The organism is Pseudomonas palmensis, assembly GCF_017848315.1.
Taxonomy (GTDB): domain Bacteria; phylum Pseudomonadota; class Gammaproteobacteria; order Pseudomonadales; family Pseudomonadaceae; genus Aquipseudomonas; species Aquipseudomonas palmensis.
Genome location: NZ_JAFKEC010000013.1, coordinates 57,672 through 110,606 on the forward strand (window position 1 = coordinate 57,672; position 52,935 = coordinate 110,606).

Consider the following 52,935-nt stretch of genomic DNA (forward strand, 5'->3'; position numbering starts at 1 on the left):
AATTCCTTGAACTACCCGCCACACAACCATGGGTTCACCGCGCGCGATGGTACCGAGCCGGACCAGAGGGTCGACATCCCGAGCACCACCACTTACCTCGCCCAGCCACGCAACATCAACCTGTACAACACTGTGGGCACCACGCAGACGCTGGCCGAAGGCAGCATGACTGACGCCGGCACTGGCAACGGCAACATCGAGCGCAACCTGATGCAACCCTACCTGGCGCTGGCGTACTGCATCTGCGTCGAAGGGGAGTACCCGATCCGCAATGACTAGCCTCGAGCGCCTGGCCCGCCTGTTGCCATCGTCGTTCGTTCCCGGCCTGCGCCTGCAGGCCGAGGCGGATGACGGGTTTCTGCGCGCGCTGTTCGTGACGCGCCGCTGGGAAGAGGTGCGTGCCGCACCAGGGTGGACCGACGCGCAGCGGGTCGCGTTTCTGCACGCCCAAGCCGAGCTGCAGCAACGCCACTACGCCCTGCACTATCGCTCGGCCGAATTCCTGTTGCTGGAGCACCAGGGGCAACCGATCGGCAGGTTGTGCCTGCAGGTGGACGCCAGCGAAGTGCGGGTGGTCGATATCGCCTTGCTGCCTGCCTGGCAGGGCAAGGGGCTGGGCAGCACCCTGCTGGCTGCGGTGCTCGCGCTGGCCGACGGCCAGCACACGCGCTGTGCCCTGAGTGTGGAGCCGTTCAACCCGGCGCGCCGGCTGTATGCGCGCCTGGGCTTCGAGGTAGTTAGCGAGCAGGGCTTGTACCTGCAGATGCAACGGCCACTGACGCAGACCTGTGCCGAGGGTGCCCCCATGGAACCCTGACCACGCCGCCGTTACCTCCACGCTGCAAAACCCGCACTGCCAGTCACGGCATACGGGTTGTTCCGATGACTCTTGACCCGCGCCGCAAGCGAGTAATACCGCTACCTGGCAGGAAGCCCCATGAACAGATCCCTGATTGACCTTCGTCACCGCATGGCCCGCAGCATTGCATTGCTGGGCCTGATGCTCGTCTCGCTGCTGCTGTGCGGCCAGGCCAGTGCCGCCCCGACCCTTTCCCCCGCCAGTGGCACCGCCCTGCCGGATGTGGCGGTCAACACACCGATAGACACTTTCACTATCACCGCCACCGGCGGCGCCATGCCGATCTTCGAGTGGTACGAATGTGACCAGGATGACACCAGCATGCCGACCAACTGCCTGCCGCCCGGTCTGGTTCTGGAAACGTCGCCTGGAAGTGCGACCACCACCCTGCATGGCACCCCCACAGCCATCGGCAACTACGATTTCTGGATTTCGGCCCTTGACAGCAACGACGTCGTGGGCAAGGCCCGTTACACCCTCAAGGTCACAGGCGCAACACCGCCCCTGACCCTGACCGCCGTATCGCCCGGCAGCGGCCCCGCCATCGGCGGCACCTCTGTGACCCTGACCGGCACCAATTTTGTCGGTGTCACCGACGTGACATTCGCTGGTGTGCCCGCTACCAACATCATCGTCGTTTCCCCGACCTCGATAACCGCCACCGTCCCCGCCTACACGGCAGGCCCGGTCAACGTGACGGTCACAACGGCAAGCGGTACGAGCACGCTGACCAATGGTTTCACCTACCTCGCCGTACCGACCCTGACCATCGCTACGCCCAATTCCGGCGCCACCACCGGCGGCAATCAAGTGTTTATCTCAGGCACAGGCCTGACCGGCACCACCAGCCTCACCTTTGGCGGCACACCGGCAAGCAGCTTCACCGTCAACAGTTCGACATCGATCACCGCCATTGCGCCCGCGCATGCCGCCGGGCCCGTCAATGTCGTGGCCACCACGCCGGGGGGCAGTGCCACTTCGGTCAATGCCTATACCTACCTCGCCGTGCCGACCCTGAACACCGTCACCCCCAACTCAGGCCCCATCGGCGGTGGCACCAGCGTGACCCTCACGGGCACCGGCCTGACCGGCGCCAGCAGCGTCACCTTTGGTGGGGTATCGGCAACCGGCTGGACCATCAACAGCCCCACCCAGATCACCGCCACAATCCCGGCCGGCAACGCCGGCGTGGTCAACGTGAGTGTCACCACTGCCGCCGGCTCGGCGTCGTTGACCAATGCCTTCACCTACATTGCACCGCCGGTTGCCGGCCCGGTCAGCGCCTCTGTCGGCCACAACAGCAGCGCGAACCCTGTCACACTCAGCCTCTCGGGGGGCGTCGCCAGCAGCGTGGCCATCAGTACCTCAGCAAGCCACGGCACAGTAACGGCCAGCGGCACCAGCGTCACCTACACACCCACGGTCGGTTATGCAGGCACGGACAGCTTCACCTATACCGCCACCAACAGTGCAGGCACCTCTGCCCCGGCGACCGTGACCGTTACCGTCGGTTCCCCGACCATCAGCATCGCCCCTGCATCACTGCCTGCGGGTACTGCCGGTATCGCCTACAGCACCACCTCGCTGGCTGCCAGCGGGGGTAACGCGCCCTACGCCTTTTCGCTTGCATCTGGAGCCTTGCCCAGCGGCCTGACCCTGGCATCCAACGGCACGCTCAGCGGCACGCCGACCAGCAGCGGCAACTTCAGCTTCACGGCCAGGGCCACCGACGCGTTCAGCTACACCGGCACGCGCAGCTATACACTGACCATCGTTGCCGGCAGCATGGCCATCACCCCGGCGACATTGCCAGCCCCCATTTACAGCAGCAGCTACAGCCAACAGCTCACCGTCAGTGGGGGTGTCGCGCCCTACACCTTCAGCATCAACGGTGGCAGCCTACCGACCGGAATCGCCCTTTCCAGTACCGGTACCCTGACCGGAAGCCCCTCCAGCCCCGGTACTTACACCTTCAGCGTCACTGCGGTCGACAGCTCCAGCAACCTCACCAGCGTCAGTCAGTCCTATACCCTCACCATTGCCACGCCCTTCATAGACATCACGCCGATTACCTTGCCCGCAGCTACGGTGGGCACGGGGTACAGCACGTCGATCAGCGCCAGCGGTGGGGTTGCACCCTTCGACTACGGTATCGCCTTCGGCGCGCTGCCTGCAGGAATGAGCCTTACCAGCACAGGCACCCTGAGTGGCACACCAACCACCGCCGGTACGTTCACTTTCGGGGTGCGGGCCAGTGATACCAACAGATTCACCGGAGTGCGTCCCTATTCCTTCGTGGTTGGCCAGCAAGCGCCGGTAGCCGCCAATATCAACCAAACCCTCGCAGCCAACAGCGGCGCCAGCACGATCAGCGCAAGCCTCAGCGGGGGGCCGACCACCAGCCTGGCCGTGGTGACACCCCCTGCACATGGCACCGTCAGCATCACCGGGGCCACGGGTTTCACCTATACCCCGACCCCAGGCTATGCCGGCATCGACAGCTTTACCTATACCGCCACCGGCCCGGGGGGGACTTCGGCGCCTGCAACCGTCAACCTCGCCATCACGCCACCCACCGTGGTTATCGGCACGACCACACTGGCCAACGCCACCCAGAACGTGCCCTACACGGCCAGCATCAGTGCCAGTGGCGGCACCGCGCCGTACAGCTACACCATCGTTTCGGGCGCCCTGCCGTCCGGCATGGCCCTGGCCCCGACCGGCAGCCTAACCGGTACGCCAACCGCACCCGGCACCACCAGCTTCACCGTCAGGGTGACTGACAGCCAGAGTTTCCAGGCAAGCCAGGCGCTGAGCCTGACAGTCGTGGCGCAGGCGCCCGTGGTCGGCAACGTGTCGGCCAGTGTGGCCGCCAACACCAGCAACAACCCGCTGACCCTGAACCTGGGCAGTGCCCCGGTCACCAGCGTGGCCGTGGCCAGCAACCCACAGCACGGTACTGCGCAGGTCAGTGGCACCAGCATCACCTACACCCCGACTGCCGGTTACTCGGGCATTGACAGCTTCACCTACACCGCCACCGGCCCGGGCGGCACCTCGGCACCTGCCACGGTGAACGTTACCGTTACCCCGCCAACCCTGGTGCTAAGCCCAGCGTCAGGCTCGCTGCCGCCAGGCACCGTGGGCACCGCCTACAGCTTCGGCCTGGGTGCCAGCGGCGGGATGGCGCCGTACAGCTATGCCATCGGCGGCAGTCTGCCCAATGGGTTGACACTCAACACCTCGACCGGGGTGATCAGCGGCACGCCGACCGAGGCCGCCAACGCCACGCTGACCGTTACCGCCACCGATGCCAACGGTGCCACCGGCAGCCGTACGCTGAGCCTGACAGTCGTGGCACAGGCGCCCGTGGTCGGCAACGTGTCGGCCGGTGTGGCCGCCAACAGCCGCAACAACCCGCTGACCCTGAGCCTGGGCAGTGCCCCGGTCACAAGCGTGGCCGTGGCCAGCAACCCACAGCACGGTACTGCGCAGGTCAGTGGCACCCGCATCAGCTACACCCCGACTGCCGGTTACTCGGGCATTGACAGCTTCACCTACACCGCCACCGGCCCGGGCGGCACCTCGGCAGCCGCCACGGTGAGCCTCACCATCACCCCACCGACGCTGGTAATGAGCCCGGCCTCCGGCCCACTGCCGCCAGGCACCGTGGGCAGCGCCTACAGCTTCGGCCTGGGTGCCAGCGGCGGGATGGCGCCGTACAGCTACGCCATCGGCGCCGGCAGCCTGCCCAATGGCCTGCAGCTCGACCCGGCGACCGGGGTGATCAGCGGCACGCCGACCGAGGCCGCCAACGCCACGCTGACCGTTACCGCCACCGATGCCAACGGCGCCACCGGCAGCCGCAGCATTACCCTGGCGATCGCCGCCCAGGTGGTCACCGTGGTGTCATCCAGCGAGGCGCTCAGCCCCGGTGCTGTCGCCAGCGTCGACCTTACCCGTGGGGCCACCGGAGGGCCGTTCCTGCGCGCCCGCGTGCTGTCGTTGAGCCCAGCGTCAGCCGGGCATGCCAGCCTGACATCGGTGGCCCCTGCGCGAGCAGCGCGTGCCGCCCTGTCCGGTTTCAACCTGCGCTTCGTGCCTGCCGCTGCCTTTGCCGGCACAGCAGTGGTCACCTTCAGCCTGGAGAGCACCAGCGGTGCCAGCGCGACCGGCACCGTGACCTTCAGCGTGCAGGCACGTCCCGACCCCAGCAAGGACGCCGAAGTGATCGGCCTGCTCAACGCGCAATCGCGCGCAGCGGATCGTTTTGCCAGCACCCAGATGGACAACTTCAACCGGCGCCTGGAGCAACTGCACCGCCCTACCTGTGACCGCAACGCGTTCAACGCCAACGTTCAACATGGCCGCGACAACCTCGGCCTGGGCAGCCTGGGCAAGGCGCTGCGCGACGAGCTCGAAGGCAACGGCAAGGGCAATGACGACGAGGACGCGGACGACACCCGTCGCAAACAGCGCGACACCGCCCGCGCCACCTCCGGCGAGTGCGTCGAAGAGGCCGTGGCCTACTGGACCGATGGCTTCATCAACACCGGTTCCAACCGCGCACGCGGCGCCAAGGACAACAGCTTCGTCACCTATGGACTGAGCGCCGGCGTCGACTATCGCCTGTCGCCAAGGGCCGTGGTGGGCATCGGTTTTGGCTACGGCAACGACCGCGCCGACATCGGCGAGCAGGACACCCGCAGCGAGGCCGACGCCCTGGGCCTGGCGGCGTACCTGAGCGTCAACCCGCTGTCGGAGATCTACATCGATGCACTGCTGGGCTACAACCGCATCCGCTTCGACTCGCGCCGCTACGTCACTGCCGACCCGTCCAACGGCTATGCCCATGGCTCGCGCGACGCCGACCAGCTGTTCGCCTCGCTGACCGCCAGCTACGAGTACCGCGAAGGCGCCCTGTCGCTGGCGCCGTACACACGGCTGAACGCCAGCTTCACCAAGCTGGACGACTTCAGCGAACGGGGCGGCGGTATCTACGGGCTGTCGTACGAACAACAGCGCCAGCGGACCTTCACCTCGTTCCTGGGCGTGCGCAGCGGCTACGACATCCAGACCGGCGCCGGCGTGCTCACGCCGCGGGTCGGGCTGGCGTGGGGTCACAACTTCAGCCACAGCGACGACTACCGCATGCGCTACACCGACCAGACCAACGACGGCGTGCTGTATCGCCTGTCACCCGACCCGATGGACAGCAACTTCGTCGATCTGGACCTGGGCCTGGACTTCAGCCTCAGCCAGAGCTGGCGCCTGGGCTTCTCGTACAAGACCGCGCTGGCCACCGACGAGCGCAACGAGATGTTCCGCATCGGCCTGGACGGGCGCTTCTGACCCCTGCCCTGGCGCCCCTTTGCCGGCCTCACCGGCGAAGGGGGCTGGTCAATCTGCATGACGCCTGTCGGCAAAGGTGCCGACAGCGCGTTGCGCGGCTACAATGCGCGGCTACCGTGACCAGCCAGACTAAAAAGACATGTCCCTACCCAAGCATCACCTGGAATTGCTCAGCCCCGCCCGCGACGTGGCGATTGCCCGCGAGGCGATCCTGCATGGCGCCGATGCGGTGTACCTGGGTGGCCCGAGCTTCGGTGCCCGCCACAACGCCTGCAACGAGGTGAGCGATATCGCCGGGCTGGTGGAGTTTGCCCACCGCTACCACGCGCGGGTGTTCACCACCATCAACACCATCCTGCACGACAACGAGCTGGAGCCGGCGCGCAAGCTGATCCACCAGCTGTACGACGCCGGCGTCGACGCGCTGATCGTGCAAGACCTGGGGGTGATGGAGCTGGACATTCCGCCCATCGAGCTGCACGCCAGCACCCAGACCGACATCCGCACCCTGGCACGGGCCAAATTCCTCGACCAGGCCGGCTTCTCGCAGCTGGTGCTGGCCCGCGAGCTGAACCTGCAGGAAATCCGCGCCATCGCCGACGAAACCGACGCGGCCATCGAGTTCTTCATTCATGGCGCGCTGTGCGTGGCGTTCTCCGGGCAGTGCAACATCTCTCACGCCCAGACCGGACGCAGCGCCAACCGTGGCGACTGTTCCCAGGCCTGTCGCCTGCCCTACACCCTCAAGGACGAAAAAGGCGGCGTGATCGCCTACGAGAAGCACCTGCTGTCGATGAAGGACAACAACCAGAGCGCCAACATCCGCGCCCTGGTAGAGGCTGGCGTGCGTTCGTTCAAGATCGAGGGCCGCTACAAGGACATGGGCTACGTGAAGAACATCACCGCCTACTACCGCCAGCGCCTGGACGAAGTGCTCGAAGACCGCACCGACCTGGCCCGCGCCTCCAGCGGCCATACCGCGCACTTCTTCGTGCCCGACCCGGACAAGACCTTCCACCGCGGCAGCACCGACTACTTCGTGAGCGAGCGCAAGATCGACATCGGCGCGTTCGATTCGCCCACCTTCACCGGCCTGCCGGTGGGTGTGGTGGAAAAGGTCGGCAAGCGCGACCTGCAGGTGGTCACCCATGCACCGCTGTCCAACGGCGACGGCCTGAACGTGCTGGTCAAGCGTGAGGTGGTCGGCTTTCGTGCCAACATCGCCGAGGCCAGGGGCGAGTTCGACGAAGACGGCGAAAAGCGCTACCGCTACCGCGTAGAGCCCAACGAGATGCCCAAGGGCCTGCACCAGCTGCGCCCCAACCATCCGCTGAGCCGCAACCTGGACCACAACTGGCAGCAGGCGCTGCAGAAGACGTCGGCCGAACGCCGTATCGGCCTGGGCTGGGTCGCGCAGTTGCGTGAACACGGCCTTGAGCTGACCGCCACCAGCGAGGAAGGCATCAGCGCCAGTGCCACCCTGCCCGGCCCGTTCGGCCCGGCCAACAAGCCGGAGCAGGCGCTGGAGCAACTGCACGACCTGCTCGGCCAGCTGGGCACCACCCAGTACCACGCCACCGGCATTCGCCTGGATGCGCCGCAGGCGTACTTCATTCCCAACTCCCAGCTCAAGGCGCTGCGCCGCGACGTGATCGAGAGCCTCACCGCCGCCCGCGTTGCCGCGCACCCGCGCGGCGGCCGCAAGGCCGAGACGGTGCCGGCGCCGGTATACCCCGAGTCGCACCTGTCGTTCCTGGCCAACGTGTACAACCAGAAGGCCCGCGACTTCTACCACCGCCACGGGGTCAAGCTGATCGATGCGGCCTACGAGGCCCACGAAGAGCCCGGCGAAGTGCCGGTGATGATCACCAAGCACTGCCTGCGCTTCTCGTTCAACCTGTGCCCCAAACAGGCCAAGGGCGTCACCGGCGTGCGCACCAAGGTTGCGCCCATGCAGCTGATTCACGGTGACGAGGTACTGACCCTGAAGTTCGACTGCAAGCCGTGCGAGATGCACGTGATCGGCAAGATGAAGGGGCACATCCTCGACCTGCCGCAGCCGGGCAGCGTGAAGCACATCGTGGGCCATATCAGCCCCGAGGACCTGCTCAAGACCGTGCCGCGCGGCACGCACTGAGTGCCGCCCGGGCGGTCATGCGCCCTGCATGACCGCCCGCACCCGGCGGCGCAGGCCTACCCCCTGGCCGCCAGCTGGCCTTGCCTGGCCAGGGTCAGTTCCTCGATGCTGATCTCGCGCATGCGAAACTTCTGCACCTTGCCGGTGACCGTCATGGGGAACTCGTCCACCAGGCGAAAGTGCCGCGGCACCTTGAAGTGGGCGATCTGCGCCCTGGCCCATTCGCGCAGTTCGTCTTCGCTGGCACTGTGTCCGGGGTGGAACTTGACCCAGGCCACGATCTCCTCGCCATAACGGCTGCACGGAATGCCGATCACCTGTACGTCGGCGATGGCCGGGTGGGTGAAGAAGAACTCCTCCAGCTCCCGCGGGTAGATGTTCTCGCCCCCGCGAATGATCATGTCCTTGCTGCGCCCGACGATGCGCACATAGCCCTGCTCGTCCATCACCGCCAGGTCGCCGGTGTGCATCCAGCCCTCGTGGTCGATGCTCGCGGTGGTGGCCTCGGGGTTTTCCCAGTAGCCGAGCATGACACTGTAGCCACGGGTGCACAGCTCGCCGATCTGCCCGCGGGGTACCGTGAGCCCGTCGCTGTCCACCAGCTTGCTCTCCAGGCACGGCTGGGTACGCCCCACGGAGGTGACGCGCAGCTCCAGGTCGTCCTCGGCAGCGGTCTGCAGCGACACCGGGCTGGTCTCGGTCATGCCATAGGCGATCTGCACCTCGCTCATGTGCATCTCGTCGATCACCCGGCGCATCACCTCGATCGGGCAGGTGGCGCCGGCCATGATCCCGGTGCGCAGGCTCGACAGGTCGAATTCATGCCGCTGCGGGTGGTCCAGTTCGGCGATGAACATGGTCGGCACACCGTAGAGCGCGGTGGCGCGCTCCTCGGCAACGGCGCGCAGGGTGCTCAGCGGGTCGAAGGCATCCCCGGGGTAGATCATGGTCGAGCCATGGGTCAGGCAGCCCAGGTTGCCCATGACCATGCCGAAGCAGTGGTACAGCGGCACCGGGATCACCAGCCGGTCGTGCTCGGTCAGGCCCAGGCTCTCGCCGACCATGTAGCCGTTGTTGAGGATGTTGTGGTGGCTGAGGGTTGCCCCCTTGGGGAAACCCGTGGTGCCGGAGGTGTACTGGATATTGATGGGGTCGTGCCAGTGCAGGCCGGCCTGGCGCTCGGCCAGGGCCTGCACGGTCACCGCCTCGGCCATGCCTTGCAGGCCCGCCCAGGGCAGAAAGCCTGTGGGCGGTTGCTCGGCCAGGCTCACCACGCCGCGCAGGGCCGGCAGGCGCTGGCAGTTCAGGCTGCCGGGGGCGACGCTGGCCAGCTCCGGCACCAGGCCGAGGAGCATCGCGTGGTAGTCGCTGGTCTTGAACGCGTCGGCGCAGATCACCCAGTTGCAGCCGGACTGCTTGAGCGCGTATTCCAGCTCGCTGCTGCGATAGGCCGGGTTGATGTTGACCAGGATCACGCCGACCTTGGCGCTGGCGAACTGGGTGATGCACCACTGCGCGCAGTTGGGCGCCCAGATGCCCAGGCGATCGCCGCGCTGCAGCCCCAGGGCCAGCAGGGCCCGGGCGTGGCGCTCGACCTCCTCGGCCAGTTGCTGCCAGCTGTAGCGCAGGCCCTGGTGGCGCACCACCAGCGCTTCACGCGCGGCGAACCTGGCCGCGGTGGCGTCGAACGCCGCGCCGATGGTCATGGCGAGCAGGTCCTTGTCCTGACGCCCCTGGGTATAGCTCGGTTGATTCATGGTTGCCCCTTGTGATTGTTATGGGCCGGCGCAGGTGGTTGCCCGCCTGCGTTGAGTCAGCGGGTGAATACCTGTGCGGTACCGGTGGCCATGTCGCCGCCTGGCAGCTTGATGTTCGCCACCAGCTCCAGGCTGTCCGGGTCGTACACCGCCACGTCGTTGAAGGTGCCGGTCAGGTACAGCTTGCTGCCGGCCTTGTCGAAGCTGATGCAGTAGTACGAATGCGCCAGGTTCGCGGCCTTGATCAGCTTCTGCTGCTTGATGTCGTACTTGGCCAGGCGGTTGAGCACGCCGAACATCTGGTTGGGGTCCTTGGGCGAGCGCATGCCGGTGAAGTACACCTCGGTGACCGGGGCAAAGTCCTGAACCTGGGTCTTGCCGGTGGTCAGGTCGACGCTGACGTAGCCGTAGACGAAGTCGGCGGTGTCAGCGTCCTGTTTCTCGTCCTTGTACTTGGCGGCGGTGTAGAGCAACGAGAAATCACGCCGGGCGGTCTGGTGAGACCAGATGTAGAGCAGGTCCGGCGGGCTGTACAGCGGGCGCTTCCAGCTGCCGGTGGGCAAGGCCACGCTGTACTGGCCGGTCTTCACGTCCAGCTTGTAGATGTCGCGCCCGGCCATGTACAGGCTACCGTCGTCCGCGGCCTGCATGATCGAGATCTGCCTCGGCACCTCGAAGGTGCGCAGCGGCTGGGCGTTCAACCCGGCGTCGGTGGCGTACACCTGCAGGCGCGGCGCCTGCACCGCATAGTGGTCGTTGAGAATCTGCGTGGGGTTGGCCACGCTGTACAGTTCCTTGCCGTCCGGGCTGACGGCGAGCGACAGCATCGACTTGGCCTGCTCGCCCGGCTTGAACGCCAGGCGCGCATGGAACACCGTCTTGCAGGTGTCCAGCTCGATGCCGTAGATATCGCCGTAGTGGTTGTTGAGCACGTAGGCGACCTTCTTGTCCGGCGCCACCTGCGCCGCGCCCGGGCCGAAGGCATCGGGCATCTGGCAGGTCTTGTACAGCGTGTCGCTGGCCACGTCGATCAGGTGCAGGTTGTTGGGGTAGTTGGTGGCCAGCAGGTATTCCTTGCCCGGCTTGAGCGCAGGCCCCGAAGCGTTGGCGGGTACGTCGCTGGCCGCGAAGGCCAGGCCGACACCGGCAGCGGTGCAGATGGCAAACAGACCCAAGCTCGTCGCGGCCATGCGGCCGATGAACTGAAGCTTCATAGCGGTATCCTTTTTTATTCTTGTCGTCAGGTCACTTGTCGTTCGGGAACACGGTGGTGAGGTTGCGCCAGCCCTCGTCGGAGCTTTGCGCGTCCTTGTTCCAGTCGGGGAAGGTGCTCATCATGTCCGGCACCTGGGCCGGCCACCAGCACGGGTCGGAGCAGCCATAGAGGTCTGCCTCCATCGGCTGGCACAGCGACGCCACCCCCCCGAACACGTCCACTTCCCAGCCCGGGTCGGTGGTGGCGGTGCACCCGGCCACGCTGCTCATTGCCACCACTTCCTCGAGACGGTCTTCGGCAGCGGCCTGTTCCAGAATCAGTGCCTTGTTGTTCAGCGGCTTCAGATGTTTCATGTCAGTGCGCCTTCCGCGGGGTGATGTAACTGCTGATGAAGGCCGGGTTGGCGGCCATGATGCGGCTGTAGACCTCGATGCCGAAGTCCACCCAGTCGCGCATCAGTTCGCAGTAGTGGTAGGTGGGATGGGTCGGGTCGCCATAGCGGGCGTAGCTTTCGTGGTAGCAGCCGCCGGAACACAGGTTGCGAATGTGGCAGGTGTCGCAGCCGGTACCGCTGCGGTCCAGGCGCTGGGACAGGAAGTCGTTGAGCTCGGCCTGCTTGACCTCGCCGTGCACGTTGCCGAAGGTCGGCAGGCTGGAGCCGGTGAAACGGTGGCACAGGTTGAGCTCGCCCTTGTGGTCGACCGCCAGCATTTTCAGCCCGGCCCCACAGGGCAGCGCCTTCTTGTGGCCTTCGTGGATGTCGGTGATCAGCTGGTGCAGGTTGGAAAAACCGATGTTGCGGTGCTCCAGCGCCGCCTCCAGGTAGCGCCGGCCCAGGGCCTTCATGTTGGCGAACACCTCCACCAGTTCGTCGCCGGTGAGGTTGAAGTCGGACATGTCGCCCGAGGTGACCGGCGCAAAGCCGACCTCGGCAAAGCCCAGCTCGTTGAACAGGTGGTTCCAGATGGTCTCCACGTCGGTGATGCCACGGGTCAGCGTCACCCGCGCGCCCACCGGGCGGCTGCGGTAGCGCGACAGCAGCAGGTCGACCTTGCGCCGCACCACGTCGTAGGTGCCCTGCCCGCCCACCGTGATGCGGTTGCGGTCGTGCACGGTCTTGGGCCCGTCGATGCTCACCGACAGCCCGAAGCGATGGGCATTGAGGTAGTCGACGATCTCTTCGGTGAGCAGCGTGGCGTTGGTGGTCATGATGAATTCCACCTGCTTGCCGGCCTCGGCAAAGCGGCGCTCGCAGTAGTTGACCATGTGCTCGATCAGCGGGCGGTTGGACAACGGCTCGCCGCCGAAGAACACCACGCTGTAGCGCTCCTCGTCGGGCGACTCGCGCAGCAGCATCTCCACCGAGGCCTCGGCGGTGTCGGCGCCCATCTTCTTGCCGGCCGAGGGTTTGTCCAGGTCTTCCTTGTAGCAGTAGGTGCAACTGAGGTTGCAGCCGGTGTTGACGTTCAGCACCACGGTGTTGAGCGCTGTGCGCTCGACCCGGCTGATGCCCAGCTCCGGGGTCAGCGGCGAGCCGTCGTTGACCACTTCCAGCGCAATCAGCTCGCGCAGGGTCTCGTTGACGTCCTGCCCGGCGAAGCGTCCGGCCAGACGCAGCACCAGGTCTTCGCTGGTGCAGCTCTGCACGCGCAGGGCGTCGATGATGCCGCCGGTAACGTCATCGGTGGCGAACAGCGAGCTGCTGGGGATGTGGAACAGCATGCGGTCGTCGTCCACCCGCACTTCGTGCAGGTTACGTTCGACCAGATTCAATAATGCACCCATGGTGACCTCCGCAAATGTGACGATTCGTCGTGGCAAAGCCGGGCGAGACGCGCTCGCCCACCGCCTTCGCGGTCAGGGCAGCGGCGGGCTGTTCCAGCGCTGCACCGTGACGATCAGTTGCCCTTCGCCTTGCAGGCCACCCTCCTCCAGCTGGGCGATCACCTTCAGGTTGCCGACGTTGTTGGCCATCATCCTGCGCTGCGGGTTCGGCCCGGCGCCGGCAGGCAGGAACACCCCGTCGCGCTGCATGGTGCCGGCGAACTTCACGTCCTCGTCGTCCCTGGCCTGCTCGTTGAACGGCTCCACCGTCCATTTGGCCGGCAGGTAGCCGATGCGGTAAGGCTGGCCATCGGCGCCCTTGCCCCACGCCTCGGCCTCGAAGCGGCCCTGCACCTTGGGCGTGGTGCCGCCGTTCTCGCCGATGCGCGCCACCGAATACGCCGGCACCACCTTGACCTCGGCGACCTCGGTGTACACCGCAAGGTCCACGCCCTTGAGCGCACCCAGGGCCACGTTGCGCAGCCCCGGCGCGGCATCGGCTGCCGCCTTGACCTTGACCCGCAACAGCTGCGGGGTGCTTTCCAGCACCTTGACCACCTCAACGCCTGCGCCCAGGTCCGGGGTGCCGGACAGGCCGCTGCCCACCAGGGTCAGCTCGGCCTCGTTGCCGGCGCGGATGAACGCCGGCTGTACCGCCAGCAGGCGGGGGCTGTCCTGCCTGGCCGCGCTGAAGTCCAGGCCGCGCTCGTCGTGCTCGGTCTCGAACATGCGCCCTTTCATCTCGCCGTTCAGGGCCGCGAATACCTGATGCATGCGCACATCGCCGATCTTCAGGTTGCCGCGCCATTCGTAGCCGTTGTATACGATGGCCGAGCCGCTGCCATTGAACGGCGTGCCGTCGGCATACTGGCCCTTGACCTCGATGTTGAAGGTGTCGCCGCTGTCGTGGGTCACGCTCATCACGCCGCGCACATCGCCCCTGGTCATCATGTGGCCGCTGAAGCTCCACTGCCCCGGCAGTGCGTCGGCGCCCGGCTTGCTCTTCTGCCAGTCGCTCCAGGCCTGACTCTCAAGCGGGTAGTCCTTGGCCAGCTGGGGCGCCACTTCGTTGCGCGCCAGCCCCAGCCAGTCGCGGTCGCGGGACATCATCTGGTATTCCAGCGACGGCCAGCGCCCCAGGTGGAACTCCACCAGGCGTTCCCATTCCTGCAGCGGCCGACGCTGCAGCGCCACCCGCGCGCCGGAGTGACAGCGGGCACACATCTGGTTGAGGGGTTCGTCGAACTTCTCCACGGTGTTCAGGCGCCGCTCCATCGCGTAGCGCATGCCATCGGTCTCGCTGGGTGCCAGCCCCTGCCTGTCGGCCAGGTACTTGACCACCGAGCGACGGTCTTCATCGCTGATCTTCACGCCGTACATCAACTGCATGCGCGCAATGCTCATCAGCCAGCCTTCGGGGGTCTTGCGCTGGTGGCTGATGCGGCTCAGGGCGTCGTTGCCCTCGGGGGTATGGCAGGCCATGCACTTGGCATTGAGAATCGCCTTGCCATCTTCGGCCACGGCGGGGGGCAGAACAGCACAGGCCAGCATGGCCAGGGTGCCGGCACTCAGGTAATGCCGGAGTCGTGTTGTCTTCAAGGTCAGGCCTCCACGGTATTGTTTTTATAAATCGTCCGCGCCCGGCGAGGGGCTGTACTGCACATCTGACTCACACCAAGCAGAGTGCATGCCAACAAAATCAATTCCTTGTTTAACAAATAGTTACTGGATACTCCTGATAAACAACATTGATTAAAGCGCTGCCCGGGCGTGCAATTTCGCGATGACTGTCTAACTCTGAGACAGCTGAGACCACTGCCTGGCCGGGTGAGCCTGGCCCGGCAGCACCAGCATACCCAGCACCATCGCCAGCAACCCCAGCCACACCAGCGACACGAACGGATAGCGCCGTACCACGATCACCCCCTGGATCGCGTCGCCACCGTCCAGCGTGCCGGCGGCCGTCATCAGGCGTGGCGAGGCCGGTACCCATACCTGCAGGTCCTGGGCCCAGCCGCGCACGATGAAGGGGTGCAGCACATAGCCCGGGTCGCCCACATGGCGTGCATAACGGTAGTCGAGGATTTCGCACAGCTGTCGCACCGGGCCCTGATAGGCCGGCGGCAATGCGCGCCGGTCCTGGAACAGCGCGTGCCCGGCGATGACCTGGTCGTCGCTGCGCAACTGCACCTGCGCCACCGCCTGGTAGCCCGAGAAGTTCTGCTGGCTGCTTACCGGCAGCACGCGCACCTGCAACTGATCGGCCACCCGGTGCCACGCCTGCGGTGATGAAGCCGGGGCAATATTGATGGGCATGTAGGTATTGAGTGCCGTGGCCAGCAGGCCACCGGCCAGCGCCACCATCGCCCCACCGTGAATCAGCGCCAACGGCGCCGTATGGCGCAGGGTGCCGAGCCGGCGGCTGCGCCACAGCACCCGCATGCCCCAGGCCAGGCACGCCAGCAGCAGGAACATTCCGGCCAGCAGGGCCGCGTCCAGCCACGGCAGCACCTGCACGATGCGCTGGGACAGCACCCCTTCGCCGGTGTAGCGCGAGGTCAGCCAGGCACCGCGCCAGGCCGTCAGCGCCACCCACAGCGCCATGCCCAGGGTAATCAGGCCGGCGTAGCGCGCCGGCAGGCTGCGCCGCAGGAACACCCACCCGCCGAGCAGCCCGAGCAAGCCGATGACGGGCATCAGCCACTTGCCCAGGGCATGGCCGTCCACGTCCCAGTGATCGAAGGCCCGGCGCAAACCGGCCAGCTCCTCGGCACTGGCCCACACGGCCAGGGTTTCGAAGAACGGCTTGAGCTCCGAGGCCTTCTCCAGGGCCAGCCACTGACCGACATGAGCGCCGAGCAGTTGGCCCACCGCCAGCAACGCGGCCACGGCGAACAGCCACATCGACAGGTCCAGCCCCCAGTCCGAAGCCGACCGGCGCACTGGGCGGGCCTTCGCCGCCGGCCGCCTGAACGCTCGCCAGGCAAACCACAGCATCAGGCCGAGGATGCCCCCCGCCAGCGCCAGGTGCCCCAGCCATGAAGTGGTACCGATATAGCGGTGTGAACTGGCCAGCACCTCGCTGCGCGTCACCGACATGGCGATGCAGGCCAGCGCGGCAGTCAGCAGGCTGAACAGCGGCAGCGCGCGCCAGTGGCGGCCCTGCGGCCGCCAGCGCCGTGCCCCGTGCAGTACCGCGCCGAGCATCGCCCACACCGCGAAGGCGGCTGTCTGCACCGGGTCCCAGTGCCATAGCTGGCCGAAGGTGAAGTCTTCGAGCGCCCACACCATGCCCATGCCGATGCCGGCGGTCAGTACCAGCCAGGCGCGCCTGCCGTAGGTACATGCCAGCGCACCGTAGGCGTCGCCGGTACGTGCCAGTGCATCCAGCGCAGCACCGGCCGGGGCGATGGCCCAGGCATAGGCGGCGATAATCAGCGGCGCGTGAAACGCCATCCAGATCGTCTGCAGGTGTGCGTTCATGCCCTGGCTCGCCTGGGCCGCCAGCCAGTCGGCCGGCGTTGCCGTGAACGGCCCCAACCCGGCGGCAGTGAGGGTGTACCAGGCCGCCACCAGCGCATTGGCGCGCCCGGCCCAGCCCGGCAGCGCGGCATTGCGCACGCCGATGCCCATGCACAGGGTTGCCAGCAGCAGCACGGTGCCTTCATCGCCGCCCCACAGGTTGGCGACCTTGAGGTAGGCCGGCAGCGTGGCGCTGCTGTACAGCCAGATGTAGCGCAGCTGGAAATGGTCGGCCAGCAGGTGCATCACCAGGCTCAGGCACGCCGCACACAGCCCCACCAGCGCCAGCCGCCAGAGTATCTGGCGCAGCCGTGCGCGCACGGCGCCCAGTACCACCAGCCCGGCAATCAGCACCAGCAGCAGGTTGCCCACCTGGGGCAGCCACCACAGCAGCGCGCAGCACAGCAGCAGCCCCAGGGCCGGTGGCCAGCACGTATCCCATCGCAGATCGCTCACGACGCCCACTCCTTCTTGTTGTTGTGCAAGCGGCCATACAAGTACTGCGCCAGGCCAGGTTTCACCTGCCAGAACAGCAGCTTGGCCGGTTTAAAGGCATCCTGGGAGTGCGTGCGTGTGTGCCGTTCTGAGACAGTCGATGGGCGGCTGAGACAGTACGGCCCGCCTCTATCTCGCCGGGCTGGGAGACAAATCGCCGACATTTCATCGGGTTGAACGCGTCGTGCAGGCATGGCGCAGTAGTTGCTTGGGCCGGTGCAGCTCGCTGCACACCTTCGATAACAACAAGAAAGGAGCACACCGATGATTCGAGCCGCCCGCACGCCCTTGGCGCTGACGCTTGCCCTCATGGCCTGCAGCGCCCAGGCCCACGAGCTGTACAACAACGAGGGCCGCGTGCTGAACGCCGACCTCGAGGCCCTGTTCGGCGTATTTCACAGTGACGAAAGCTACGCGGTGGGCGGCAACCGTCAGCCCGGCAGCAGTGCCTGGCGCGAGGGCTACGTCAAGTATGGGCTGAGCGCGAGCCAGGCACTGGGCGCTGCGGGCACGGCCTACGGCGCGTTCAACCTGGTCAGCTCCCGTACCTGGGGCGACGGCGACGCCGCCGGCCTGACCCTGGGCAGCGAACGGCGCACCGGCGTCGAGGATGCCTACCTGGGCTGGCGCTCCGGCGACCTGTTCCCGGCGCTGGGCAAGGACGGCGTGGACGTTTCCGCCGGCCGCCAGACGCTGACCCTGGGCGACGGCTTTCTGATCCAGGGTGATCCGGTCAACCTTGGCAAGGTCGACCTGGGCGCGAACTTCAACCGCGGCGGCGCCTATTACCTGGCCGCGCGCAAGGCCTTCGACCGCACGGCCGTACTGCGCCTGGGCGGCAGCGAGGGCCTGCGCGGCGACCTGATGTGGCTGAAGTCGGACAACCATTACCAGGCCGATACCGAGCTTGCCATCGCCAACCTCGAACAGGTGGGCGAAGCCGGCACCCTGGGCATTTCATGGATTCGCGGCCTGGATGTCGACCGGCGCTATGCGTCGATCCTGGGCCTGCAGGAGCGCGATGGCATGGATACTGTCAGCCTGCGTGGGCGCGGCAGCCTGGGGGTCAAGGACCTGGAGGTGGCCGCCGAATACGTGACCCAGGACAAGCGCAGCGGGCGCGAGAACGCCTGGTACCTGGAAGGCGCCTGGACCTTCTCCGAGGTGCCCTGGAGCCCGACCGCCACCTACCGCTACAGCCGCTTCTCGAATGCCTTCGACCCGCTGTTTTACGGGGCCAGCCGCGGCTACGGCACCTGGTTCCAGGGCGAGGTCGCGGCCAACTATGCCGGCCCGTTCAACAGCAACAGCCAGGTGCATCACGTGGGCCTCAAGGCCACGCCACGGGAGAACCTGACCCTTGGCGCGCTGTACTTCGACTTCGATACCCTGGACAAGGCGCGTGGCAACCTGGGTGGCCGCGAGCTGGACCTGTACGTGGAGTGGATGGTCAACGAGCACCTGCTGATCAGCCCGCTGCTGGGTTTCTACAAGCCTGATCGCAGTGCCGACAACGGCGGCCTGCAGCTGGGCAGCAGCGACACCAGCACCTACCTGCAACTGCTGGTGGGCACCTTTTTCTGAGGTGTCACACCGGGTACCCCTGCGCGGCCAGCCAGCCGCGCAGCCTGGCCTGTTCCGGCGCCGGCCTGCCGTGCAGCAGCCACTGCAATGGCTGACCGGCCTGAACCCCGCGTACCAACGGCGCCAGCGGCACGCCGTCGAGGTGCCAGATACCCAGCGGCTGGTCGGGCCCCACCACCACCTCGGCCTGTTCGATGAAGCCGTGGCTCACCACCGGGCGCTGCTGCACCTGCCATTGGCGGAAGTCCCCGGGCAGGTGCAGTGGTTGCGCATCCGGCCACACCTGGCGCGGGCCCCAGAACGCTTGCCCGGCCTTGTCTGCCTCCTGGGCATAGAAATCCCGGCCGATGCGGGCGAAGCGCAGGAACAGCTGCTCGATACGTTCCTGATGAAAGCGCAGGGCCAGCGCCTGCTGCCCGGGGCGGCGCAGCAGGGTGTTGATCACTGCGGGCGCCTGCAGGGCCGAGGACAGCGACTGGAAGATGCCGTTGCCCGACAGCGGGTCCACCGCCATGGCGGCGTCGCCGATGCGCAGCCAGTTGTGCCCCGCGCATACGCCTGCCAGGATCGCCGTGCTGCTGCGCGCATGCACCGGCACCGCCTGCCCGGCCGCCGCGCCGAATACCTCGGCCACCAGTGCCGATTCGCCCCGACGCCGGGCACAGTACTCAGGCAGGTGCGCCTTGCCCGGCAGACCGCCGGCGCTGCTGTCCAGGCTGATCTGCCAATAGCAGCGGCCATCGGCCAGGCGCGCCATCCAGGCCCAGCCGTCGGCCAGGCTCTGCACCGCCGACACCGGCTCGGCCGGCGCGCCCTGCCACACACTGAGCAGGCTGACGCTTTCGGGGCCGCGCAGGCGGCTCGCCGTCAACGGGGCCTGGCGCCCGCGTGCCTCCACCAGAAAATCGGCATGCAGCACCCGGCCATCGCTAAGCTGCACCTGGTGCGCGTGCGCCGTGCTGTGCAGCTTGCTCACCCGTGCTTCGATCAAGCCCACGCCGGCCCGGCGCAGGTCATCGCGCAGGGCGGCATCGAAACGGCGGCGGTCCAGCAGGCATTCCTGGTTCAGCCATTGCTGCTGGCCGTTCCAGTGCACTTGGCGGCGCGCGGGCATGGCTGCCTGTTCCAGTGCGCTGCCAAGGCCGGCATGGCGCAGGCCGTCGAGCACCCGTTGGGACACGCCCTCCACCGCCTCGAACCGGCGCCAGTCACACACCAGCTCGACCGTGTAGCCCAGGCGCTGCAACCCCAAGGCGCACGCCGCGCCTGCGGGCCCGGCGCCCAGTATCAGGATGCGCGGCTCAGCCATGCACGCCCCCACGGCGTTCTGCACCAATGAAGGCGGCCTGTTGGCGCAGATGCTCCAGTACCTGTTCGCGACCCGCGTTCGGCTGCGCCGTCAACAGTGCGCGCACCTGGCCGCACAGCGCCGCACTGGCCAGGCTCGCCCCCGCCACGCCGCTGGCCGGATCGACCGCAGCGCCGAAATCGGCCTGGGGCGTGTCGAGCCACGACCATTGGCCCGGCGCGCAGCGGGCATCGCCGGTTACCCGAATCACCCCCGGATAACGCGCCGGGTACACCGGCGCACCGCGCGCCGGGCTCGATGCGCACAGCAGCACCCCGGCCTCGACGGCCACGGCGCAGGCCGCACGCAGTACATTGCGGTCCTGCTGCAGGCCCAGGCTCAGGTTGACCAGCATCGCGCCCTGCTCCACCAGCCACAGCAGCGCCGCCGCCACCTGCAATGCCGAGGTCTGCCAGTGGCGGTCGAACACCTGCGCCACCAGCACCTCGCCGGCACCGCCCTGGGCCAGCAGGCAGTCGAGTACCCGGCTGCCATGCCCCAGGACATCGGCCTGCACCTGCCCCTCGCGCAACTCGCCGTGCTCCAGCCAGAAACGCCGGCCACCGGCGATAGGCCCGGCCTGATGCGCCGAGCACCCGCTGTCGATCACCCCGACACGCAGGCTAGTGCCCATGCAGCACGGGCTGCGGCTGTACACAGCGCAGTTGCCCGTCCTCGAGGTGCAGGTGAAGGTCCGCGCCGTCCAGGGTGGACGGCCGGTGGCTGATCAGGATGCGCGTGCGCCCGGCGAACAGCTGGTCGATGGCCGCGATCACCTCGCGCTCGGTGGCCTCGTCGACCGCCGAGGTGGCTTCGTCGAGCACCAGGATCGATGGCTGCTGCAACAGGGCGCGGGCAATCGCGATGCGTTGTTTCTGCCCACCGGACAACTGCTGCCCACGTTCACCCAGCGGCCCGTCCAGCCCCAGGGGCAGGCTGTGCACCAGGCTGTCCAGGCGCGCCAGGCCCACCACCTGTTCCAGTTCTGCACGGCTCGCGTCGGGCCGGCAGTAGGCCAGGTTCTGCGCCAGGGTGCCGCGAAACAGCACGATGTCCTGGCTGACCACCGCAATGCGCCGGCGCAGTGCCAGCAGATCGAGGTCGCGCAGGTCCTGGCCGTCGAGCAGGATGCGCCCCTGGTCCGGGTCGTAGAAGCGTTGCAGCAGGTCGATCAGGGTCGACTTGCCAACCCCCGAAGCGCCGCTGATGGCAACCTTGAGCCCGGCGCCGATGCACACCCGGGCATCCTGCAGCACCGCGCCACGACGCTGCTCATGGGCAAAGCACACTCCTTCAAGGCGCAGCTCGCCGCCGCCGTCACGCATCGGCTGCGGCGCGGCCGGCTGGGTCACGCTGACCGGCTCCTGCTGCAACTCCATCACCCGGCCCAGGCTCACGGCCATGCGCTGGACCGCCACGTACAGGCCCAACAGGCTCTGCACCGGCCCCACCGCCATGCCCAGATAAGTGGAAAAGGCGATCAGCGCGCCCAGTTGCCAGGTGCCCTGGATCACCCAGTAGCCGCCCACCAGAAACGCCGCGGCGCGGCACAGCGAGGTCAGGGTGCCCGGCACCGCCTGGGTCAGGAACTCGGTCACCTGCACCTTGAGCAGTTGCCCCATGTAGCCCTGGCCCAGTCGCCCCAGGCGCTCGGCTTCGCGCTGCTGCTGGCCCGCGGCCTGGATGAACTTCATCGCCGGCAGGGTCTCGACCAGAAACGACGAGACATCGGCCGAGCGTTCGCGCAGCTGGCGCACCTCGCGCTCGACCTTGCGCCGCATCCAGCGCAGCCACAGCACCTCGATGGGAATCAGCACCGCCAGCAGCAGGGTCAGCTGCCACGACAGCATCAGCATCAGGCTCACCGCGCCCACCAGGCCGATCAGGCTGGAAACCGCCGAAAACAGCGAATCCACCGCAAAACGCTGGATTTCCGCGACGTCGCCATCGAGCCGCGAAAGGATGTCGCCCAGCCGCTTGCGCCCGTAGAAGCTGGGCGACAGCTGCTGCAGGTGGCCATACAGGTCGTCGCGCAGGGCGAACAGGATGCGCCCCGACAGGCGCGTGTGCAGGTAGCGGTTGACCCCCGACAGCACGGTGCTCGCCAGCCCCACGCCAACCATGATCGCCGCCATGTGCCACAGCACCTCGAAGTCCTTGGCCAGCAGGCCCTCGTCGATCAGGGTCTTGACCAGCCAGGGCTGGGCCAGCACCAGCAGCGAGGCGCCCAGCGACAACCCCAGCAGCACGCCGATCGCCCGCCCGTGGGGCCGCACGAAGCCGTACAGCCAGGCCAGCGCCCGGCGCATCAGCTGCGGGTCGTCGGTATTGACCAGGCGCAGCAGCACTCGGCCCAGGCGGTTCAACTGCGCAGCTGCTTGATCTTGCGGTACAGCGTGGCGCGGCTGATGCCCAGGGCATCGGCTGCCGCGGTGATGTTGCCGTGATGACGCGCCAGGGCGCCACGGATCAGCTCCTCCTCGTTTTCGCGGATGCTGCCCGGCTGCTGGGTGCTGCCCCTGAGGTCTTCAAGCAGGCAGTCGGTCAGGTGTTCCAGGCCCAGCAGTGGCTCACCCGGCTCGCGCATGGCCACCGCCGAGCGCAGCACCATCTCCAGCTGGCGGATGTTGCCGGGCCAGTCGTAGTTGTTCAGCAACGCGGCCAGCTCCTTGCTCAGGCGCACGCCGTGGGCGCCGAACTTGTGCAGCAGGCTGTCGATCAGGGTGCCCAGGTCGTCGCGCTCGCGCAGTGCCGGCAGGCGCAGGCTCACGCCGTTGATGCGGTAGTAGAGGTCTTCGCGAAACTGCTGCTCAAGCACGTGGCGCTTGAGGTCGCGGTGGGTGGCGCAGATCACCGCCACGTCGATGTCCTGCTCTTCGCCGGCGCCCAGCGGCGCCACCCGGCGCTCCTGCAGTACCCGCAGCAGGCGTGCCTGCAGGGCCAGCGGCATGTCACCCACCTCGTCGAGAAACAGGGTGCCGCCGTGGGCCTGCATCAGGCGCCCGACCATGCCGCCACGGCGCGAGCCGGTGAAGGCCCCTTCGCGGTAGCCGAACAGTTCGGACTCGATCAGCCCCTCGGGTATGGCCGCACAGTTGACCGCCACGAACGGCTTGCCGGCACGCGGGCTGGCCTGGTGCAGGGCGCGCGCCACCACTTCCTTGCCGGTGCCGGTTTCGCCCAGCAGCAGCACCGGCAGTTCGTTCTTCAGGCCCTGCAGGGCCATGCGCAAGGTGCGCGCAAGGCTGCTGTCGCGCCCGGCCAGGGCCTCGAGGTCGACGCTCTTCTGCGCGGCCACCGGGGCAGCGGGTGCAGGTGTCGCGGCAATCACGGGCTGGCGCGGCAGGTGCTGGGAGCGGAAGTAGAACTCGCCCTTGGCGGTCTGCACGCTGCTGATGCCGCCCTGCCATACCCGGCTGATGAAGGCGCTGGAGCGTTCGCCGATCAGGTCGCTGCAGCTGCGCCCCACCAGGGCGGCGCGCGATACCTGCAGCAAGGCGCAGGCCTGGTCGTTGGCGGCCAGCACCTCGCCGTCCAGGCTCAGGGCAAGCAGGCCGTGCCAGGCGCTGCCCAGGTACTGCGGGCGGTTGTGGAAGGCCACCACCAGTTGCTCGGGGTAGCACAGGCCGAACATGCGGCTTTCGATGTTGCCGGCCGCCAGCAGCAGCGTCGAGAGGTTGTCCTGGGGCTGGGCCATGACGCCTTCGCGGGTCAGGTCGAGCACCCCGATGATCTCGCCGCGCGGGTCGCGCAACGGTACCGAGGTGCAGGAGAACGGGCTCAGGCGGTCCAGGTAGTGTTCGCCGCAGTTGATCAGCATGGGGCGCCCTTCCACCACGGCGGTGCCGATGGCATTGGTGCCGCGCACCGACTCGCTCCAGCAACTGCCCGGGTGCAGGTCGCGCAACCCGGTCTGGCGCAGTGGCTCGGTGTTGCCCTCGATGGCCAGCACGTTGGCCTGGGCGTCGCCGAGGATGATGATGCCGCCCTTGCCCTGGCGCGACACCAGGTACTCCAGCTCCGGCGTGGCGGCGTCGATCAGCAGCCGGTTGCTTTCCAGCAGGCGCTTGAGTTCACCGCGCTGCGGGGCGGCCAGCTCGTGCCGCTCGCCTTCGAGGCAACTCAGGCCATGGCCGAGGCTGCGCCGCCACGAGGCATCGATCTCGTCGCGCAACATGCCCAGCGGCAACTCCCCGTCATGGACCAGTTTCATGCGTGCCTGGCGTGACTCCTGCAAAGGGTCAGCGGCGTTTTTTATTAGAATGGTGCGTGCCATCGCTTACTCCAGCGCCCGTCGAACGTTGTGCACTTAAGGCAATGTAACTCAAGGGAGTGTGCTTGAGATTTGCAGGGCCGTCACCCGCAGGCGCCGACAACCTGATCGGCAGAGTGGCACAAGGTTACGTTTACGTAAAGGTGATGAATCGCGACGTGTCGTCCTCCTTTCAGGCGCGCCGATTGCGCGCCAGCAGCCACAGCAGGTACACCCCGCCCAGCAGGCCGGTGGTCAGCCCGATGGGCAGGTTGAGGTTGGCCACAAAACGCTGGCTGAGCAGGTCGGCGGCCAACAGCAGTACCGCCCCCATCAGCGCTGCGCTCACCAGCGGCACCTGCGCCGAGGTGGTCAGGCGCCGTGCCAGCTGCGGCGCGGCCAGGGCGATGAAACTGATCGGGCCGGCCGCCGCGGTGGCGATCGCGGTCAGGCCCACCGCCGCCATCACCATCAGCAAGCGGGTACGCTCCACCGCCACACCCAGCTGGGCGGCGCTGTCGTCACCCAGTTCGAGGATGTTCAGGCGCCGTGCGTGGTACACCGCCACCGGCACCACCAGCAGCAGGCCCAGCGCCGCCGGCAGCACATGCGACCAGGTGCGGGTGTTGAGCGAGCCGGCCAGCCAGATCTGCGCCGACATGGCCTGGTCGAGGTTGCCCATCACCAGCAGCACGGTGTTGAGCCCCGAGAGCATCGCGCCCACGCCGATGCCCACCAGCACCAGGCGATAGCCGCCGGTGGTGCGGCCCTTCATCGACAGCACGAATACCAGCGCAGCGGTGCCCACGCCGGCGATCACCGCCGCCAGCGACGCCCCCAGCGGGCCGGCATCGAACAGGATGATCTGCACGATCGCCCCGCTCGCCGCCCCGGTGGTGAAGCCGATGATGTCGGGCGAGCCCAGCGCGTTGCGCGAGATGGACTGGAAGATCGAGCCGGCCATGCCCAATGCAGCGCCCACGCACAACGCGGTGAGCACCCGCGGCAGGCGCACGCGCAGCACGATGCGCTCGGTGGTCGGGCTCGGCCCTGCCCCCAGCAGGCTGGCCAGTACCTGGCCCGGTGTCAACGGCAAGGTGCCGATGCCCAGCAGCAGCACCCCCAGCCCCAGGGCCAGCAGCACCAGCACGGCACACACCAGCACCCCCCGGGGCTGCCAGCGAAACGACAGGGCGGCCAGGCGGACGACCCGTGTAGCGGTAGTGTTCATAGCTTGCTCAACCGGAATGTGCGCACCAGCGCGATAAAGAACGGCCCGCCGATCAGCAGCGCGACGATACCCGCCGCCACTTCCGCCGGCGCCGCCACGACCCGGCCCAGCACATCGGCCCCCAGCAGCAGCACGCCGGCAAACAGTGCCGAGTACGGCAGGATCCAGCGGTAGTCCGGGCCCACCAGCAGGCGCGCCAGGTGCGGCGCCACCAGCCCCACAAAGCCGATCGGCCCGGCAGCGGCGGTGGCAGCGCCGGCCAGCAGCATCACTGCCAGGCAGGCCAGCAGCCAGGTGAGGCGCACGTTCACCCCCAGCGCCAGGCCCAGGTCCTTGCCCAGGGCCATGGCATTGAGGCTGCCGGCCAGCGCCAGCACCGTGACAGCGCCCGGCACCACGGCCATCGCCAGCACCCCCACCGCCTCGAAGCCGCTCTTTTCCAGCGAGCCCGATGCCCAGTGGCGAAACTGGTCGAACACCTGCGCCGGCGCATTGAGGATGATGATGCCGGTGACCGAGGCCAGCATCACCGACAGACCGGCGCCGGCCAGCACCAGGCGCACCGGGTTGGTGCCGGTCTCCTGGGCACGGCCCAGCATGAACACGGCCACCCCGGCCAGCCCGGCGCCGACGAAGGCGCACCACACGTAGCCGCTCATGCTGCTCAGGCCCAGCACGGCCACACCGACGATCACCCCTACCCCGGCCCCGGCGTTGATGCCCAGCAGGCCCGGTTCGGCCAGCGGATTGCGGGTGACCGCCTGCATGATCGCACCGGCCAGGCCCAGCGCCAGCCCGGCCAGTATCGCCACCAGCGTGCGCGGCACCCGCAGTTCGCGCACGATCAGGTGCTGGTCATCGAGCCGGTCGTAGGCCGACAGCGCCTCGAATACCTGGGCCACGCCGATGCTGCGCGACCCCACCACCAGGCTCGCCAGCACCGCCACGACCAGCAACAGCAGCCCCAGCAGCAGGCCCTGAAAACGTCTTGATCGCACCATGGCTCAGCGGTACGCCCGCGCCACGGCGTCGATCATCTCGCGCCCGGAGTAGTAGTCGATGCGAAACGAACTGGGCCCCAGTGCATACACCCGCTTGTGCACCACCGCCGGCAGGTTGGCCAGCACCGGGTCGGCGAGAAACGCCTGCACGTCGGCGTCGCTGCCGCCCAGCAGGAACACCGTGTCGCCGGTGATGGCCGCCGAGAGGTTTTCACGGGAGATGAAGTCCACGTCGGAGCTGCGCTTGACCTGCCCTTGCAACCCTTGCGGCAAGCCGGCCACCGCGAACCCGAGAGCTGCCAGCAGCTGCGCATGGGGGCTGTCCAGGCGCGCTACCGAATAGCTGCCACCCAGGTTGTAACCCACCACGCTGACCGCGCCGGCAGGTGGCGTGATGCGCGCTGCAGCCTGCGCGGCGTAGGCGTCGAAGCGCTCGATGGCCGCCTCGGCCTGCGCCTGCAGGCCGCTGGCCTGCCCCAGTTGGCGCGCCAGCTCCTGCCAGCTGTGGTTAGCGTAGTTGACCACCACCGTGTCGATGCCCTGGGCCTGCAGCTCGGCCTGGTGGGGCAGCACACTGTCGGCGCCGGTGGCCGACACCACCAGCAGGTCGGGCGCCTGCCCGACCACCGCTTCGAGGTCGAACACCAGGTTCTTGTACAGCACCTGCACGCCGCGCTGGTCGGCCACCTCGGCCCACTGGGTGAAGAAGCCCTTGGCATCGGAGATGCGGCTGGGCGTGGTCGCGGCACTGGCCACCAACGGCGCGTCCATGGCCAGCAGGATGCCGGTCACGCTCGGCGAGGTGGACACGATGCGCTTGGGCGAGGCCTGCGCCGACGCCGTCGGCGCCTCGTCCGCAAGCTCGGCGGGCTGCCGGGCCAGCCACAGGGCGACGCTGGCCACAGCGACGATGGCCAGCACGGCCACCACAATCTTTTTCATCGTCTAGTCCTGCTCGTCAAGGTGGTGGGCGAAGGTCGAGCCGCTGTAGCCCTTGCGGAACAGGCCGGCCTGCACCAGGCGTGGCATCAACTGGTCGAGAAACAGGTTCAGCGACTCGACCGAGCCACCGGGCGCGGCTATGAAGCCGTCGATGGCGCCACTGGCAGCCCAGTCCGCGATCTGCTCGAAGGCATCGTCGACGGTGCCGACCACCTGCCAGTGCGCCGCCGAGATCACCTCGGGGCGCAGCAGCAGTTGGTCGATGCTCAGCGACTCGCGCTCGATCAGCCGGCGCAGCAGGCTGCTGTGGGTACGACTGGAGGCGTCCGGCGCAACCACCGGCAGGTCGGCGCGGGTCACCGGGCGGTCGAGGGGCCAGTCGGCCAGGTCCAGCCCGGTCATTTCCTTGATAGAGGCCAGCTTGCGCGCGCGGTTCATGCGCCCGTGGGTCTGCATGAACACCGCCCGGGCCTGCTCGCGGGTGTCGGCCAGGTACAGGCTCAGGCCCGGCAGCAGGCGGATCGCCTGCGCCGAGCGGCCGTGGCGTTCGGCGCGCCGGCCCAGGTCACGGCGCAGTTCAAGCGCCGCTTCCTTGTCGGGCGTGGGTGCGAACACCAGGTCGGCCACCGAGGCGGCGAAATCCCGCCCCGACTCCGAGGCACCGGCCTGGATCAGCGGAATGCGCGTGCCGGGGAAGGCTGGCAGGTTCAGCGGGCCCTTGACCTTGAGGTAGGTGCCCTCATGGTTGACCGGGCGCACCTGGGTGGTGTCGGCATAGCAGCCATTGGCACGGTCGATGGTCAGCGCCTCGAACGGGAAGCTGCCCCACAGCTGGTGCACCAGCTCGGTGAACTCGGCCGCCCGCGCATAGCGCTCGTCGGCGTCGGGCATCTACTCAAGGCCGAAGTTCTCGTGCCCCTGCAGGGCGGTGACGATGTTCCAGCCCACGCGCCCGTTGCTGATCCAGTTCAGCGATTGCAGCTGGCGCGCCACCACATACGGCGGATAGAAGGTGGTCGACACCGTCGACACCAGGCCGATGTGCGAGGTCTGCTGGGCCACGGCGGCCAGCAGGATGGTGGGGTCGAGGCTGGTGAAACCAGGGCCGCTTTCGAGCATTTCCACCGGCAGGCAACTGACGTCGGGGCGGAACACGAAGTCCAGGTGCGCCGCTTCGGCGCGCTGCGCCAGATCGATGGCGAAGGCGCTGGTGAACAGGCCCTCGACGTTGCTGTCGGCGCGCCGCCAGGCGTCGCCGCTGAGCCAGGTGGGGGCCAGTGAAAGTCCGATATGGAGTCGCTTGGGCGAGGTCATCAAAGCTCCGGGTGCAAGTGATCGAGTACGGCGGCCCCAGGGCCGCCGTTGACAGTGGGTTGATTCAGAACGAGCCCTTGACGCCCACGCCGAACATGCGTGGCGTGGTCATGCTCGCCTCGGTGCCGCCGATGCCGCGGTTCTGCTGCAGGTAGGTGGCCGAGCGGTCGTCGAACACGTTCTTGACGTAGCCGTACAGTTCCACCGCCGGGGTGAACTGGTAGCTGGCGCGGGCATCGGTCAGGGTGTAGGAGTCGACCGAATACGACGAGTTGTTGGCCGTGTCGGAGTAGTAGCCGTCGATATGCCGCACCTGGGCCGACAGGTTGAGCTTGTCGGTCACGTCCCAGCTGGGCCCGAAGCTCAGGGTGTAGCCGGGCGACTTGGCAAACTCGTTGGCCTGGTAGCTGTCGTTGCTGGTGATGCGGTCGATGCGCGTGCGCAGGGTGCCGGCGCTGGCCTTGAGGGTCAGGCTGTCGAGCAGCTGGTAGTCGGCGCTCAGTTCCATGCCGTAGGCGTGGGCCTTCTCGGCATTGATGGTGTAGGACTGGCTGATCCCGGTGGAGATCACCACCGGAATGTTGTACTGCGAATCCTTCATGTCCATGTAGAACAGGTTGCCGCTCAGGCGCAGGCGGTCATCGAGCAGGCTGGCGCGGGTGAACAGCTCGTAGTTCCACACCGACTCTTCCTTGAAGTACTGCCATTGGCGCGTCGACAGGTTGAGCGAGACACCGCCCGGGTTGTAGCCGCGGCTGACCATCGCGCCCACGGTCCAGTCCGGGGTCGCGGCGTAGGCCAGCGATACCTTGGGCAGCACGGCGGTGAAGGTCTTCTGGTAGTCCAGCGCAGTGGGCGCCAGCACCGAGTTGCCGTCGCGCTCGATACGGTCCTGCTGGAAGCGCAGGCCCGTGCTCAGGGTCCACAGGTCGCTCAGGCGGTAGTTCAGCTCGCCGAAGAGGCCGAGGTTTTCCTTGGTGTCGTCGAACGCCGACAGCCCGGCCAGGTTGAGGGTTTCGTCGGTCCTGGTGCGCGCCACGTAGAGGCCGGTGGCGCCGCTGAGCACGCTGTGCTGGTCACCGAACACCAGGCGGGTTTCGTTGGACAGGTTCTTCTGCTTGATGTCGGCGTCGCCCTGCCCCGGGATGCCGGTGTAGCGCTGCACGCTGGACAACGAATACTGCGCCTGGTTGATCAGCTTGAGGCCGTTGTCGAAGTCGTAGCTCACGTCCAGCACGCTGGTGTTGGTGCTCTGCTCCCAGCTGGGCATGGTCGTGGTGGTGTGATCGAGCTTATGGTACGGCGCCGAAGCGGCTTCCTGGGTGGGGCGGTTGCTCTCGTTGTGCGAGAAGGTGAACTTGGCCTCCAGCCCCTGGATGTCGGTGGGCAGCCATAGCAGCTTGGCGCGGGTGGTGAGCGCGCTGAAGTCGTGGTCGGTCTTGCCCTTCTGGAAGTTGGGGTTGGTGTAGTCGATGAAGGTATCGCGCGCCGAGTAGTCCACTGCCAGGCGCCCGGCCAGGTCGGTACCCATCAGCGGCCCGGACAGCGCGATGGAGGTGCGCTTGGCGTTGTAGTTGCCGATCTCGGCCTGGTAGGCGGCCTCGGGGGTGAAGGTCGGGTCCTTGGTGTTGACGATGATCGCGCCGGCGATGGCGTTGGCGCCTTGCGAGGTGGTCTGCGGGCCGCGGAACACCTCGATGCTGTCCACGTCCCACACCGAGGTGGCGCCGAAGAACATCTCGTTGTAGTTCAGGTAGTGGCCGTCCAGGTTGATGGTGGCCCGTGGCACGGTGCCGCCCCAGAACTGGTTCTGCCCGTTGTTCGGGCCCTGGGTGTCCTGGCCGCGGATGATCGGCGCGCCTACCGAGTCGGTGTAGATCACGTTGGGCACGTCATTGAGCACTTCATGCACGCTGGCGTTGCCGGTGTTCTGGCGCTCGATGTCGCGGGCAGTCTTGACCGACACCGAGGAGGCGGTGTTCTTCAGGTCACGCTCGAGCTTTTCCCCGGTGATCATGATCGGTTCGAAGGTGACTGCGCCTTTGCCCGGGGCAGCAACGGCATCATCGGCCATCGCGGGCGCCATGCCGAGCACGGTCGCCAGGGTCAGCACGCTGAAACCGCAGGTGAGTTCAAGGGGTGAATAGGCCTTCAAGATACGCTCCAAATGATAATCATAATCGTTTGTGCGAAAGGTATCATGTGGCCACTTCGTTCCTCAATAGAGAATTCATTCTGCAATGTGGTAAATCCAGGGGCCCGGCCAGCGCTCGGAAAAGTCGGTATCATGCGCACCGACGCCGCGCACAAGCGGCGCGCACTTGATGCCTGATGAGGACCAGCCGCCAGCCGGCGATGAGGAGAGGCCCGTTGAAAAAAACCATTCCAGCTGCGGATGACGCCCCGCACGCGCCGGGCGAAAAACGTTCGGGCACCATTCAGTCCGTCGCCATCGCCGCCCGCTTTCTCAACGTACTGGCCAGCGCCGAGCACGAACTGGCCCTGGGGGAAGTGGCGCGGCGCACCCAGACCGGCGCGTCCACCGCGCACCGCTACCTGCAGAGTCTGGTCAAGGAGGGCCTGGCCAGGCAGGACCCGGCCAGCAGCCTGTACGACCTGGGCCCGGCGGCGCTGAGCATCGGTATCGGTGCGCTCAAGCGGGTGGATGCAGTGGAGATCGCCGCGCAGCACATGAAGGCGCTGGCCCACCAGCATGCGGCCAGCGGCGGCGTGGCGATCTGGACCGACCGTGGCCCGACGCTGGTGCGCTGGTACCGCAGCGCGTTCTTCTCGATCAACCCGCTGGCCCTGGGCGACGTGCTGCCCATCGACAACACCGCCTGCGGGCTGGTGTTCCAGGCCTTCCTGCCCAAGGCCACCATCGATGCGGCGCGCAAGCTGCAACCGGCGCACTTTCGCGGCACGGCGCCGGCCAAGGCTGTGCTGGACGAGGTGCGCAGCAGCCGCTGGGCCGAGAAGACCAGCCACCTGCTGTCGAATGTCACCGGGCAGGCCGCGCCGGTGTTCGACGCCCAGGGCGAGATCGTGTGTGTGGTGACCACGGTGACCGACCTGGGTCAGCTCAAGACGCCCGAAGACCGCGATGCGCTGTTCCGGGCGGCCAGCCGGGTCAACCAGTCAACCGGCGGCCTGCCGTGGCAAGGCGCCTGACACCACCGCCCGCTCGCGCGACAAGGGCACCAGCAGCGGCGTGCCGCTGACCGGGTCGGCGATGATCATCGAGGCCACGCCGAACACCTCCTGCACCAGGGCCTCGGTGAAGATGCGCGCCGGGTCGCCCTGGGCGACGATGGCGCCGGCCTTCATGGCGATCAGGTGCGAGGCATAGCGGCACGCCTGGTTGAGGTCATGCAGCACCGCAACGATGGTGCGGCCCTGGCGATTGAGCTCGGCCAGCAGTTCCAGCAGTTCGATCTGGTGCGCGATATCGAGGTAGGTGGTGGGCTCGTCGAGCAGCAGTACCGGCGTCTGCTGCGCCAGCACCATGGCGATCCATACCCGCTGGCGCTGGCCGCCGGACAACTCCTGCAGCAGGCGCTCGGACAGCTCGCTGACCTGCGCCGCCTGCATGGCTGCGGTCACGGCCTGTTCGTCGGCCTGCGACCATTGGCGCAGGAACGACTGGTGCGGGTAGCGCCCGCGGGCCACCAGGTCGGCCACGGTGATGCCGTCGGGCGCAACCGCGCTCTGGGGCAGCAGGCCGAGCCGCCGGGCCACGTCCTTGGCCGCGAGCGTGTGAATATCGACCTGATCGAGCAGCACCGTGCCGCTCGAAGGCACCAGCAGGCGCGACAAGGCCCGCAGCAAGGTGGATTTGCCACAGGCATTGGGGCCGACGATGACGGTAAAGGACCCTTCGGTGATAGCCACCGAAAGGTCCGTGGAGATCGTGCGCTGGTCGTAGCGAAGCGTCACGGCGTCAGCCTGCAGGCGATACGTCATGGAGAGGGTGTTCCAGTGAAGGGATTCGGCGCCAGTATTGCAGATGAGGAATTTATTCCGCAATCCGGAACGCCGGCGCCCTGCCCTCAGCCCGCCGCCATCAACGGCTGGCACTGCGCGTAGTGCCGCGCCAGGCCCTTGAGCGAATGCCCCAGGGTGATACGGGTGTGCCGGTCGTACTGGTGCAGCAGGTCCAGACGGCCCTGCTGCAACCTGGCCAGGATGGCGCGGGCAGCCAGGTCGGTGGCACCCAGGGCGTGGGTCAGCCCCTGGGACGACACCGGGTCGAAGGCGATGGCCGCCTCGCCCACTGCCAGCCAGTGCGCCGATGCACAGCGCTGCAATGCACTACAGCCGGCATCCAGCACCTGAACCTGCGCTGCGGCCAGTTCGTCGGCACCTGCATAGCGCTGCATCAGGCGCGTGCGCTGCAGTTGCTCGGCCAACTGCGGCGCGGTGCGCTGACCGTCACCGCCGGGAAAGAAGCGCACCAGGTGACGCTGGCCGCTGGCGGTGGTGGCCCCGGACCACCAGCCCTGGGCATCCGCCTCGATCAGCAGCCACTCGGTGTCGGCCAGTTCCGAGCCACCTCGCGGCAGGCGCGCCGCGACGGCCACCTGGCGACTCAGGCGCTGGCGCCGTGCCCCGCCGAGCCGGGCGATGCAACTGGCCTTGCCGGTGGCATCCACCACGAAACGTGCCTGCCCGCGCCAGGGGTGTTCACCTCGCCGACCGCCCAGGGTAATGCTGTCGTCGGCAAAATCGGCATGGGTCACCCGCACATCGTCTTCACGGTTGATCCCAAGCGCCGCCGCCCTTTCCCGCAGCCGGGCGTCGAACACCCGTCGTTCCAGGAACGCGCCATGGGCGGCGCGCTCGCAGAAGTAGTCGCGAAATACCGGCTCGCTGGTCAGCCAGATCGACTGCACGCCGCAGCAGCGTCGCGCCACGGTGCTGTCGTCGAGCAGGTCGGCGTGCCCCAGTGCGGCAAGTGCAGGCAACGCCTCGGGGGACAGGCACTCGCCGGGGCGCAGCGCAGCCTCGGGTTCACGCTCCACCAGCCCCACCTGCAACCCGGCCTGCACCAGGCGGATGGCCAGCGCCGTGCCGGCCGGCCCGGCGCCCACCACCAGCACGTCGTGCACGGGGTTCAAATCTCGTCCCTGCGCAGCCGACGACGTGGCGGTACCTTCTGCCTGGGCGGCTCCAGTTCGGTCTCGCCCAGCAACGGTGGCGGCGAATCCAGGGCCTCGATCACCGCCAGCAGGTCGAGCTTGGCATTGGAGCCGGTGACCCGCTCGGGCCGCCCGCTTTCGATCCAGGCCCGCGCCGGCAACCCCAGTGCGGTCGCCTCGGGGGTGGCGTCGTGGGCCAGCAGAATGCCCAACTCCCACCAGTGGCTCACCATCAGGTTGATGCGCGTGAAGTAGCTGCCCTTCAGGTCGCGCAGCCAGTCCTCGCGGTAGGAAAAGTGCTTGAGCTGCTGCGCTGGCGTGGTACGTCTTGCGCCCACACGCTCCCACGCCTCGCTGCTCAGTACCTGGTTGGGCACGCGGGCCCCCCAGTAGCTGGGGAACGACAGGTAGGTACTGGGCTCGTACTCGGCATCCGACAGGCACGAGGCCTCGTCGGTCTGCCACGGCACGCCCAGCGCGCGGGTCAGCGAACCCGGGCCCACGCCGTCCAGCGGGCCCTGGGGTGCCAGGCACACCTGTGGCGTGAGTTCGTCACCGAAATCCTGGCGCACCGCCTGCCCCTGGGGCAGTACCGCCAGGCGATAAGGGCTGCGCCACACGCTGGGCACGCGCATGAACCAGGTCAGTTCGATGCCCGGGTGGAACGGGCCGCCCAGGCATTCATGCAGGCCGGCGCGGTCCAGCGCCTGGGCCTGGGCGCGCGGTTCGAGCGTATCGAAGTCTTCCGGTACCGGCGCGCCCTGCCAGTCGGCGACGAATTCGCCTTGCGCCCACTGGCTCAAGGCCTGGTACATCAGCGGGGTGACCGCGAGCCCGACCGCGGATGGCGGCTGGGGGTCGAGGTCATAGTCGCCGTAATAGTCGCCGTACAGGGGCAACAGCGCCGGGGCGAACTCGGCGGTGCTGGCGGGGTCGCGAAACAGCGCGAAGGCCTTGCGCCGAAAGTCCGCACTGGCCTCACCGGGGTCGGCCAGCCGGGCCACCACGTCGGGGTTCTGGGTATCGAGTGGCGAACCGTGGCCGCTGAGCATGAACAGGCCCTGGTTGGTCCACTGCATGTGGGTCATGCGCTCGAAGATCGGCCAGATATCGCGGGTGAACGAACAGCCCGGTTCGGCCGGCAGCTGACCCTGGCGCACGAACAGGTCGCGCACCACCTCTTCCATGGTGACCACGCCAAACAGCCCTGGCGCGTAGTTGGGGGGCGTCACCACCAGGTAGCCGGGCTCGGCATCCAGGCGCTGGCCGTTGTTGAACGTCACCCGTGCGTACACCGGGCCGTCCGACACGTCGTCGTGCCAGTCGTCGTTGTTGGCGAAGGTTGTCGGTGGGGTCTTGTCCACCCGCGGTGCGCTGTGGCCGTGCCCGCCGAGGGCGATCAGGCGCCCGGCCTCGTCGGTGCGCAGTTCGCCCAGGTACACGGGTTTGCCGTGGAAGGTGCCGGTGTCGAAATGAAAGGGCTTGCCTTGCTGGCGGCGGCCGCTGATGGTCCTGGGGCCGGGGCGGATGTCCAGGGCCTGGCGCTGCGCGCCGGTCACGTGCGGGTTGCGTCGTTTTTCGGCGATGGCGTACTGGCCGGGCAGGTCCATGGCATTTTCGAAGGCGTACCAGCCGGCCTTGAGGTTGGCGACTTCCACGGTCCATTCGATCTGCACGCCGTCGTCCAGGCTCAGCTCCTGTACGGTGCCGTCGTGCAGTTCGGCATAGAGGCGAAAGCGCACAGCCTGGCGCCGCACCTGGCCCCTGGCATCGCGAAATTGCCCGTCGGCGCTGCTGGCCAGTGCCCCTGGCACCTGCGCGGCGAGCACGTACTCCTCATCGCCATCGGCGTTGCCGACACGGGCAACGCCGAGCCCTGGGTGCACACGAATGGATTTGATCGATGCCGGGCTGATCATGGCCGTCTAGCCTCCTTGCCAGTGGGGTCTGCGCGAATGCGCAATTTCGCGCTCAACGCTAGATGGCGAATGGAGGGGTGTCAAATGGCCATGTCAGCCAGCAATCCGAAGCTCAATTTGCGCCGTTGAGTCAGCCGTTGCGAGAGGCCGCGTTGTTGTTGATCGCCTTGGGCCCCGCCACGCCCCACACGATCAGGCCGACCAGCGGCACGAACACCACCAGCACGATCCACAACATCTTGCGGTCGGCCTTGCTCTTGCTGCCGATGATGCTCTTGATGGCCCACAGTTCCACCAGGGCCAGGATTACCGCCAATGTGATCCAGATATAACCGTTGTTTTGCATGCGTCATCTCCCGAATGGTATTGCGTTAGGTCAGGCGACGCCGCGATGGTTCAGTGAATCTGCGCCCAAAGGCGCCAGGCAGACACCTCACTGCACCGGCAGAAAGTTCATCAGCAACAGGCTCTGCGCATAGTTCAGGCCGATGCGCCGGTAGCGCTCGTCGAGCATCTGGGTCAGCAGGTCCAGGCGCGCGACGATCTTGCCGAACTCCACGGCAAAGCTCAGGTTGCTGCCCGCCTCGGAGATTTCGTTGGAGAACAGCAACAGCACGCCATTGGCATCCTGGCGCTGGCTCAGCAGCCAGGTGGCCTTCTCGATGTTGCGCGCTGCGTTGCTGACGAACTGCGGGTCGATGGTGTCGGTGATGAAGAATTCGGTACGCCCGCCATGGGCGGTCACCAGCATGCTGCCGATGGCGTAGATGAACGCGCCAACGCGATCGCCCCTGAACTCCGGGCTCAGGGCATAGCTCAGTGCCGCCAGGTCGCGGCGCTCGCCCAGCTGCGGCAAGGCCTGGCGCTGCTCGATGGCCTGGCGGATCTGCCGCTCGGCACTGGCAGCATCGAGAAAGCCCGATTCGCGCCACTGGTTGGGGTTGCGCAGGTACAGCTTGCTCATCAACAGGTACAGGCTCTGCAGGTTGTCCTGCATCGACAGCGTGGCCATGCGATCGACGCTGGTCTGGAACAGTTCCTGGGGCCGGCCGTTGCCCAGCTGGGTGGCGATATCGCGCCCCTGCTGCTGGGTACAGCCAGCGGCGCAGGCCATCAGCGTGCCCGCCAGCAACAGCCGGCGCAGCACGCGCTGGGGTGGAACGCAAAGCGGATAAACCATCGGCACCGGGGTCTGAATTCACGGGCCGCGTTGGGGATCGACGCGGCCTGGCGATGAATAGAGCCGAAAAAACGCAAAAAGTGCGATAACCGCCAGACCGCAGTGGCGCCACGCCGCACTATTGGAGCACCGCGCCCCGCTCCTCCAGCAGTTTCACGAACATCGCCAGGCTGCGCGACACCGTGCCGCTGCGCCATACCAGCCAGGTGCGCAGGTAGCGAAAACGTTGCGACATCGGCCACACGCTGACCGTGGCGCACCCCGGCATGCTCTCGAGCATGCTGCGTGGCATCAGCGCCAGCCCCGCCCCTGCGCTCACGCAGGCGAGCATGCCGTGGTAGCTCTCCAGTTCGAAGATCTTGCCCGGCACGGCGGCATCCTGGGTGAACCAGCGCTCGAAATGATGGCGGTACGAACAGTTGGCCCGGAACGCATAGATGCTCTGCCCGTTGACGTCCTGGCCACGGTGGATCGGCGCATGGTTGAGCGGCGCGATGATGACCATCTCCTCCTCGAACACCGGCACGCCCTCCAGCGAGGGGTGCAGCACCGGGCCGTCGACGAAGGCCGCCGCCAGGCGTCCCGACAGCACGCCCTCGATCATGGTGCCCGACGGCCCGGTGGAGAGGTCCAGCTCGACCTTGGCGTACTGCTGGTTGTAGGCCGCCAGCAACGCGGGGATGCGCACCGCTGCGGTACTTTCCAGCGAGCCCAGCGAGAACGCCCCCTGGGGTTCCTCCCCCGCCACGGTCAGGCGGGCCTCCTCCACCAAGGCCAGGATGCGCTTGGCGTACTCCAGGAAGGTCCAGCCGGCCGGCGAGAGGCGCAGGCGCAGCTTTTCACGAATGAACAGCTCCACCCCCAGGTCGGCTTCCAGCTGCTTGATCCGCGTGGTCAGGTTCGACGGCACGCGGTGGATGTGCTGGGCGGCTGCGCTGATGCTGCCGTGCTCGGCCACGGCGGTGAAGATCTCAAGCTGTACCAGGTCCAAAAACATTCTCCAAACGTGAAAGAAACCGTTTTTATTATTCAGTTTTCGAAAGATTAGCACGGCATTACGCTGGGCCCCTGTTTCCCTTCCGACAGGAACGCCCGCCATGACCGACATAACCAGCCACACCCATGCCCTCTCGATCAACCCGGCCACCGGTGAACGCATCGGCCACTACGCCTATGAAACCGACGCACTGATGGACGCCGCCCTGGGCCGCGCCGCTGCCGGGTTTGCCGGCTGGCGGCGTACCCCGCTGGCCACCCGCTCGGCCCTGCTGGTGAAACTGGCCGGTGTGCTGCGCGACAACGCCCAGGCCATGGCGCAGATGATTACCCTGGAAATGGGCAAGCCTGCGGCCCAGGCCCGCGGCGAAGTGGAAAAGTGCGCCCAGCTGTGCGAGTGGTACGCCGAGAACGGGCCGGCCATGCTGGCCCCCGAGCCAACCCAGGTACCCGACGCCAAGGCCCACATCGAATACCGCCCACTGGGCCCGATCCTGGCGGTGATGCCGTGGAACTTCCCGCTGTGGCAAGTGCTGCGCGGTGCGGTACCCGCGCTGATCGCCGGCAACACCTACGTGCTCAAGCACGCGCCCAATGTGATGGGCTCGGCCTACCTGCTGCGCGATGCGTTCCAGCAGGCCGAATTCCCCGAAGGCGTGTTCGAGGTGCTCAACGTGACGCCTGAGGGCGTATCCAGGGCCATCGTCGACCCGCGCATCGTCGCCGTGACCCTTACCGGCAGTGTGCGTGCCGGTGCCGCCATCGGTGCCCAGGCCGGTGCCGCGCTGAAAAAATGCGTACTGGAACTGGGCGGCTCCGACCCGTTCATCGTGTTGAACGATGCCGACCTGGATGCCGCCGTGCAGGCTGCCGTGATCGGCCGCTACCAGAACACCGGCCAGGTGTGCGCGGCAGCCAAGCGGCTGATCGTCGAAGCCGGCGTGGTCGAGGCATTCACCCGCAAGTTCGTCGAGAAAACCCGCGCGCTGGTGATGGGCGACCCGTTGCTGGCCGACACCTACCTGGGGCCGATGGCGCGTCATGACCTGCGCGACGAGCTCGACCAGCAGGTCCAGGCCACCCTGGCCGAAGGCGCCACGCTGCTGCTGGGCGGGCACAAGGTCGAAGGCCCGGGCAACTACTACGCGCCCACGGTACTGGCCGACGTCACCGACCAGATGACCTCGTTCCGCCAGGAGCTGTTCGGCCCGGTGGCCTCGATCATCACTGCCCGGGATGCGCGCCACGCCCTGCAGCTGGCCAACGACAGCGAATTCGGCCTGACCTCGACCGTGTACACCCGCGATGCGGCACTGGCCCGACAACTGGCCGACGAACTGGAGTGCGGCGGCGTGTTCATCAACGGCTACAGCGCCAGTGATCCGCGCGTGACCTTCGGTGGGGTGAAGAAGAGCGGCTTTGGCCGCGAACTCTCGCACTTCGGCGTTCGCGAGTTCTGCAACGCGCAGACCGTATGGTTCGATCGCCACTAAAGTACGAAGCACCTTCCTATAAAGCGCAGGATAAAAAAATAGGCTTATCCTGCGTTTAATAGATACCCATGGCAGCGCTTATCCATTAGCCTCAACTCACTCTCAAACACAGCAGGCACCTTGCCACTATAAAAATCAGCACCTTTCATCTATTTTGCGCCCGCTTGCAACTGCCAAACATAACTCGAAATAACAGTCTTGATTGGAGCGTTCGAATGTCGAAAAAACTCTTCACCCTCACCGTGCTCGGTGGCCTGATGCTGGCCAACAGTGCCTTTGCCGACAAGCTCACGGTGATCTCCTATGGTGGCGCGAGCAAGGCCGCGCAGGTCACCGCGTTCTACAAGCCCTACGAAGAAAAGACCAAGACCCAGGTGATCGCTGGCGAGTGGAACGGTGAAATCTCCAAGCTCATCGCCATGAACGACACCAAGACCGTGACCTGGGACGTGCTCGATACCGAAGACACCGACCGTGCCCGTGGCTGTGAAGAAGGTCTGTTCGAAAAACTCGACTACGAACGCCTCGGCACGCCGGGCGACTGGATCGAAGGCACCAAGAGTGACGACGGCTGTGGCGTCGGTATCTTCGTGTGGTCCAACGTGCTGGCCTACAACGCCGACAAACTGAAAGTCGCCCCTACCGGCTGGGCCGACTTCTGGGACGTGAAGAAATTCCCGGGCAAGCGCAGCCTGCGCAAGTCTGCCCGTGGCTCGCTGGAATTCGCCCTGATGGCCGACGGCGTGCCGCCTGCCGAAGTCTACAAGCTGCTCAGCACCAAAGAAGGTGTGGACCGCGCCTTCAAGAAGCTGGACGAGATCAAGCCGTACATCCAGTGGTGGGAAGCCGGTGCACAGCCGCCGCAGTACCTGGTGGCTGGCGATGTGGTGATGGCGTCCTCGTACAACGGCCGCATCCACGCTGCACAGCAGAGCGGCAGCAACCTGAAGATCGTCTGGAACCAGAACCTGTACCAGTTCGACGAGTGGGCCATCCCGCGCGGCACCAAGAATCTGGACAAGGCCTACGACTTCATCAAGTTCGCCATGCAGCCTGAGCAGCAGAAGCTCTACACCGAGCAGATGGCCTACGGCCCGTCCAACACCAAGGCCGCCGAAATGCTCGACAAGTCGCTGGCTGACGACCTGCCCACCGCGGCAGAGAACCAGAAGAATGCACTGCGGGTAAACGTCGAGTTCTGGCTCGAGAACGCAGAAACGCTTGAACAGAAGTTCAACGCCTGGGCTAGCAAGTCCTGATTTCCCCTCCCTGTGCGCCTCATGGATGATCAGCGCACAGGTTCTATTCTCCTGTCCAGGGCCCTCCCCGCAGCCATGTCCAGTCCGCTAGACTGCGATCCTCTATCGTGTCTGGATCGTGGATTGCACATGAAACTCGCCACAGCCCTGGAACAGACCTCCCTCAGCCAGGCCACCGTGGTCGCGGGCAGGCAATGCCTGGACCGCGACCTGGCGTGGGTGCATATCGTCGATCACCCCGACATCTTCAATTGGCTGAAAAAGGGCGACCTGCTGCTGACCACCGGCTACAACTGGCCGCAGGACCCGCAAAAATGCCGCGACATGGTTCGCCGGCTGGCCGAGCTGGGCCTGGCCGGGGTCGTGATGGCAGTCCCGCACTTTCACGAACACTTCCCCCAGGCGGCCATCGAAGAGGCCGACCGCTGCTGTTTTCCCTTGCTGGAACTGCCTTGGGAAGTCGCCTTCAGCGACATCACCCAGCAGGTTCTCGAACAGATCATCAACTTCCAGACCCGCATCATCCGTCGCTCCGACCTTATCCACCGCATGCTCACCCGCGCCGCCATCGAGGCCGACAACCTGCAGAGCCTGGCCAGCGCCCTCACCAGCGCCCTGGAACTGCCGGCGCTGATCGTGGCCAGCTCCGGCAGTGTGCTGGGGGCCAGCGAGTCGGCCAATGACGCTGTGGAGCTTGCCGTGATGCGCCACCTGAACGAGCAGGCCAACCTGCTGCAGGGGGTCGAGCCGCAGGTGCTGGAGCTGGACGCCGATGCCGGCGCGTTTCGCCTGGGCTGCCCCATCCGCCTGCAGGGCGAGCGGGTCGGGGTGGTGTGGCTCAAGGGCCAGCGGGACAGCTTCGAGGAGCTGCACTGCCGCGCAGTGGAACATGCTGCGCTGATCGCCGCCCTGCAGCTGTCCCATCAACGCGAATTGCTGGACCAGGAAAACCGCCTGGGCCATGCGCTGGTGGCAGGTCTGCTGGAAGGCAAGTTCCCCGAAACGCCGCGCGCCATCGAACGTGCGCTGGTGTCCGGCTGGTGTCATACCCGCGATTACCGCGTGTGCCTGGTGTTGCTGGACGAGCCGATTCCCCTCAGCCGCGAGGGCTTCCAGCGGCGCAAGGAGCAGGCCGAGCGCATCACCGAGATCATGCAGGGGTTGGGAATCGCGCCCCTGCTGTCGGTGTCGTTGAACCAGATCAGCCTGATCGTGCCGGCCGATGTGATGCCCGAGTCGATCTGGAAGCATATTCGACTGGACGGCGGCGCCATGGCCGCCAGCCGCGTGCACCGGGGCGTGGCAGGCATGGCCCAGGGCGCCGGGGATGTGGCCACCCTGCTGCCGCTGCTGCGCCCGGGCAAGCTGCATGGGTTTGACGAAGTGCTGTTTCCGCGGGCGCTGATGGGCGACGACGATGCACGGCGCATGCTGCTGGAGCGCCTGGTGACCCCGCTGACCCGGCACAAGAACGGTGCCATGCTCATGGAAACCCTGTGCACCCTGGCCAGCGAAGGCTTTCAGCTGGCCAGCAGCGCCCGCTGCCTGGACATCCACATCAGCACATTACGCTACCGCGTGGAGCGCATCGAAGAGCTGCTGCAGCTGTCGATGGAGAACCCGCAGGCGCGCTTTCAGCTGCAGGTGGCAACCGAGATGTACCGCCTGCAGAACGACGCCTGACAAACAATCTGCTGCCTGTACCGCCAGGTGGCGGGCCAGGCCCGCTCCAGCAGGCCGTCAGAGGCCTTGCGGGAGCGGGCTTGACCGGCGCTGGAGACACCTCGACCACCCCCGCAGCATAGTGTGCTGCCAACCCCCTCAATACGGCATTTATGCCTGGCCCAAGCGGTCATCTCGGCATCGGTCACTGCGTGCCTGTTCTTACAATCGTGCCATTCACCGGACCCGTAGAAGGCACCCTCTCCATGTTGAAAAGCACACTGCGTGACCCCTCGCTGCTTGTCGAACGCGCTTACGTCAATGGCAGCTGGATCGATGCCGACAACGGCGAAACGATTGCCGTGATCAACCCCGCCGACGGCAGCGAAATCGCCCGGGTCCCGGCCCTCGGCGCCGCCGAGACGCGACGCGCCATCGAGGCCGCCCAGGCCCGTTTCGAAAGCTGGCGCGAAGTCCCCGCCGCCACCCGCGCACGTCACCTGGAAGCCTGGTACAGCCTGATCCTGGAAAACCAGGAAGACCTGGCGCTGATCATGACCGCCGAACAAGGCAAGCCCCTGAGCGAGTCGCGCGGCGAAATCGGCTACGGCGCCAGCTTCGTCAAATGGTTTGCCGAAGAGGCCCGTCGCATCTACGGCGACACCATCCCCGCGCCCACCAACGACCGCCGCATCCTGGTGCTCAAGCAGCCGATCGGCGTGGTGGCGGCCATCACCCCGTGGAACTTCCCCAACGCGATGATCACGCGCAAATGCGCGCCGGCCCTGGCCGCCGGCTGCACCGTGCTGGTCAAGCCGTCCGAGATGACCCCGCTGTCGGCCCTGGCCCTGGCGGTACTGGCAGATCGTGCTGGCATCCCGGCCGGGGTGTTCAACGTGCTCACCGGCCTGCCTGCCGGCATCGGCAGCGAAGTGACCGCCAACCAGGCCGTGCGCAAGTTGTCGTTCACCGGCTCCACGCGCATCGGCAAGCTGCTGATGAGCCAGTGCGCCGACACCCTCAAGCGCCTGAGCCTGGAGCTGGGTGGCAACGCGCCGTTCATCGTGTTCGACGACGCCGACCTCGACCTGGCGATTGCCGGGGTGATGCTGAGCAAGTTCCGCAACGCCGGGCAGACCTGCGTGTGCGCCAACCGCATTCTGGTGCAGGACGGCATCTACGACCGCTTCGCCGAGCGCCTGCGGGCTGCCGTGGCCGAGCTGAAGGTGGGTGATGGCCTGGGCGAGAACGTGACCATCGGCCCGCTGATCAACGCCGCCGCCGTCGCAAAAGTCGCCAGCCACATCGGCGATGCGGTGGAAAAAGGCGCCAGCATCTCGATTGGCGGCGTGCCCGACGACACCGGCCTGTTCGTGCAGCCGACCGTGCTGCTGGACGCCACCACCGACATGCTGCTGGCCACCGAAGAGACCTTCGGCCCGGTTGCCCCGCTGTTCCGTTTCAAGGACGAAGCCGAGGCCCTGGCCATCGCCAACGCTACCCCGTTCGGCCTGGGCGCCTACTACTTCACCCAGGACATGCGCCGCGCCTGGCGTGTGGGCGAGCGCCTGGAGTTCGGCATGGTCGGCCTGAACACCGGGATCATCTCCATGGAAGTGGCCCCGTTCGGCGGCATGAAACAGTCCGGTACCGGCCGTGAAGGCTCCAAGTACGGCCTGGACGAGTTCCTCGAAATCAAGGCCTGGCACATGGGCGGCCTCGACTGAATACCTGCGTTCCCGAACCCCTGACACCATCGTTAGTTAATGGAGCTGCACCATGAATTCTGCACTGACTGAAAATCAACGCCTGCTGGCCCTGCGCGAGCAGCACGTACCCCGCGGCATCGCCACCGCCCACCCGATCGTGGTCAGCCACGCCCAGGGTTCGGAGCTGTGGGACGTGGACGGCAAGCGCTACCTGGACTTCGTCGGCGGCATCGGCGTGCTCAACGTCGGCCACAACCACCCGCGTGTGGTCGAGGCCGTGCGCCGCCAGGTGGGCGAGATCTCCCATGCCAGCTTCCAGGTGGTGGCCTATGCGTCGTACATCGATGTGGCAGCGCGCCTGAACGCCATGGTCGGTGGCGGCGAAGCCTACAAGAGCGTGCTGTTCACCTCCGGCGCCGAAGCGGTGGAGAACGCCATCAAAATCGCCCGTGGCTACACCAACCGCCCGGCGGTGATCTCGTTCCGCGGCGGCTTCCACGGGCGCACCCTGCTGGGCGTCACCCTGACCGGCATGAGCCAGCCGTACAAGCAGAACTTCGGCCCGTTCCCGGCCGAGATCTACCACGCCACCTACCCCAACGAATACCGCGGCGTGAGCAGTGACGACGCCCTGGCCGAACTCGACCACCTGTTCGCCACCGACGTGGCCCCCGACCGCGTGGCGGCCATCCTGATCGAGCCGGTGCAAGGCGATGGCGGCTTCCTGCGCGCCCCCGATGCCTTCCTGCGTGCCCTGCGCGAACGCTGCACGCGCCACGGCATCGTGCTGATCCTGGACGAGATCCAGGCCGGCTTCGGGCGTACCGGCAAGCCGTTCGGCTTCCAGCACTCGGGCATCCAGCCTGACCTGGTGACCGTGGCCAAGAGCCTGGCCGGCGGCATGCCGCTGTCGGGTGTGGTGGGGCGTGCCGAGATCATGGACGCGCCGACCCCGGGCGGCCTGGGCGGCACCTACGGCGGCAACGCCGTGGCCTGCGCGGCTGCACTGGCGGTGATGGACCTGTTCGAGGAAGAAGACCTGCTGGCCCAGGGCGAGCAGCGTGCGGTGCAACTGCGTGAAGGCCTGCTGGCCCTGCAGAACCGCTACCCGTGCATCGGCGACGTGCGTGGCCTGGGCTTCATGCAGGCCATCGAGATCGTGGCCGACGACGCCGCGCAGACCCCGGACGCGAACCTGGCCCAGGCCATCATCGACCAGGCCCGTGAAGCCGGCCTGCTGGTGATCAAGTGCGGCGTGTACCGCAACGTGGTGCGCTTCCTGGCACCGCTGGTGACCACCGAGGCGCAGATTTCCGAAGCGCTGCGCATGCTCGACCAGGCGTTGACCCGCGCTACGGCCTAATCCGCCCCTCTGCGGCGCCACCTTCGCTGGCAATGCCGGCTCCCGCCGGGAGCGGCCTTGCCAGCGAAGGCCCCGTGGGTGAAAGTGTGTTTTTTTGTCATCCCGCATTTCAGGAGTCAGGAATGGAAGCGGCAACCAAGCTCGATCGGATCGATATCAACATCCTGGTCCAGTTGCAGAAAGACGGCCGCATGACCAACGTCAGCCTGGCCGAAGCCGTGGGGCTGTCGCCCAGCCCGTGCCTGCAACGGGTCAAGCGACTCGAGGCGGCAGGCTATATCAGCGGCTACGAAGCCCACCTGAACCTGGCCAAGTTCGCCAACTCGGTAACCATCTTCACCGAAGTCACACTGAGCGACCACAAACGCTCCGACTTTCAGAAATTCGAATCGAGCATCCGCAACATCGACGAAGTGCTCGAATGCCACCTGATCAGCGGTGGCTATGACTACCTGGTGCGCTTTCTGACCAGCAGCATCCAGCATTACCAGGAGCTGATGGAAACCATCCTCGACCAGAACATCGGCATCGAGAAGTACTTCAGCTACATCGTGATCAAGTCGCCGGTGATGAAGAACAAGGTGCCCCTGCGCAGCCTGCTCGCCGCCGTCTAGCGCCTGGCCTCGGCCTGCTGTTCATGCAGGCTGTCGAACAACGCCTGGGCCGCAGCCGACAGTTCGTGGCCCGGCTTGCTCAGCACCCCGATGGCACGTTCCACCGGGTCGCGCAGGGTGATGCAGCGCGCGCCCAGCTCGTGCATCTGGCCGGCGCACAGGGCCGGCACCGCGCTGACCCCAAGCCCGCTGGCCACCATGCGACCCACTGTCACCAGTTGATGGCTCTCGAACTCCACCGCCAGCTTCATGCCGCGCGCCTTGAGGTGTTCTTCGAGCATCACGCGCACGTTCGAGGGCCGTTGCAAGGTAATGAACGGCTGCTGCAGCAAGGTCTGCCAGTCGATTTCATCCAGCGCGGCCAGGGGCGAATCCAGCGGCACCACGGCAGTGAACCGGTCGACGTACAGGGGCGAGAACACCAGCGACGAGCCTTCGAACGGTTCGAACGCCACCCCCAGCTCCACCTGGCGGTCACGCACCATCTCCAGCACCTGTTCGTTGATCACGTCGTTCACCGTGACCCCGATGTTCGGGTAGCGGGTGCGAAAGTTCTTCAGGATGGGCGGCAGCAGGTTGCCGGCGAACGACGGCATCGCCGCAATGGTCACGCGCCCGCGCTGCAGGGTGAAGCGCTGGCGGATCTCGTCCTCGGCGTTGTCCCAGTCGGCAAGCAGGCGGCGCGCCAGGGGCAGCAGCGATTCGCCTTCCGGGGTCAGCGTGACGTTGCGCGTGGTGCGCGTGAACAGCCGCCCGCCCAGGCCCTCCTCCAGCGACTTGATGGTCAGGCTCAGTGCCGACTGCGACAGGTGCAGACGCTCGCAAGCCACCGCAAAACTCAGGCTCTGGGCCACTGCCCAGAAGGCACGCAACTGCTTGACGGTCATGCTGACTCCGGCAAAACGGGGAATTGTTGAGGTTTATCGATCAATCCATCTCAAAAATCAACTTAACAAATATATGTAATGGCGCAACACTCACGCCACTGGTCCACTAACAAGGAGAATATTCCATGCAAGACGTCGTCATTGTCGCGGCCACTCGTACCGCCATCGGCAGTTTCCAGGGTTCGCTGGCCGCCATCCCGGCCCCGGAGCTGGGCGCAGCGGTGATCCGCCGCCTGCTGGAGCAGACCGGGCTGGCCGGCAGCGAAGTGGATGAGGTGATTCTGGGCCAGGTGCTCACCGCCGGCAGCGGCCAGAACCCGGCGCGCCAGGCCGCGATCAAGGCCGGCCTGCCCCATGCGGTACCGGCCCTGACCCTGAACAAGGTCTGCGGCTCGGGCCTCAAGGCCCTGCACCTGGGCGCCCAGGCAATCCGCTGTGGCGACGCCGAGGTGATCATCGCCGGCGGCATGGAGAACATGAGCCTGGCCCCCTACGTGCTGCCTGCCGCGCGCACCGGCCTGCGCATGGGCCATGCCAGCATGATCGACAGCATGATCAGCGACGGCCTGTGGGATGCCTTCAACGACTACCACATGGGCATCACCGCCGAGAACCTGGTGGACAAGTACGCCATCACCCGTGAGGCCCAGGACGCCTTTGCCGCCGCCTCGCAGCAAAAGGCCTGCGCGGCCATCGAAGCCGGCCGCTTTGCCGACGAGATCACCCCGATCCAGATCCCGCAGCGCAAGGGTGAGCCGCTGGTGTTCGCCACCGACGAACAGCCCCGCGCCGGCACCACCGCCGAGTCGCTGGCCAAGCTCAAGCCGGCGTTCAAGAAGGACGGCAGCGTGACGGCGGGCAACGCCTCGAGCCTCAACGACGGCGCAGCGGCGGTGCTGCTGATGAGCGCGGCCAAGGCCAAGGCCCTGGGCCTGCCGGTACTGGCGCGCATTGCGGCCTATGCCAATGCGGGCGTGGACCCGGCGATCATGGGGATCGGCCCGGTCAGCGCGACCCGTCGCTGCCTGCAGAAGGCCGACTGGTCGCTGGATCAGCTGGACCTGATCGAAGCCAACGAAGCCTTCGCGGCCCAGGCGTTGTCGGTGGGCCAGGAGCTGGGCTGGGACGCGAGCAAGGTCAACGTCAACGGCGGCGCGATTGCCCTGGGCCACCCGATCGGTGCCTCGGGTTGCCGTGTGCTGGTGTCGTTGCTGCACGAGATGATCAAGCGTGATGCGAAGAAGGGCCTGGCGACCCTGTGCATCGGTGGTGGGCAGGGTGTGGCGTTGGCCATCGAGCGCGCCTGACCCTCGATCTGCAGCGCCTCGTCGCGGGTCAAGCCCGCTCCCACAGGATTGCCGTGGCCCCTGTGGGAGCGGGCTTGACCCGCGATGGCGTCGACACCTTGCATCGCCTGGCTACTGCACCTGCACCATCAGTTCCACCTGCACCTTGGCCAGCATGTGCTCCATCCCCCCGCCCCGGCGCATTCCGCGCACCGGGCACGCATCCAGGTAATCCAGCCCCACCGCCAGCTTCAGGTGGCGCTCGGGCCTGGCCAGCCGATTGGTGATATCGAAACTGTACCAGCCCTCCCCCAGCCAGGCTTCGGCCCAGGCATGGCTGGCCAGATGCGTGGCGTCCTCGGTGCACAGGTAGCCCGACACGTAGCGCGCCGGGATACCCAGGCTGCGCACACAGGCCAGAAACGCATGGGTATGGTCCTGGCACACCCCCGCCTGCCTGGCGAACGACTCGGCCGCGGTAGTGCCCACCTCGGTCGCGCCGGGGCTGTAGGGCATATGCTCGGCCAGCGCATTCATCAGCTCGATCAGCGCCGCCCTGTCGCGCCGCTCGCCGCAATGCTGTGCGGCAAACGCCAGCAGCGCCTCGTCGGCGGCGGTCAGCGGGCTGCTGCGCAGAAACGGCAGCGGCGACTGCAGGTCCGGCTCCACCTCGCGGGTGGGGTCGATCTCCACCTGGCCGTGGGCGCACAGCACGATCTCGCCGTGGGGCTCGTCCAGGGTCAGTACATGCAGCACGTTGCCATAGGGGTCGAGCTGGCTGCGCACCTTGCGCGGCATGTCCACCTGCCAGTCGATGACCCGCTGGCGCTCGCTGTCCTGGGGCGTGAGGCGCAGGAACTGGATGCTGGTGCACACCTCGTTGGCATAGCTGTAGGTGGTGTCGTGGCGAATGGACAGTTTCATACCACCTCCAGGTAGGCGTCGTGAATGGCCTGGCCCAGGTCGCGGACCTGATCGATGAACTCGATCAGCCAGGCGTGCAGGCCTGCATCGAGGATCTCGTCGATGCCGGTGTAGCGCAGGCGAGCGTTGAGGCCGGCGGCCAGGCGCTGCGCCGGGCGGCCGTTGATGCCGGGCAGGTTGGACAGTTCAAGGTCCAGCTCCTGGATGCAGGCATGCAGCGAGCGCGGCACCTCGGCGCGCAACAGCAGCATTTCCGAAACCTGCTCGGCGTTCGGTGCGTTGCGGTAGATCTCGTTGAAAGCCTCGAACGACGACAGGGCGCGCAGCAAGGCGCTCCACTGGTAGTAGCCACGGGCCGACTTGTCGCTGACCTCCTCCGACTCCTCGCCAAACATCTCGTAGCGTGCATCCAGCAGGCGCAAGGTGTTGTCGGCACGTTCGATGAAGGTGCCCAGGCGAATGAAGCCATAGGCCTCGTTGCGCATGATGGTGCCCGAGGTGGCCCCGCGAAACAGGTGCGAACGCTCCCGCACCCATTCGCAGAACTGGCTGATGCCGTAGCGGCCCAGGCCGTTGCCGGCAATGGCGCGCATCTCCAGCCAGGTGGCATTGATGTTCTCCCACATGTCGGCGGTGATGCGCCCGCGCACGGCGTGGGCATTGCTGCGCGCCGCACGCAGGCAGCAGTAGATGCTGCCGGGGTTGGCCTCGTCCAGGGCAAAGAAGTGCAGCATGTGCTCGGTGTCGAGCGCGCCGTGGCGGGCCTTGTAGTCTTCCAGCGTGCCGGCCGCCAGCAGCGACATGGCCAGCTCCGCGTGGCCGTCGCTGCGTCCGGCCTGGGGCATCAGCGACAGCGAATAGCTCACTTCGAGCATGCGCGCGAGGTTTTCCGCGCGCTCCAGGTAACGCGACATCCAGTAGAGGTCTGCAGCAGTTCTTGAAAGCATGGTTCAGTCCTCCACCACCCAGGTGTCCTTGGTACCGCCGCCCTGCGACGAGTTGACCACCAGCGAGCCTTCGCGCAGCGCCACCCGCGTGAGGCCGCCGGGCACCAGGCGGGTCTGGCTGCCCGACAGCACGAACGGGCGCAGGTCGATATGGCGCGGGGCAATGCCGCTTTCGACAAAGGTCGGGCAGGTGGACAGGCACAAGGTGGGCTGGGCGATGTAGTCCTGCGGCCGGGCCTTGAGGCGCAGGCGGAACGCTTCGATCTGCGCTGCCGTCGACGCCGGCCCCACCAGCATGCCGTAGCCCCCGGAGCCCTGGGTTTCCTTGACCACCAGGTGCTCCAGGTTGGCCAGCACATGGGACAGCTCGGCCGGCTTGCGGCACTGCCAGGTGGGCACGTTCTTCAGAATCGGCGCTTCGTCCAGGTAGAAGCGGATCATCTCGCCCACGTAGGGGTAGATCGACTTGTCGTCCGCCACCCCGGTGCCGACCGCGTTGGCCAGCACCACGTTGCCCAGGCGGTAGGCGGCAATCAGGCCGGGCACCCCGAGCATCGACTCGGGGTTGAAGGTCAGCGGGTCGAGGAAGGCGTCATCCAGCCGGCGGTAGATCACGTCCACCGGCTGGGGGCCGCAGGTGGTGCGCATGAACACGCGGTCGTCACGCACGAACAGGTCGGCGCCTTCCACCAGTTCCACCCCCATTTCGCGGGCCAGGAACGCATGCTCGAAGTACGCACTGTTGAAGCGCCCCGGGGTCAGCACCACCACCGTGGGGTTGTCCAGCGGGCTGGCGCTCCTGAGCGTGTCGAGCAGCAGGTTGGGGTAATGGTCGATGGGCGCGATGCGCTGGGCGGCGAACAGCTCGGGGAACAGGCGCATCATCATCTTGCGGTCTTCGAGCATGTAGCTCACGCCGCTGGGGGTGCGCAGGTTGTCCTCGAGCACGTAGTAGCTGCCGTCGCCATCGCGCACCAGATCCACCCCCGCGATATGCGCATAGAGGCCCCGGTGCAGCCCCAGGCCACGCATGGCCACCTGGTAGCCCTCGTTGGCCAGCACCTGCTCGGCCGGGATGATGCCGGCCTTGAGGATGCGCTGTTCATGGTAGATATCGGCCAGGAACATGTTCAGTGCCTGCACCCGCTGGATGCAGCCACGCTCGATGACCTGCCATTCGCTGGCCTTGATGCTGCGCGGAATGATGTCGAACGGGATCAGGCGTTCGGTGCCCTGCTCGTCACCGTAGAGCGTGAAGGTGATGCCTGCGCGGTGGAACAGCAGGTCGGCTTCGCGGCGGCGTTGCGCCAGCAGTTCCAGCGGCGTGTCCGCCAGCCAGCGGGCAAACTCGCGGTAATGCGGGCGACACTGGCCCCCTGCGGCATACATTTCGTCAAAAAAAGCTCCGGACATACCCCACTCCTCGCCGTGTTCGTAACGGCTTCTTCTAATTGGCTGCTGTCTTCCAGTACCCGGGCCTTTCAACAGACTTTAGCAAGGGCTGTGCCCAACGCCCGGGAATCGCTCTGCCACGCCCCTTGAGCGCGGCGGGCGACCCGAGCGGTGCATGCATTTGCCCCATAACGGTGCGCGCAACCTCCCCGGTGCACGCTGCGCACCTTTTCGTAAAGACTTGTATCTACGGGGCCTCCCCAGCAGCACATGGCGATCTGGTGGCCTAGAATGCCGACACCTCTTTTCTGCGAGTTGCTGCCATGACCGCTTCGCCATTGCTGACCGCCTTCCTGCCCGTTGCGCTGGGCATCATCATGTTCGGCCTGGGGCTTTCGCTGACCCTGGCCGACTTCGCCCGGGTGGTGAAATACCCCAAGCCGGTGGTCATCGGCCTGGTGTGCCAGATCCTGCTGCTGCCCTTCATCTGCTTTCTGATTGCCAACGGTTTTGGCCTGGCACCGGCCCTGGCGGTCGGCCTGATGCTGCTGGCGGCCTCGCCCGGCGGCACCACCGCCAACCTGTTCAGCCACCTGGCGCACGGTGACGTGGCGCTCAACATCACGCTGACGGCGGTAAACTCGCTGATCGCGATCCTGACCATGCCGCTGCTGGTCAACCTGTCGCTGAGCTACTTCATGAGCGCCGACCAGGCCATCCCGCTGCAGTTCGCCAAGGTGCTGCAGGTGTTTGCCATCGTGCTGGTGCCGGTGGCGCTGGGCATGCTGGTGCGGCGCCTGACCCCGGCCTTCGCGGCGCGCATGGAGAAGCCGATGAAGCTGGTGGCGGCGCTGTTCCTGGCCGGCACGGTGATGCTGGCGCTGATGAAAGACTGGGCCACCGTGGTCGAGTACGCGCCCCTGGTAGGCGCAGCCGCGCTGTTGTTCAACCTGGTGAGTCTGGGGCTGGGCTACTATGTGCCGCGGATGCTGAAGATTCCGAAGCGCCAGGCCATCGCCATCGGCATGGAGATCGGCATCCACAACGGTACGCTGGCGATTGCACTGGCGCTGAGCCCGACCCTGCTCAACAACTCGACCATGGCCATTCCGGCGGCGCTGTACAGCCTGATCATGTTCTTTACCGCCGCCGGGTTTGGCTGGTGGGTGAGCCGCAACCCGGAACCGGTGGCAGTGCTCGACTGACTGCACGGCAAGGCCGGCTGCTACGGGGTTCTGTGAACGGCGCAACCCCCTGTAGGAGCCGGCCTTGCCGGCGAAGGCCAACACCGTTCAATTGCGTTGCTCCAATCGCCGCTGCCGTCTGCCCAGC

The 52,935-nt window shown here is 66.8% G+C and carries 38 protein-coding genes and 1 pseudogene (1 of these 39 cut by a window edge); 14 read left to right on the forward strand and 25 right to left on the reverse strand.

Annotation, left to right across the window (positions count from 1 at the left end; translation table 11 throughout):
* The 4 genes from JZZ72_RS10175 to JZZ72_RS10190 form a co-directional block, all read left to right on the forward strand.
* A protein-coding gene (locus JZZ72_RS10175) for a phage tail protein (RefSeq protein ID WP_043861237.1) crosses the window boundary here: on the forward strand, positions 1–279 show its 3' portion. It extends 261 nt beyond the left edge of the window; 279 of the gene's 540 nt are visible here — the last part of the coding sequence; its start codon lies off the left edge, out of view; it ends in the stop codon at positions 277–279.
* Positions 272–817 (forward strand): GNAT family N-acetyltransferase, encoded by a 546-nt coding sequence (locus JZZ72_RS10180; RefSeq protein ID WP_058540207.1) that lies wholly within the window; start codon positions 272–274, stop codon positions 815–817. Before JZZ72_RS10175 ends, JZZ72_RS10180 begins: the two co-directional genes overlap by 8 nt.
* 120 nt (positions 818–937) lie before the next feature.
* Entirely contained in the window at positions 938–6,211 is a 5,274-nt protein-coding gene (locus JZZ72_RS10185) for a putative Ig domain-containing protein (protein WP_210014418.1), read from the forward strand.
* A gap of 139 nt (positions 6,212–6,350) precedes the next feature.
* Positions 6,351–8,348 carry a peptidase U32 family protein gene (locus JZZ72_RS10190; RefSeq protein ID WP_078480936.1) on the forward strand — a complete coding sequence of 666 codons (1,998 nt, stop codon included), beginning with the start codon at positions 6,351–6,353 and terminating at the stop codon, positions 8,346–8,348.
* 56 nt (positions 8,349–8,404) lie between these two features.
* On the opposite strand, the gene JZZ72_RS10195 is transcribed toward JZZ72_RS10190, so the two are convergent.
* The 6 genes from JZZ72_RS10195 to ccsA all read right to left on the reverse strand — a co-directional run bounded on the left by JZZ72_RS10195 (position 8,405) and on the right by ccsA (position 17,123).
* Positions 8,405–10,105, reverse strand: coding sequence for an AMP-binding protein (locus JZZ72_RS10195; RefSeq protein WP_210014419.1), 1,701 nt, complete (start codon positions 10,103–10,105; stop codon positions 8,405–8,407).
* A 56-nt stretch (positions 10,106–10,161) separates the two neighbouring features.
* Positions 10,162–11,319: a quinohemoprotein amine dehydrogenase subunit beta gene (gene peaD, locus JZZ72_RS10200; protein ID WP_082405698.1), complete on the reverse strand. Its 1,158-nt coding sequence runs from the start codon at positions 11,317–11,319 to the stop codon at positions 10,162–10,164.
* Between the two features lie 31 nt (positions 11,320–11,350).
* Positions 11,351–11,674 carry a quinohemoprotein amine dehydrogenase subunit gamma gene (gene qhpC / locus JZZ72_RS10205; RefSeq protein ID WP_054914481.1) on the reverse strand — a complete coding sequence of 108 codons (324 nt, stop codon included), beginning with the start codon at positions 11,672–11,674 and terminating at the stop codon, positions 11,351–11,353.
* A gap of 1 nt (position 11,675) precedes the next feature.
* Complete coding sequence (gene peaB, locus JZZ72_RS10210) at positions 11,676–13,106, reverse strand: quinohemoprotein amine dehydrogenase maturation protein (protein ID WP_104572474.1); 1,431 nt, start codon at positions 13,104–13,106, stop codon at positions 11,676–11,678.
* A 72-nt stretch (positions 13,107–13,178) separates the two neighbouring features.
* Positions 13,179–14,696, reverse strand: coding sequence for a quinohemoprotein amine dehydrogenase subunit alpha (gene peaA / locus JZZ72_RS10215; RefSeq protein WP_104572475.1), 1,518 nt, complete (start codon positions 14,694–14,696; stop codon positions 13,179–13,181).
* A 240-nt stretch (positions 14,697–14,936) separates the two neighbouring features.
* Complete coding sequence (ccsA, locus tag JZZ72_RS10220) at positions 14,937–17,123, reverse strand: cytochrome c biogenesis protein CcsA (protein WP_253086654.1); 2,187 nt, start codon at positions 17,121–17,123, stop codon at positions 14,937–14,939.
* Between the two features lie 303 nt (positions 17,124–17,426).
* On the opposite strand from ccsA, the gene JZZ72_RS10225 reads away from it, so the two are divergent.
* Complete coding sequence (locus JZZ72_RS10225; RefSeq protein WP_210014420.1) at positions 17,427–18,746, forward strand: alginate export family protein; 1,320 nt, start codon at positions 17,427–17,429, stop codon at positions 18,744–18,746.
* Positions 18,747–18,750: 4 nt separating this feature from the next.
* On the opposite strand, the gene qhpG is transcribed toward JZZ72_RS10225, so the two are convergent.
* From qhpG to JZZ72_RS10270, 9 genes and pseudogenes are all read right to left on the reverse strand, one after another.
* A complete protein-coding gene (gene qhpG / locus JZZ72_RS10230; protein WP_210014421.1) occupies positions 18,751–20,055 on the reverse strand; it encodes a flavin-dependent monooxygenase QhpG in 1,305 nt (434 codons plus the stop codon).
* Complete coding sequence (qhpE, locus tag JZZ72_RS10235) at positions 20,048–20,728, reverse strand: subtilisin-like serine protease QhpE (protein ID WP_104572477.1); 681 nt, start codon at positions 20,726–20,728, stop codon at positions 20,048–20,050. Before qhpE ends, qhpG begins: the two co-directional genes overlap by 8 nt.
* Positions 20,718–22,451 (reverse strand): ABC transporter ATP-binding protein, encoded by a 1,734-nt coding sequence (locus JZZ72_RS10240; RefSeq protein WP_210014430.1) that lies wholly within the window; start codon positions 22,449–22,451, stop codon positions 20,718–20,720. The genes qhpE and JZZ72_RS10240 overlap by 11 nt, the downstream gene beginning before the upstream one ends.
* Before the next feature lie 5 nt (positions 22,452–22,456).
* The gene (locus JZZ72_RS10245) at positions 22,457–24,370 is read right to left on the reverse strand and encodes a sigma-54-dependent Fis family transcriptional regulator (protein ID WP_210014422.1); all 1,914 of its coding nucleotides are present in this window, start codon (positions 24,368–24,370) and stop codon (positions 22,457–22,459) included.
* Between the two features lie 169 nt (positions 24,371–24,539).
* Positions 24,540–25,577, reverse strand: coding sequence for a FecCD family ABC transporter permease (locus tag JZZ72_RS10250; RefSeq protein WP_054914476.1), 1,038 nt, complete (start codon positions 25,575–25,577; stop codon positions 24,540–24,542).
* Entirely contained in the window at positions 25,574–26,578 is a 1,005-nt protein-coding gene (locus JZZ72_RS10255) for a FecCD family ABC transporter permease (protein WP_088515046.1), read from the reverse strand. The genes JZZ72_RS10250 and JZZ72_RS10255 overlap by 4 nt, the downstream gene beginning before the upstream one ends.
* Positions 26,579–26,581: 3 nt before the next feature.
* Positions 26,582–27,520, reverse strand: a complete 939-nt coding sequence (fepB, locus tag JZZ72_RS10260; protein WP_058540211.1) for a Fe2+-enterobactin ABC transporter substrate-binding protein — start codon at positions 27,518–27,520, stop codon at positions 26,582–26,584.
* Positions 27,521–27,523: 3 nt separating this feature from the next.
* A pseudogene (locus JZZ72_RS10265) lies at positions 27,524–28,834 on the reverse strand (NtaA/DmoA family FMN-dependent monooxygenase).
* Positions 28,835–28,898: 64 nt separating this feature from the next.
* Complete coding sequence (locus JZZ72_RS10270; protein WP_058540521.1) at positions 28,899–30,989, reverse strand: TonB-dependent receptor; 2,091 nt, start codon at positions 30,987–30,989, stop codon at positions 28,899–28,901.
* A gap of 227 nt (positions 30,990–31,216) precedes the next feature.
* Between JZZ72_RS10270 and JZZ72_RS10275 the strand changes: the two genes are divergently transcribed.
* Positions 31,217–32,005 carry an IclR family transcriptional regulator gene (locus tag JZZ72_RS10275; protein WP_426429156.1) on the forward strand — a complete coding sequence of 263 codons (789 nt, stop codon included), beginning with the start codon at positions 31,217–31,219 and terminating at the stop codon, positions 32,003–32,005.
* Here JZZ72_RS10275 and JZZ72_RS10280 read toward each other — a convergent pair.
* From JZZ72_RS10280 to ptrR, 6 genes are all read right to left on the reverse strand, one after another.
* Positions 31,973–32,797, reverse strand: coding sequence for an ABC transporter ATP-binding protein (locus JZZ72_RS10280; RefSeq protein WP_043861228.1), 825 nt, complete (start codon positions 32,795–32,797; stop codon positions 31,973–31,975). The genes JZZ72_RS10275 and JZZ72_RS10280 overlap by 33 nt on opposite strands.
* 86 nt (positions 32,798–32,883) lie before the next feature.
* Complete coding sequence (locus tag JZZ72_RS10285) at positions 32,884–33,942, reverse strand: NAD(P)/FAD-dependent oxidoreductase (protein ID WP_236176375.1); 1,059 nt, start codon at positions 33,940–33,942, stop codon at positions 32,884–32,886.
* A gap of 5 nt (positions 33,943–33,947) precedes the next feature.
* The gene (locus JZZ72_RS10290) at positions 33,948–35,891 is read right to left on the reverse strand and encodes a LodA/GoxA family CTQ-dependent oxidase (protein WP_210014424.1); all 1,944 of its coding nucleotides are present in this window, start codon (positions 35,889–35,891) and stop codon (positions 33,948–33,950) included.
* A 130-nt stretch (positions 35,892–36,021) separates the two neighbouring features.
* Positions 36,022–36,237, reverse strand: a complete 216-nt coding sequence (locus JZZ72_RS10295; protein ID WP_043861225.1) for a PLD nuclease N-terminal domain-containing protein — start codon at positions 36,235–36,237, stop codon at positions 36,022–36,024.
* 87 nt (positions 36,238–36,324) lie between these two features.
* Complete coding sequence (locus JZZ72_RS10300) at positions 36,325–37,071, reverse strand: hypothetical protein (RefSeq protein WP_043861224.1); 747 nt, start codon at positions 37,069–37,071, stop codon at positions 36,325–36,327.
* Between the two features lie 118 nt (positions 37,072–37,189).
* Entirely contained in the window at positions 37,190–38,062 is an 873-nt protein-coding gene (ptrR, locus tag JZZ72_RS10305; RefSeq protein WP_088515131.1) for a putrescine utilization regulator PtrR, read from the reverse strand.
* Between the two features lie 106 nt (positions 38,063–38,168).
* Here ptrR and JZZ72_RS10310 point away from each other — a divergent pair, with 106 nt between their 5' ends.
* The 6 genes from JZZ72_RS10310 (at position 38,169) to JZZ72_RS10335 (ending at position 46,167) form a co-directional block, all read left to right on the forward strand.
* A complete protein-coding gene (locus JZZ72_RS10310) occupies positions 38,169–39,560 on the forward strand; it encodes an aldehyde dehydrogenase family protein (RefSeq protein WP_210014425.1) in 1,392 nt (463 codons plus the stop codon).
* 215 nt (positions 39,561–39,775) lie between these two features.
* On the forward strand, positions 39,776–40,819 hold the full coding sequence (locus tag JZZ72_RS10315) for a polyamine ABC transporter substrate-binding protein (RefSeq protein WP_043861222.1): 1,044 nt from the start codon (positions 39,776–39,778) through the stop codon (positions 40,817–40,819).
* Positions 40,820–40,948: 129 nt separating this feature from the next.
* Positions 40,949–42,502 (forward strand): PucR family transcriptional regulator, encoded by a 1,554-nt coding sequence (locus JZZ72_RS10320; protein WP_210014426.1) that lies wholly within the window; start codon positions 40,949–40,951, stop codon positions 42,500–42,502.
* Positions 42,503–42,747: 245 nt separating this feature from the next.
* Complete coding sequence (locus JZZ72_RS10325; protein ID WP_210014427.1) at positions 42,748–44,208, forward strand: NAD-dependent succinate-semialdehyde dehydrogenase; 1,461 nt, start codon at positions 42,748–42,750, stop codon at positions 44,206–44,208.
* Positions 44,209–44,260: 52 nt separating this feature from the next.
* On the forward strand, positions 44,261–45,553 hold the full coding sequence (gabT, locus tag JZZ72_RS10330) for a 4-aminobutyrate--2-oxoglutarate transaminase (protein WP_043861219.1): 1,293 nt from the start codon (positions 44,261–44,263) through the stop codon (positions 45,551–45,553).
* 122 nt (positions 45,554–45,675) lie between these two features.
* Entirely contained in the window at positions 45,676–46,167 is a 492-nt protein-coding gene (locus tag JZZ72_RS10335; RefSeq protein WP_043861218.1) for an Lrp/AsnC family transcriptional regulator, read from the forward strand.
* On the opposite strand, the gene JZZ72_RS10340 is transcribed toward JZZ72_RS10335, so the two are convergent.
* Positions 46,164–47,054, reverse strand: coding sequence for a LysR family transcriptional regulator (locus JZZ72_RS10340; protein WP_043861217.1), 891 nt, complete (start codon positions 47,052–47,054; stop codon positions 46,164–46,166). The two genes, JZZ72_RS10335 and JZZ72_RS10340, sit on opposite strands and share 4 nt — an antisense overlap.
* 125 nt (positions 47,055–47,179) lie before the next feature.
* Here JZZ72_RS10340 and JZZ72_RS10345 point away from each other — a divergent pair, with 125 nt between their 5' ends.
* Positions 47,180–48,361: an acetyl-CoA C-acetyltransferase gene (locus JZZ72_RS10345; protein WP_043861216.1), complete on the forward strand. Its 1,182-nt coding sequence runs from the start codon at positions 47,180–47,182 to the stop codon at positions 48,359–48,361.
* A 111-nt stretch (positions 48,362–48,472) separates the two neighbouring features.
* Here JZZ72_RS10345 and JZZ72_RS10350 read toward each other — a convergent pair whose 3' ends face one another.
* From JZZ72_RS10350 to JZZ72_RS10360, 3 genes are read right to left on the reverse strand one after another with little or no spacing between them, the layout of a single operon-like run.
* Positions 48,473–49,264 carry a transglutaminase family protein gene (locus tag JZZ72_RS10350; RefSeq protein ID WP_054914468.1) on the reverse strand — a complete coding sequence of 264 codons (792 nt, stop codon included), beginning with the start codon at positions 49,262–49,264 and terminating at the stop codon, positions 48,473–48,475.
* Positions 49,261–50,211, reverse strand: coding sequence for an alpha-E domain-containing protein (locus tag JZZ72_RS10355; RefSeq protein ID WP_043861214.1), 951 nt, complete (start codon positions 50,209–50,211; stop codon positions 49,261–49,263). Before JZZ72_RS10355 ends, JZZ72_RS10350 begins: the two co-directional genes overlap by 4 nt.
* 3 nt (positions 50,212–50,214) lie before the next feature.
* On the reverse strand, positions 50,215–51,624 hold the full coding sequence (locus tag JZZ72_RS10360) for a circularly permuted type 2 ATP-grasp protein (protein ID WP_043861213.1): 1,410 nt from the start codon (positions 51,622–51,624) through the stop codon (positions 50,215–50,217).
* Positions 51,625–51,926: 302 nt separating this feature from the next.
* On the opposite strand from JZZ72_RS10360, the gene JZZ72_RS10365 reads away from it, so the two are divergent.
* Positions 51,927–52,808: a bile acid:sodium symporter family protein gene (locus JZZ72_RS10365; protein WP_043861212.1), complete on the forward strand. Its 882-nt coding sequence runs from the start codon at positions 51,927–51,929 to the stop codon at positions 52,806–52,808.
* Positions 52,809–52,935: the final 127 nt, after the last annotated feature.

Excerpts from the sequence above, each read along its gene's own strand:
- JZZ72_RS10180 (WP_058540207.1), top strand. The coding sequence starts at position 272 with ATGACTAGCCTCGAGCGCCTGGCCCGCCTGTTGCCATCGTCGTTCGTT.
- JZZ72_RS10185 (WP_210014418.1), top strand. The coding sequence starts at position 938 with ATGAACAGATCCCTGATTGACCTTCGTCACCGCATGGCCCGCAGCATT.
- JZZ72_RS10190 (WP_078480936.1), top strand. The coding sequence starts at position 6,351 with ATGTCCCTACCCAAGCATCACCTGGAATTGCTCAGCCCCGCCCGCGAC.
- JZZ72_RS10195 (WP_210014419.1), bottom strand. The coding sequence starts at position 10,105 with ATGAATCAACCGAGCTATACCCAGGGGCGTCAGGACAAGGACCTGCTC.
- peaD (WP_082405698.1), bottom strand. The coding sequence starts at position 11,319 with ATGAAGCTTCAGTTCATCGGCCGCATGGCCGCGACGAGCTTGGGTCTG.
- qhpC (WP_054914481.1), bottom strand. The coding sequence starts at position 11,674 with ATGAAACATCTGAAGCCGCTGAACAACAAGGCACTGATTCTGGAACAG.
- peaB (WP_104572474.1), bottom strand. The coding sequence starts at position 13,106 with ATGGGTGCATTATTGAATCTGGTCGAACGTAACCTGCACGAAGTGCGG.
- peaA (WP_104572475.1), bottom strand. The coding sequence starts at position 14,696 with ATGCTGGCCTGTGCTGTTCTGCCCCCCGCCGTGGCCGAAGATGGCAAG.
- JZZ72_RS10225 (WP_210014420.1), top strand. The coding sequence starts at position 17,427 with ATGATTCGAGCCGCCCGCACGCCCTTGGCGCTGACGCTTGCCCTCATG.
- qhpG (WP_210014421.1), bottom strand. The coding sequence starts at position 20,055 with ATGGCTGAGCCGCGCATCCTGATACTGGGCGCCGGGCCCGCAGGCGCG.
- qhpE (WP_104572477.1), bottom strand. The coding sequence starts at position 20,728 with ATGGGCACTAGCCTGCGTGTCGGGGTGATCGACAGCGGGTGCTCGGCG.
- JZZ72_RS10245 (WP_210014422.1), bottom strand. The coding sequence starts at position 24,370 with ATGGCACGCACCATTCTAATAAAAAACGCCGCTGACCCTTTGCAGGAG.
- JZZ72_RS10250 (WP_054914476.1), bottom strand. The coding sequence starts at position 25,577 with ATGAACACTACCGCTACACGGGTCGTCCGCCTGGCCGCCCTGTCGTTT.
- JZZ72_RS10255 (WP_088515046.1), bottom strand. The coding sequence starts at position 26,578 with ATGGTGCGATCAAGACGTTTTCAGGGCCTGCTGCTGGGGCTGCTGTTG.
- fepB (WP_058540211.1), bottom strand. The coding sequence starts at position 27,520 with ATGAAAAAGATTGTGGTGGCCGTGCTGGCCATCGTCGCTGTGGCCAGC.
- JZZ72_RS10280 (WP_043861228.1), bottom strand. The coding sequence starts at position 32,797 with ATGACGTATCGCCTGCAGGCTGACGCCGTGACGCTTCGCTACGACCAG.
- JZZ72_RS10290 (WP_210014424.1), bottom strand. The coding sequence starts at position 35,891 with ATGATCAGCCCGGCATCGATCAAATCCATTCGTGTGCACCCAGGGCTC.
- JZZ72_RS10295 (WP_043861225.1), bottom strand. The coding sequence starts at position 36,237 with ATGCAAAACAACGGTTATATCTGGATCACATTGGCGGTAATCCTGGCC.
- JZZ72_RS10300 (WP_043861224.1), bottom strand. The coding sequence starts at position 37,071 with ATGGTTTATCCGCTTTGCGTTCCACCCCAGCGCGTGCTGCGCCGGCTG.
- JZZ72_RS10310 (WP_210014425.1), top strand. The coding sequence starts at position 38,169 with ATGACCGACATAACCAGCCACACCCATGCCCTCTCGATCAACCCGGCC.
- JZZ72_RS10315 (WP_043861222.1), top strand. The coding sequence starts at position 39,776 with ATGTCGAAAAAACTCTTCACCCTCACCGTGCTCGGTGGCCTGATGCTG.
- JZZ72_RS10320 (WP_210014426.1), top strand. The coding sequence starts at position 40,949 with ATGAAACTCGCCACAGCCCTGGAACAGACCTCCCTCAGCCAGGCCACC.
- JZZ72_RS10325 (WP_210014427.1), top strand. The coding sequence starts at position 42,748 with ATGTTGAAAAGCACACTGCGTGACCCCTCGCTGCTTGTCGAACGCGCT.
- gabT (WP_043861219.1), top strand. The coding sequence starts at position 44,261 with ATGAATTCTGCACTGACTGAAAATCAACGCCTGCTGGCCCTGCGCGAG.
- JZZ72_RS10335 (WP_043861218.1), top strand. The coding sequence starts at position 45,676 with ATGGAAGCGGCAACCAAGCTCGATCGGATCGATATCAACATCCTGGTC.
- JZZ72_RS10340 (WP_043861217.1), bottom strand. The coding sequence starts at position 47,054 with ATGACCGTCAAGCAGTTGCGTGCCTTCTGGGCAGTGGCCCAGAGCCTG.
- JZZ72_RS10345 (WP_043861216.1), top strand. The coding sequence starts at position 47,180 with ATGCAAGACGTCGTCATTGTCGCGGCCACTCGTACCGCCATCGGCAGT.
- JZZ72_RS10350 (WP_054914468.1), bottom strand. The coding sequence starts at position 49,264 with ATGAAACTGTCCATTCGCCACGACACCACCTACAGCTATGCCAACGAG.
- JZZ72_RS10355 (WP_043861214.1), bottom strand. The coding sequence starts at position 50,211 with ATGCTTTCAAGAACTGCTGCAGACCTCTACTGGATGTCGCGTTACCTG.
- JZZ72_RS10360 (WP_043861213.1), bottom strand. The coding sequence starts at position 51,624 with ATGTCCGGAGCTTTTTTTGACGAAATGTATGCCGCAGGGGGCCAGTGT.
- JZZ72_RS10365 (WP_043861212.1), top strand. The coding sequence starts at position 51,927 with ATGACCGCTTCGCCATTGCTGACCGCCTTCCTGCCCGTTGCGCTGGGC.